This window comes from Streptomyces sp. NPDC048604, from assembly GCF_043199435.1.
Taxonomy (GTDB): domain Bacteria; phylum Actinomycetota; class Actinomycetes; order Streptomycetales; family Streptomycetaceae; genus Streptomyces.
Genome location: NZ_JBICVX010000002.1, coordinates 455,730 through 512,254, shown reverse-complemented (window position 1 = coordinate 512,254; position 56,525 = coordinate 455,730). Strand labels below are relative to the sequence as shown.

Here is a 56,525-nt window from a genome sequence, read left to right as displayed (position 1 = left end):
AACCATTCGACCATGTTGCCGGCCGAGCCGACCCAGATCTTCTTCCAGTGCTCTCGTCCCATGGACCGGAACCGTGCCGGAGACGACGGCGGGGCAACAAGGGTGTAGCGCGCAACGATCGGGAGTACTTGCGTGCGTTACGGTCGCGACGACACTTCCGGGAGCAGTTCGTCGGCGATGAACTCCCGTACGTGCTCCAGGACTTGCTCGCGACCGGTACCGGGGATCCCGACCGCCACGTGCACGCTGAACCCGTCCAGGAGCGCGCGCATCCGGGTGGCGAAGCGGTCCGGGTCGACGGCGCGGAACTCGCCGCGCGAGACGCCCTCGGCGAGCAGGGCGACGAGGTCGCGGTGCCAGGCGCCCTCGATGGCGGCCTGGCGGGCGCGGGCGTCGTCGTCGGCGTTCTGCGAGCGGTTCCAGACCTCGAGCCAGAGGGTCCAGTGCGGATCGCGGGGCCCGTCGGGCACATACACGTCGACATAGCCGTCGAGCCGCTCGCGGGCGGTGCCGGCCCGGGACAGCAGCGCTCCCCGCTCCGCGCCGAGGCGCCCCTCGCTCCACTCCAGGGTCTGCAGCAGCAGCTCGTCCTTGGTGCGGAAGTAGTAGAGCAGGTGCCCGCTGCTCATCCCGACCTCGCGCCCGAGCCCGGCCATGGTCAGGCCGTCGAGTCCCCGCTCGGCGATGGTGTCCATGGCGGCCGCGAGCACGTCCTCGCGCGGCGGGGCGGCCTGGTGGCGGCGGCGGGACGGAGGGGCGGGGTTGCTGCTCTGACTCACTCGTCTGTTCTACAGGATCCTCGGGCCACGGCCCCGTACGGCCGTCACCGGCCGTGGACGCCGAGGACGAACAGCATCGCGACGACAAAGCCCAGGACCATGCGCACGGCAAGGTGCCGGAACATGCCCGCGACCACGCTCACGTACCGCTCCATGCCTCCGCCCGCCCCTCTCCATACGCGGCTACGCAGCCGGCTGCTGCTGGGTGATGCAGTGGATGCCGCCGCCGCCCGCGAAGATCGGGCGGGCGTCGACCAGGGTCACCGTACGCTCGGGGAACAGGCGGCGGAAGATCTCCGCGGCGACCTCGTCGTTCGGGTCGTCGAAGGCGCACAGGACCACGCCTCCGTTGCAGAGGTAGTGGTTGATGTACGAGTAGTCGACCCAGTCGCCCTCCTCGTCCTTCAGCACGGTCGGGGCCGGCACCTCTATGACCTCCAGCGGGCGGCCCTTGGCGTCCGTCTGGGCGCGCAGGAGCTCCACGTACGTCTTGGAGCGGACGAAGTCCGGGTGCGCCGGGTCCTGCTGGCTGTGGACCAGGACGGTGCCGGGGCGGGCGAAGGCCGCGACGATGTCGACGTGGCCCTGGGTGCCGTACATGCCGTAGTCGCCGCTCAGGCCGTGCGGGAGCCAGATCGCCTTCGTCGTGCCGAGCTTGGCGTGGATCTCCGCCTCGACCTGCTCGCGGGTCCACTCCGGGTTGCGGCCGGCGCCGAGCTGGACGGTGTCGGTCAGCAGGACCGTGCCCTCGCCGTCGACGTGGATCGCGCCGCCCTCGTTGACCAGGGTGCTGCTCAGGATGGGGACGTCCGCCGTGTCCGCCACATGGCGGGCGATCTTCGAGTCGTGCTCCCAGCGGGCCCAGTCCTGCGCGCCCCAGCCGTTGAACACCCAGTCCACGGCGGCCAGTCGGCCCTGCTCGTCCTTGACGAAGGTGGGGCCGATGTCGCGCATCCAGGCGTCGTCGAGCTCGCGCTCGACCAGCTCGACGTCGTCGCCGAGCAGCGCGCGGGCGGAGTCGCCCTGGCCGGGGCCGTGCACCATCGTCACCGGTTCGTAGCGGCGCACCGCGCGGGCCACGGACGCCCAGGCGGCGCGGGCCGCGGCCAGCTCCTCGTCGTCGGTGAAGGTCGGGTTGGGGCCGGGCCAGGCCATCCAGGTGCGCTCGTGCGGGGTCCACTCGGCGGGCATGCGGTAGGTCATGGAGAGGTCCTAGGGATCAGAGGAAGTAGAGGCGGTTGAGGGAGATCGACTCGGCCGGCTCGGAGCGGATCGGGTCGCCGTCCAGGGAGACCAGGCCGGTGCGGCCGTCGACCTGGACGTCGCCGACGCGGGAGTTGAGGAGCAGGTCCGCCGGGCCGATGCCGCGGGTGCCGCGGACCGGCACGCGCCGGCGCCGGGTCGGCAGCCGGTCGGAGCCGAGGTCGACGGCGGCCCGGGCGACGAACGCCACGGAGATCTCGGCGGGGGTCGCGCCGTGCCCGCCGAACAGCGGCCCGAGGACGAGCGGCTGGCAGGTGTCGGTGGCCGCGTTCGGGTCGCCGGTGACGCCCCAGGCCGGGAAGCCGGACTTCAGCACCAGCTGCGGCTTGGCGCCGAAGTACTCCGGCCGCCACAGCACGAGGTCGGCCATCTTGCCGACCTCGATCGAGCCGACCTCGTGCGCGAGGCCGTGCGCGATCGCCGGGTTGATCGTGAGCTTGGCCATGTACCGCAACACCCGCGCGTTGTCGTCGTGCGCGCCGTCGCCGTCCAACGGGCCCAGCTCGGCCTTCATCTTCCCGGCCATGGCGAAGGTCCGGCGTACGGTCTCGCCGGCCCTTCCCATCCCCTGCGCGTCGGACGAGGTGATCCCGATCGCGCCCAGGTCGTGCAGGACGTCCTCCGCGCCCATCGTCCCGGCCCGGATCCGGTCGCGCGCCATCGCCGCGTCGCCCGGCAGGTCGGTCTTCAGGTCGTGGACGGAGACGATCATCCCGTAGTGCTCGGCGACCGCATCCCGCCCGAACGGCAGCGTGGGGTTGGTGGACGAGCCGATGACGTTCGGCACGCCGGCCATCTTCAGCACGTTCGGCACGTGACCGCCGCCGCAGCCCTCGATGTGGAAGGCGTGGATCGTCCGCCCTTCCAGGACCGCCAGTGTGTCCTCCACCGACAGGCACTCGTTCAGGCCGTCGCTGTGCAGCGCGACCTGAACGTCGTGCTCCTCGGCCACCCGCAGCGCCGTGTCCAGCGCACGGGTGTGCGCACCCATGTCCTCGTGCACCTTGAAACCCGACGCACCGCCCTCCGCCAACGCCTCCACCAGCGGCGCCGGGTCGGAGGACGAACCACGGCCGAGGAAGCCGATGTTGACCGGCCAGGCGTCGAAGGCGTTGAAGGCGTGCTTGAGCGCCCAGGGCGAGTTCACGCCGACGCCCCAGACCGGGCCGAACTCCTGGCCGATGACGGTGGTGACGCCGGAGGCCAGCGAGGCCTCCATGATCCGCGGCGAGAGCAGATGGACATGGGTGTCGATGGCGCCGGCGGTGGCGATCAGGCCCTCGCCGGAGACGATGGACGTGCCGGTGCCGACGACCACGTCGACGCCGTCGAGGGTGTCCGGGTTTCCGGCCCGCCCGATGGCGTGGATCCGGCCCTCGCGGATGCCGATGGACGTCTTGCGGATGCCCAGGACGGCATCGATCACCAGGACGTTGCTGATCACCACGTCGCAGGTCTCGCGGACGGCGGCGGCCTTCAGGTGCAGTCCGTCGCGGGCGGTCTTGCCGAAACCGGCGAGGAACTCGTCACCCGGCTTCTGGGAGTCCGACTCGACCCGGACGACGAGTCCGGAGTCTCCCAGGACGACGCGGTCGCCCTCGCGGGGGCCGTGCACGGAGGCGTACTCGTACGGGTCCATCAGCTCTCCTCCTTCGGGGACGCGCCCTCTGTGGCCTGCACGCCCAGGTAGCCGCAGGCCGCCGCGCGCCGCAGGGCCTCGTCCTTCGCTCCGGGGGCGTCCAGCGGGCCGTCGACCAGGCCGGCGAAGCCGATCGCGATCCGCTCGCCGCCGATCGGCACCAGGCCGACCTCGGCCTCGCCGCCCGGGTCGAAGCGGAACGAGGCGCCGGCGGGGATGCACAGGCGCATCCCGTACGCCGCGGCGCGGTCGAAGTCGAGGCGCGGGTTCGCCTCGAAGAAGTGGAAGTGCGAGGTGACGCTGACCGGGACGGCCGCGGTGTTGTGCACCCGGACCCGCACCACCGCGGCCGGCTCGGCGTGCGCCGGGGCCGGCAGCAGCGCGCCGGGGGCCTTGTCGCCGAGGTTGCCGCCGCCGATGGGAGCGGAGACGACGGCGAGCCGGGAGCCGTCGTCGAAGACGGCCTCGACATGCACCTCGGTCACGACGTCGGCGACGCCGGGCAGCACGTCGTCGGGGCCGAGCACGGACCGGGCCGCCTCGATCGCCTCGGCGAGTCGCTTGCCGTCGCGGGCCGCCTCGCAGACCGTGTCCGCGATGAGCGCGGTCGCCTCGGGGACATTGAGCCTGAGGCCCCGGGCCTTGCGGGCCCTGGCCAGTTCCGCGGCGCCGAAGAGCAGCAGCCGGTCGCGCTCCGTGGGGGTCAGTCGCACGTCTCCACACCTCCTGTTTGAGCGTCACTCTAAACCCTTCCCGCGTGTCAGCCAAGCATCGACAGGCCGTTTGGCGGCCGTGAACAGAGCGTGGACAGCCGTTGACAGCTACGGCGAAATGGCTCACATTGAGCGCCACTCTAATTTCCCGGCGAGCGGAGTCACCTCATGCCGATCGAACAGCGCGGAGTCGACACGATCCCCGAGGCGGAACGCACCAGCGGGCCGCGCGATCTCGTGGCGATCCTGCTGGGCTCCAACCTCTGCCTGGGCGTGATCGTCTTCGGCTGGCTCCCGGTCTCCTTCGGCCTCGGCTGGTGGGCCTCGGTGACGTCCGTGGTCACCGGCACGCTCGTCGGCGTGGCCGTGACCGCGCCGCTGGCGCTGGTCTCGCTGCGCACCGCGACCAACCTGTCCACCTCCAGCGGCGCGTTCTTCGGCGTGCGCGGCCGGCTCGTCGGCTCCGTCGTCGGCCTGCTGCTCGCGCTGGGGTACACGGCGCTGACGCTGTGGATCGGCGGCGACGTGATGGTCGGCGTCCTGACCCGGCTCACCGGACTGCCCACCGGCGGCGCCGCGCACACCGCCGTGTACACGGTGCTCGCCGCCTGCACGGTGGTCGCGGCGGTGTACGGCTACCGGCTGCTGCTGCGCCTCAGCAAGGGTCTCGCGGTCGGCATGACGCTGCTGCTCGCGCTCGGAGTCGCCGCGTACGCGGGCGACTTCAGCACCGCCGCCGTGCCCGAGACCCCGTATCTGCTCGGCTCGTTCTGGCCGACCTGGGTGCTTTCCGCGGTCGCCGCCGGACTGAGCGGCCCGATCGCCTTCATCACCCTGCTCGGCGACTACACCCGCTACATCTCCCCCCTGCGGCACCGCTCGACGACCGTGTGGCGGGCCACCTGCGCGGGCCTGCTGGTCGGGCTGCTGCTCCCTCAGCTCTTCGGCACGTACACCGCGCTGGCCGCACGCGGCGCGCTCGACTACGCCGGGCCGCTGGTCGCGGCCTCCCCCGCCTGGTACCTGGTGCCGCTGCTGACCGCGGCCACCGCGGGCTCGATCGGCAACGCGGGTCTGATGCTGTACTCGATGGGCCTCGACCTCGACGCGATCCTGCCGCGCGCCTCCCGGACCACGGCCACGCTGGTGGTCGCGGCGGTGGCCACCGGTTTCGTCTTCCTCGGCCACTTCGTCTGGGACGCCCAGTCGGTGATGACCTCGTTCGTGCTGCTGCTCACCGCGGTGGGCACACCGTGGGCCGTGATCACGCTGATCGGGCACGCCCGCTGCCGAGGCGCGTACGACGCGGAGGCGCTGCAGGTGTACAACCGCGGTACCCGGGGCGGGATCTACTGGTTCCGTGCCGGCTGGCATCCGCGCGCCACGTTCAGCTGGGCGGTGGGCGCTGCCGTCGGTCTGGCGGCGGTGTCGACCCCGGTGTACGAGGGCCCGCTGCTGGCGCTGACCGGCGGGATCGACTGCAGCTTCGTACTGTCGGGCGTGGTGGGCGGCGCGCTGTACACGGCGCTGACGCCGGGCGCCCGGAAGACGCAGACGCCCGGGACGGTGACCGTCCCGGGCGTCTCCGCGGAGGTCTGAGCCCTACTTGCCCAGCTCGTGCGTCCAGCCGTGGACGTCCTCGGCCTTGCCGGTCTGGATGGCCAGGAGCGACTCGCGCAGCTTCATCGTGACCTCGCCGGGCTCGCCGCCCGACTGCTGCCACTCGCCGCGGCCGGACTTGACCGTGCCGACCGGCGTGATGACGGCGGCGGTGCCGCAGGCGAAGACCTCGGTGAGGCTGCCGTCCGCGGTGTGGCCCTGCCAGTCGTCGATGGAGACCCGGCGCTCCTCGACCTCGTAGCCGAGGTCGGCGGCGAGGGTGAGCAGCGAGTCGCGGGTGATGCCCTCCAGGATGGAGCCGGTGAGGGTCGGGGTGACGATCTTGCCGGTGCCGCCGTACACGAAGTACAGGTTCATGCCGCCGAGTTCCTCGACCCACTTGTGCTCGACCGCGTCGAGATAGCAGACCTGGTCGCAGCCCTGCGCCGCCGCCTCGGCCTGCGCGAGCAGGGAGGCCGCGTAGTTGCCGCCGGTCTTGGCGTCGCCCATGCCGCCGGGGACGGCGCGGACGCGGTCCTCGGAGGCCCAGATGGAGACCGGCTTGACGCCGCCGGGGAAGTACGGGCCGGCCGGGGAGGCGATGACCACGAAGAGGTACTCGTTGGCCGGGCGGACGCCCAGGCCGACCTCGGTCCCGATCATGAAGGGCCGCAGGTAGAGCGAGGCCTCGCCGCCGTGCGCCGGGACCCACGCCTTGTCCTGCTGGACGAGCAGGTCGCAGGCCTCGATGAAGGTCTCGACGGGCAGCTCGGGCATGGCCAGACGGCGGGCGGAGGCCTGGAAGCGGCGGGCGTTGGCGTCCGGGCGGAAGGTGGCGACCGAGTCGTCGGGGCGGCGGTAGGCCTTCAGGCCCTCGAAGATCTCCTGGGCGTAGTGCAAGACGGTGGTCGCCGGGTCGAGGGCGAGCGGGCCGTACGGCACGAGCTGGCCGTCGTGCCAGCCACGGCCCTCGGTCCAGCGGATGGTCACCATGTGGTCGGTGAAGTGGCGGCCGAATCCGGGGTCCGCCAGGATCGCCTCGCGCTGCGCGGCGGACAGCGGGTTGGAGGAGGGCTTGAGCTCGATCGTGGGCGTCGTCATGAGTGCGTGTCCTTCACCGGTTTGTGTGTGTCGGACCGCGCTCACGCACGTCCTCGCCACTGCTAGGACGTCCGAGCTTCTCCGCATGCCGCGGCCCCACGTTCGATTATCGCGCGTGGGGGCCGGGGCAGGAAGCGGGGGTGAGTGCGGCCCAGGGTTCGATGGTGGCACCCGGAGGCCGCACAGGTGAAGCCGCCGGGCGCGGTGGGCGACCCGGCGGCTTCGTAGAGTCGGCGGGTCAGCTCGCTACGCGTACCGCGAGCGCGTCGCCGATCTCGTCCGTCGTACGGGGGGCGGTGCCGCGCTCGGCGAGGTCGGCCGCGACGGCCTCCTCGATCCGGGCCGCCTCGGACTCGAGGCCGAGGTGGCGCAGGAGCAGCGCGACGGACAGGACGGTGGCCGTGGGGTCGGCCTTGCCCTGGCCGGCGATGTCGGGCGCGGAGCCGTGGACCGGCTCGAACATGGAGGGGTACTCGCCGCTCGGGTTGATGTTGCCGGAGGCCGCGACGCCGATGCCGCCGGAGACGGCGGCGGCGAGGTCGGTGATGATGTCGCCGAAGAGGTTGTCGGTGACGATCACGTCGAACCGCGCCGGGTCGGTGACGAGGAAGATCGTCGCCGCGTCGACGTGCAGGTAGTCCGTGGTGACCTCGGGGAACTCCGCGGCCACCTTGTTGAAGATGTTCGTCCACAGGTGCCCCGCGAAGGTGAGCACGTTGTTCTTGTGGACGAGGGTCAGCTTCTTGCGCGGGCGGGCCTGGGCGCGGGCGAAGGCGTCCCGGACCACGCGCTCGACGCCGAAGGCGGTGTTGACCGAGACCTCGGTCGCGACCTCGTGCTCGGTGCCCTTGCGGATGGTGCCGCCGTTACCGGTGTACGGGCCCTCGGTGCCCTCGCGGACCACGACGAAGTCGATCTCCGGCTGGCCGGCGAGCGGGGTCGCCACGCCGGGCAGCAGCCGGGACGGACGCAGGTTGACGTGGTGGTCGAAGGCGAAGCGGAGCCTCAGCAGGAAGCCGCGCTCCAGCACGCCGGACGGGACCGAGGGGTCGCCGATGGCGCCGAGCAGGATGGCGTCGTGCTGCTTGAGGGCGTCGAGATCGGCGTCGGTGAGGGTCTCACCGGTGGCGTGGTAGCGCCGGGCGCCGAAGTCGTACTCCTTGGTCTCCAGCTTCACATCCTGCGGAAGGACGGCCGAGAGCACCTTGAGGCCCTGGGTCACGACCTCCTGGCCGATGCCGTCGCCGGGGATCACTGCGAGATTGATGCTGTGAGACATGTCGGCACCCTACTCTTCGTCCCATCGTCTGACACGGTCACGTCCACGATGCGGACGTCCGTGTCGGACTTCCGTGCCGGACGTCCGTGTCGGACGCGTGGGTCAGTGGCCGGTCTCGCCGCCGTTGTCGCGGCGGTCGAGGGCGCGCTGGAGGGCGGCGGCGGCGTTCTTGCGGGCGTCGTCGCTGGGACGGCTGGCGGAGTGGCGGACGCGGCGGGCGGTCTGAGCGGCCATGAGGGATCGACTCCTTGAGATCAGCGTGATCGAAGGCGCCGGAAGGGGCGGGGAGCGGGCCCGCAGGGGTTGCCTGCGCAGGGGCATCGCGCTCTCGACCGCCATTCGCTCGATGGAGCGGGACGTTCGGCTCCTACAAAGCTAGGACAGGTCCGGCTGTCTGTCTCCACAGTTACTCGGACTTCCTACTATCTGAGACGGCACTCCCCGAGCCCTAACCCCTCTCAATCCATTGACAGGTTAGAGAAATGCGTGATCGACTCCTCTCGCAACCACTGAAACGCAGATGAGGGGTTAGGCGATGAGCGAGCAGCAGGTCCACCACCGCACCGTGAACGTCCGCGGCCACGCGATCTTCTACCGGGAGGCCGGGCCGGCCCACGCGCCCGTCCTGCTCCTGCTGCACGGCTTCCCGACCAGCTCGTACATGTTCCGCGACCTGATCCCGCGGCTGGCCCGGCGCTACCGGGTCATCGCCCCCGACCACCTCGGGTTCGGCCACTCCGCGGCGCCCTCGGCGCAGGAGTTCACGTACACCTTCGCCTCACTCGCCGCCCTGACGGCCGAGTTCACCGAGGCGCTCGGCCTCGACCGGTTCGCGCTCTACATCCAGGACTACGGCGCGCCGATCGGCCTGCGGCTCGCCCTGGCCCACCCCGAGCGGATCACCGCGATCGTCACCCAGAACGGCAACGCGTACGACGAGGGCCTCGGCGCCGACGCCTGGGCGCCGGTCCTCGCGCTGATCGCGGACCGGAACCCGAAGACCGAGGCCCCGGTCCGCGCCATCCGCTCACTGGACGGAATCCGCTGGCAGTACGAGACCGGCGTCCCGGCCGCGTACCGCTCCCTGCTGAACCCGGACGCCTGGCACCACGACGCCGCACTGATGGCCCGCGAGGGCCAGGACGGCATCCAGCTCGGCCTGATCGCCGACTACGGCGCGAACTTCGCGCTCTACCCGGCCTTCCAGGAGTACTTCCGCACCAGCCGGGTGCCGCTGCTCGCCGTCTGGGGCGAGGGCGACGAGGTGTTCGTGCCCTCGGGCGCGGAGGCGTTCCGCCGCGATCTGCCGGACGCGGAGATCCACCTGCTGCCCACCGGCCACTTCGCCCTGGAGACCCACGCCCCGCAGATCGCGGCGCTGACGGACGACTTCCTCGCCCGGCGGGTCGGCGTCAGGCCGTAGCCTCCCTAAGCTGCCGGGCCACGCGCCCGACCCAGTCGGCGAACTCCTCGCGGTGGTGTTCCTCACCCCCGCACAGGGCTGTGACCTGGGCGTCCGTGAGTGCGTCCGGTCCCGGCTCGGCCAGCAGTCGGTGCAGCTCCGTCAGCACGGACGTCATCCGCTGCGCGTCCAGGTGGTCGATCGCGTCCACCCCGTGCCCGGGGCCGAGGGACGTCGAACCAGGCATACCGCACCTCCTCGCCGAGTCACCCCCTCCAAGCAGCGTAAGCCCGCCCCATGAGAACCGCCCCCGTCCTCGGTTGGGGGACCAAGGAGGGGGGCGGTGTCGGGGAGCCTCGGTGAGGCGGAGGGCGTCAGCCCATGTGGGGGTAGCCGTACTCGGTCGGCGGGACCAGCGTCTCCTTGATGGCGCGGGTCAGCGTCCAGCGCATCAGGTTCTGCGGGGCGCCCGCCTTGTCGTTGGTGCCGGAGGCACGGCCGCCGCCGAAGGGCTGCTGGCCGACGACGGCGCCGGTCGACTTGTCGTTGATGTAGAAGTTGCCCGCGGCGAAGCGGAGCTTCTCCATCGTGTACGCGGCGGCCGCGCGGTCGCCCGAGATGACCGCGCCGGTGAGGGCGTAGTCGGAGGCGGACTCCATCTGGGTCAGCATCTCGTCGTACTTCGCGTCGTCGTAGACGTACACGGCGAGGATCGGGCCGAAGTACTCGGTCGTGAAGACCTCGTTCTCGGGGTCGGTGCACTCGATGACCGTCGGACGGACGAAGTAGCCCTCGGAGTCGTCGTACGTGCCGCCGGCGACGATCGTGCAGGTCTCGTCGGCCTTGGCGCGGTCGATCGCGGCCTTGTTCTTGGCGAACGCGCGGTCGTCGATGACGGCGCCGATGAAGTTCGACAGGTCGGTGACGTCACCCATGGTGATGCCGTCGACCTCGGCCGCGAACTGCTCCTTGAAGCCGTCGTTCCAGATCGAGGCCGGGACGTAGGCACGCGAGGACGCGGAGCACTTCTGGCCCTGGAACTCGAAGGAGCCGCGGGTCAGGGCGGTCTTCAGGATCGCGCGGTCGGCGCTCGGGTGGGCGACGACGAAGTCCTTGCCGCCGGTCTCGCCGACGATCCGCGGGTACGAGCGGTACGTCTCGATGTTGTTGCCGACCGTCTTCCACAGGTGCTGGAAGGTCCTGGTCGAACCGGTGAAGTGGATGCCGGCGAGGTCGCGGTGGTTCAGGGCCACCTCGGAGACGGCGATGCCGTCGCCGGTCACCAGGTTGATGACGCCCTTCGGCAGACCGGCCTCCTCCAGGAGCTCCATCAGGAGCACGGCGGAGTGGGTCTGGGTCGGGGACGGCTTCCAGACCACCACGTTGCCCATGAGGGCGGGGGCGGTGGGCAGGTTGCCCGCGATGGCCGTGAAGTTGAACGGCGTGATCGCGTAGACGAAGCCCTCCAGCGGGCGGTGGTCCAGACGGTTCCAGACGCCCGGGGAGTTCGCCGGCGGCTGCTCGGCCAGGATCTGGCGGGCGTACGCGACGTTGAAACGCCAGAAGTCGACGAGCTCGCAGGGGGTGTCGATCTCGGCCTGCTGGGCGGTCTTCGACTGGCCGAGCATGGTGGAGGCGGCCAGGGTCTCGCGCCACGGGCCGGCCAGCAGCTCGGCGGCGCGCAGGATGATCGCCGCGCGGTCGTCGAAGGACATCGCGCGCCACGCCGGGGCGGCGGCCAGGGCGGCGTCGATGGCGTCCTGGGCGTCCTGCTGGGTGGCGCCCGCGAAGGTGCCGATGACGGCCTTGTGGTTGTGCGGCTGCACGACGTCGACACGCTCGCCGCCGCCCATGCGCTTCACGCCGCCGATGGTCATCGGCAGCTCGCGCGGGTTGTCGGCCAGCTCCTTGAGCTTGACCTCCAGGCGGGCGCGCTCGGGCGAGCCGGGGGCGTAGCCGTGCACCGGCTCGTTGACGGGAGTGGGGACCTGGGTCACAGCGTCCATGAGTCTCGTAACTCCTTATGAGGGGTGGTGGGCTCAGCCCTTGGTGAGGATGGACCGGGCGAAGAACAGGAGGTTGGCCGGCTTCTCGGCCAGACGCCGCATGAAGTAGCCGTACCAGTCGGTGCCGTAGGCGGTGTAGACACGCATCCGGTGGCCCTCGGCGGCGAGGCGGAGGTGCTCCTCGCCGCGGATGCCGTACAGCATCTGGAACTCGTACTCGTCCTGCTTGCGCCCGGCGCGGCGGGCGAGCTCCTGGCCGACGGCGATCAGGCGCGGGTCGTGGGACCCGATCATCGGGTAGCCCTCGCCCTCCATGAGGATCCTCAGGATGCGGACGTACGCCTTGTCGATCTCCGCCTTGTCCTGGATCGCGACCTCGGCGGGCTCCTTGTAGGCGCCCTTGACGATGCGGACCCGGGAGCCGTTCGCGGCGAGCCGGCGGGCGTCGTCCTCGGTGCGGTAGAGGTACGCCTGGATGACGCAGCCGGTCTGCGGGAAGTCCTTCCGCAGCTCCTCGTGGATGGCGAACATCGAGTCGAGGGTGGTGTGGTCCTCGGCGTCCAGGGTGACCGTGGTGCCGATCGCGGCGGCGGCCTCGACGACCGGGCGGACGTTCGCCAGCGCCAGCTCATGCCCGTTCTCGAGCGACTGGCCGAACATCGACAGCTTCACCGACATCTCGGCGCGCTCACCGAGCTCGAGCTCCTTCAGGCGCTCGATCAGCTCCAGGTAGGCGTCCCGGGCGGCGTACGACTGCTCGACGGTGGTGATGTCCTCGCCGACGACGTCGAGGGTGAGCTCGAGCCCCTTGCCGGCGAGCTCCCGGACGATCGGGACGACCTGGTCGACGGTCTCGCCGGCGATGAACCGGGCGACGACCTGCTTGGTGCCCGGCGCGGCCGACACGAAGCGGCGCATCTTGTCGCTGCGCGACGCGGCGAGGATCAGGGGACCCAGCACGGGGGCACCTCCAGAGGACAATGCGGAGAAACGGGTGCCGTAACCGACCGTACGGAACGATTCGGGAACAGCACGAAGAACCACCGTGAAACCTAAGGATCGCTCCGATCCTCGGCCATCGACAGCTGTCACGCATCCGTGTCCACCACCTCAGACATTTGTCTGAAGGTTCCGGCGGCCGGTGCGAGAATGGCCGCGTGAAGGGCGATTACCAGGAGCTGGTCGACGAGATCTCCGAGCTGCTCGGCGAGCCGGCGACCCTGGAGAACCGGGACTTCGGCCTGATCGCCTTCGGGGCCCACGACAGCGACGACGACAGCGCGATGGACCCGGTCCGCACCCGCTCGATCCTCACCAGGAAGTCCACCCCGGCCGTCCGCGCCTGGTTCGAGGGCTTCGGCATCGCCCGGGCGACCGGCCCGGTCCGCATCCCCGCCGCCCCGGACGCGGGCGTCTTCCGGGACCGGATCTGCCTGCCGGTACGCCATCGGGGTGTGGCCCTCGGCTACGTGTGGCTGCTCGACGCCGAACCCGGCCCGACGCACGAGCAGCTCACGGCGGCGATGGAGGTGGCCGGCCGGATCGGCGCGCTGCTCGCGGACGAGGAACGGGCGGGCGCGGACCTGTCCCGGGAACTGCGGGCGGCGCTGGGCGCCGAGCGCGGCTGGCAGTACGACATGGCGCTGACGGCGCTGCGCTCCGCGCTGGGCCCGTCGGCGGACGGGCCGCACGCGCTGGTGTGCGTGGCTCCCTGGCCCACCGCGGGCGGCCCCTCGGCGCGTACGGTGCCGGCCGCGGCGGCCCTGAGCGCACTCCCCTGGCACGCGCCGGGCGGCGGCCCCGGGCCCACGGCGGCCGCACCGTCCGCCGGGCCGGGCGACGCGGGGAGCGGTGAGACGGCCGAGCCGTCGCGCGCGCTGGCCGTCCTCGTGCGCCTGCGGGCCGCCGACTCCCTCGCGCCCGCGCTCACCGCGGCGGAGCGGCTGCGCGACGCGGCCGGCCCGGGCGCGGTCGCCGGGATCGCGACGCCCCGGCGCGGCCTCGCGGAGCTGGACGCCTCCTGGCGGGAGGCCGGCGCGGCCACCCGGGCGGCCCTGGCCGAGCCCCGGCTGGGGCCGGTCGCCCAGTGGTCGGCCATCGGCCCGTACCGCCTCCTGACCTCGCTCCCCCCGTCGCCCCACGACCCGTCCGCAGGCCCCCTGTTGACCCCCGCGCACGCCGAACTCGCCCGCACCGCCGAGGTGTTCCTCGACCATGCGGGGCAGGCCGGCCGCACGGCGGCGGCCCTGGGCATCCACCGCCAGACGCTGTACTACCGCCTCTCCCGCGTCGAGGCCCTCACGGGGCTCGACCTCGACGACGGCGAGGACCGCCTGCTGCTCCACATGGCGCTGAAGGCCGCGAAGCTCTGAAGTCTAGGATCGGCGTATGACAACGGGGAGTTGGGCGGCGCCGACGCACGCCGAGCGGCAGCTGTACGAGGCGGGGGCGCGCGGGGACACGGCCGGCGTGCTCGACGCCCTCGGGCGGACGCGGCTCTACGTGCTCACGGCCCGGCTGCACGCCGACGCGCCCGGGTTCGTCGCCCCGCTTCCCACCCGGCGTGACGAGGCCGCGCGGCGCACCGTCGTCCCCGTACTGACCGAGGGAATGCTGCCGCCCTGGCATCCGGACTGGGTGTTCCAGCAGATCACGCTCGGCGAGCTGGCTCAGAGCTGGCCGCACGACAAGTGGTGGCTCGCCGTCAATCCGGACACCCCGTACGCGGCCGCGCTGCCGGCCCGGAGCGCCGACCGGCGGGCCTGGGAGGAGGCCGCGGAACGGGGCGGCGGGCCCGCGCGGCTGCGGCTGCTCACCCACGCCGGCGGCCATCTGCACGGGCCGGTCGCGCAGGGCCTGGCGCTCGGCGCCCATCTCGCGGTGCTCAACGGGCTGGTGTGGAACCAGCTCGGGGCCCAGTACGAGGACTACGCCACCGACGTCTCCCGGCTGCGCCGGCCCTGGGGCGTGTACCACCGGGCGGGCTTCCGGGAGACGCTGGAGACCCTGCTCGCCACTCGGCTGGCCGGCCGGGTGCCGGAGTCCGTGCTTGCGGTGCGCCGCCGGCTGGCCGTACGGCTGGGCGTGACGCCCACGGCCGACGAGTGGTCGACGGCGGTCACCGCCGCCCTCGACCCGGACGGCAGCAACCGCGAGACCCGGGCGGAGGCCGCCTGGTTCCAGCGCCGGATCGCGCACTACGAGGACCGGTTCCGCGCCGACGGCGTCCTCGCGCCCGACGGCCGGATCGACACGATCGCCGCCTTCGACTTCGGCCGCGCCGTGAACGTCGTACGGCTGGCGCTCGGCGCGCGCTACTGCGATCCGCAGGAGGCCGAGCAGTCGGTGCTGCGGGTCGTCGGGCCGGCCCGGCAGGCGTACGGCTCCTGGGCGGACTTCTCGCTCGGCTATCTGCTCGCCCGGCTGATCCACTTCGACGAGGGCGACCCCGAGCCGATGTACCAGGAGTGCCTGGCCGTCCACCGCACGCTCACCCAGGACCCCACGAGCCCCTACCGGAACATCCCATGGTCATGACCCCCCAACTCTGGACCCCGCCGACCGAGGTCGAACAGCTGCTGCACGACGCCGGGACGAGCGGCGACGGCGATGCCCAACTCCGCGCGCTGGCCGGGGCGGAGCTGTTCATCGGCGCCCCGAAGGCCGAGGTCGACGCGGAGCCGGACACGGTCTACTGGCGCTCCCAGGAGATCGGGAACGGAGTCGTCGTCCGGCCGGTGCTCACCCGCGGCATGCTGCCGCCGTGGCATCCGGAGTGGGTGTTCCACCAGGTCACGCTCCGGTACTGCGCCGAGTTCCAGTGGCGCAACCCACGGATGCTGCTCGCGGTGAACGGGGGCACTCCCGGGCAGCTGCTGCTGCCCGCCCAGCCCGAGCACCGGGCGCTGTGGCTGCGGTACTACGCCGAGCGGGAGCACACCGCCGGGCGCCGCTTCGTCGCCCTGCGGCACGGAGTGCTGCACGGTCCGCTCGCCTACGGGCTGGCCTGCGGGGCCCATCTGGCGTTCGGGAACGGCGTGCCGTGGAACGACGTCGGCTCCGTCTATCACGGGTACACCGACGAGCTCGCGTCGCTCCGCGACTCGTGGGACGTCACCGACCGCGCGGGCTGGCAGAAGGAGCTGGACGCGCTGCTCGACGCGCGCAACAGCCCGCCGGAGCCGGACTTCGCGCTGCGGGTCCGCGAGCAGCTGCGGATCCGCGGCGGCGAGCCGCCGTCACCGGACCTGTGGCGGGAGACCGCCGCCGGGCACGCCCAGGACCTCGGCGCGGGCCCCGGGGCGGTCCGGCACATCGAGGAGCTGGTGCGCCGCATCCTGCGGTACGAGGCCCGGTTCCGTGCGGACGGGCTGCTGCCACCGGACGGACGGGTGCGGACGACGGTCGCGTACGACTACAGCCGCGCGGTGAACATGGCCCGCTGGGGTCTCTCGGCCCGGTTCTGCACGCCGCCGGAGGCCGAGCAGGCCATTGTGCACGCGGGGGCGCTGAGCAGGTCCGCGTACACGTCGTGGCAGGAGTACTCGGCGGGCTACGCGCTGGGCCGGGTGCTGCGCTTCGACGGGGAGGAGTACGGGCCGTACCACGAGGGGAACGTGGCCGCCCACCGCGTCCTCATGGAGCACCCTGGCAGCCCGTGGCGGAACATCCCCTGGCGCTGAGCCGGTCGCGCTCCCTGTCAGTCCCGCTCCCCCATCAGGATCCTGAGGCCCTCGGTGAGGTCGTCGGCGGACGGGGCGGTCTCCGGGTCGACCATCCACTGGATCATCACGCCGGTGGCCAGCGCCTGGACGAACAGCCCGGCGACCCGGGCCTTCTCCGGGTCGGCCGCCGGGTCGATGCCGAGGAAGCCCTCCGCCATGCCCAGCCGGCCCTCGCGCTGCGGCTCCTTGATGGCCTCGCGCAGCTTCTCGTCGTCGTCGAGGCGGGTGACGACCTCGGTCTGGAGCTTCCAGACCGGGCGGGCCGCCTCGGCGCCGGCGATGAGCGTCGCCCACAGGTCGTGGAACCGCCGGTACGGGTCGGCCGGCCGGTCCGTCACGGGACCCTCGACCGAGCCGACGCTGTTGCCCCAGTCCTCCGTCAGCGCGAGGAAGGCCTGCTGGAGCAGGGCGTCCTTGGAGCCGTAGTGGTAGCCGATGGAGGCCAGGTTGGTGCCGGAGGCGGCGACGATGTCGCGGGCCGTGGTGCGGGCGTAGCCCTTCTCCAGGAGGCAGCGCTTGGCACCGTCGAGCAGGTCTTCCTTGTGTCCCATGACAGCACTGTACCCGGGATTTAGACATCCGTGTAAGACGTACGTCTAAGGTCCCGGGTACGGGGTCGTGCGGATCAGACCAGGTTCACCGAGCGGGCCGAGGCCGCGCCGATCTCCGCCGCCAGGTCGGCCAGCACGTTCGCCGGGACCGTGTCGTCCACGGTCAGCACGGCCAGCGCCTCGCCGCCCTCCTCGGCGCGGGCCACCTGCATGCCCGCGATGTTCAGGCCCGCCTCACCGAGGATCCGGCCGACGGTGCCGACGACACCCGGGCGGTCCTCGTAGCGCAGCACGACCATGTGGTCGGCCATCGCCAGGTCCACGTCGTACGCGCCGATCCCGACGATCTTCTGGAAGTGCTTGGGGCCGGCCAGCGTGCCGGAGACCGCGACCTCCTCGCCGCCGGAGAGCGTGCCGCGCACGGTCACCAGGTTGCGGTGGTCCGGGGACTCGCTGCTGGTGGTCAGGCGCACCTCGACACCGCGCTCCTGCGCGAACAGCGGGGCGTTGACGTAGCTGACGGTCTCGTCGACGACGTCCTCGAACACGCCCTTCAGCGCGGAGAGTTCGAGCACCTTCACGTCGTGCTGGGTGATCTCGCCGTACACCTCGACGTCGAGCCGGACCGCGACCTCGCCGGCCAGCGCGGTGAAGATCCGGCCGAGTCGCTCGGCCAGCGGCAGACCCGGCTTCACGTCCTCGGCGATGACGCCGCCCTGGACGTTGACCGCGTCCGGGACCAGCTCGCCGGCGAGCGCGAGGCGCACCGACCTGGCGACCGCGATGCCGGCCTTCTCCTGGGCCTCGTCCGTGGACGCGCCGAGGTGCGGGGTGCAGACGACCTGGTCGAGCTCGAAGAGCGGGGAGTCCGTGGTGGGCTCCTTCGCGTACACGTCGAGACCGGCGCCGGCGACCCGGCCCTCCTTGAGGGCGGAGTACAGCGCGGCCTCGTCGACGATGCCGCCGCGGGCCGCGTTCACGATCCGGACGGTCGGCTTGACCTTGTGCAGCGCCTCGTCGCCGATGAGACCGAGGGTCTCCGGGGTCTTCGGCAGGTGGACGGTGATGAAGTCGGCGACCTCGAGCAGCTCGTCCAGGGAGAGCAGCTTCACGCCCATCTGGGCGGCGCGGGCCGGCTGCACGTAGGGGTCGTACGCGACGATCTTCATGCCGAACGCGGACATGCGCTGGGCGACCAGGACGCCGATGCGGCCGAGGCCGACGACGCCGAGGACCTTCTCGCTGAGCTCGACGCCGGTGTACTTGGAGCGCTTCCACTCGCCGTTCTTCAGCGCGGTGTTGGCCTGCGGGATGTTGCGCGCGGTGGCGACGAGCAGACCGCAGGCGAGCTCGGCGGCGGTGACGATGTTGGAGGTCGGGGCGTTCACGACCATCACGCCGGCCTTGGTGGCGGCGGAGACGTCCACGTTGTCCAGGCCCACGCCGGCGCGGGCGACGACGCGCAGCTTCTTGGCGGCGGCGATGGCCTCGGCGTCCACCTTGGTGGCGGAGCGGATCAGGATCGCGTCCACGTCGGCGATGGCGGGCAGCAGCTCGGCGCGGTCCGCGCCGTTGCAGCTCCGGATCTCGAAGTCCGGGCCGAGCGCGTCGACGGTGGCGGGCGACAGCTCTTCAGCGATGAGTACGACAGGTTTCGAGCTCACGTGAATCCTCACAGTGGCAGTGCGGACGGCCGTCCCGACGGCCGCAGGCGGTGGAGGGGCTAGCCGCGTGGAAGACGCACGACGCTGTGGGCCTGACGCGATGTTGTTCAAGAGTGTAGTGCCGGACGGGTGCGTCGAATCCGCCGTGGCGGAAGGATCACCCGTCCGTGGTTGGACTGACTGTCCAATGATGTGCCGAAGGGCCGGACATGGTGTCCGGCCCTTCGGCCGAGGCTTACGCCTCCTCGTCGTTCACCCAGCTCATGAGCTTGCGCAGCTCCTTGCCGGTGGTCTCCAGGAGGTGCTTCTCGTCCTGGGTCTTGTACTCGTTGTACTTCTTCAGGCCGCCGTGGTACTCGTCCATCCAGTTCTTGGCGAAGGTGCCGTCCTGGATCTCGGCGAGGACCTGCTTCATCTCGGCCTTGGTGGCGTCGGTGATGATCCGCGGGCCGGTGACGTAGTCGCCCCACTCGGCGGTCTCGGAGACGGACCAGCGCATCTTCTCCAGGCCGCCCTCGTACATGAGGTCCACGATCAGCTTCAGCTCGTGGAGGCACTCGAAGTACGCGATCTCCGGCTGGTAGCCGGCCTCGACCAGGGTCTCGAAGCCCGCCTTGACCAGCGCGGACGCGCCACCGCAGAGGACCGCCTGCTCACCGAACAGGTCGGTCTCGGTCTCCTCGGTGAAGGTGGTCTTGATGACGCCGGCGCGGGTGCCGCCGATGGCCTTGGCGTAGGAGAGCGCCAGGGCGAAGGCGTTGCCCGTCGCGTCCTGCTCGACGGCGGCGATCGCGGGGACGCCGCGGCCCTCCTCGTACTGGCGGCGGACCAGGTGGCCCGGGCCCTTCGGGGCGACCAGGGCGACGTCGACGCCGGCCGGGGGCTTGATGAAGCCGAAGCGGACGTTGAAGCCGTGGGCGAAGAACAGCGCCTTGCCGTCCTTCAGGTTCGGCGCGATCGACTCCTCGTACACCTTCGCCTGGATCGGGTCCGGGATGAGGATCATGATGACGTCGGCCTCGGCAGCCGCCTCGGCGGGCGTGACCACGCGCAGACCCTGCTCCTCGGCCTTGGCCTTGGACTTGGAGCCCTCGTGCAGACCGACGCGGACGTCGACACCCGAGTCGCGGAGCGACAGCGCGTGGGCGTGGCCCTGGCTGCCGTAGCCGATCACCGCGACCTTGCGGCCCTGGATGATGGACAGGTCGGCGTCGTCGTCGTAGAACAGCTCGGCCACTGGGATTCTCCTTGGAGTGCTGGTGTTGCTTCCCACCGTACGGCGGGAGGGGGAAGGGAAGTCTTCTGGTCTCGTCAGGCGGAACGGTCAGGCGCTGCGGTCGAGAGCCCGCAGGGACCGGTCCGTGATGGACCGGGCACCACGCCCTATGGCGATCGTGCCCGACTGGACGAGTTCCTTGATGCCGAACTGCTCCAGCATCTTGAGCATCGCGTCGAGCTTGTCACTCGAACCGGTGGCCTCGATGGTGACCGCCTCGGGCGAGACGTCCACGGTCTTGGCGCGGAACAGCTGGACGATCTCGACGATCTGGGAGCGGGTCTCGTTGTCGGCGCGGACCTTCACCAGGACGAGCTCGCGCTGGATCGCGGCGCTGGGCTCGAGTTCGACGATCTTCAGGACGTTGACCAGCTTGTTGAGCTGCTTGGTCACCTGCTCCAGCGGCAGGTCCTCGACATTGACCACGATGGTGATGCGGGAGATGTCGGGGTGCTCGGTGACACCGACCGCGAGCGAGTCGATGTTGAAGCCGCGGCGGGAGAAGAGCGCGGCGATGCGGGCCAGGATGCCGGGGGTGTTCTCGACCAGGACCGAGAGGGTGTGCTTGGACATGGTGTTCTCGCTATCTCTCTCGGGCTCTCAGTCGTCTTCGCCGTCGCCGAAGTCCGGGCGGACTCCACGGGCGGCCATGACCTCGTCGTTGGAGGTGCCGGCGGCGACCATCGGCCAGACCTGGGCGTCCTCGTGGACGATGAAGTCGACGACGACCGGGCGGTCGTTGATGGCGTTGGCCTGCTCGATGACCTTGTCGAGGTCGGCCGGGTCCTCGCAGCGCAGGGCGACGCAGCCCATGGCCTCGGACAGCTTGACGAAGTCCGGGATGCGGGTGCCGCGGGCCTCCGGGTTGACGTCGTCCGGGCCGGAGTGCAGGACCGTGTTCGAGTAGCGCTGGTTGTAGAACAGCGTCTGCCACTGGCGGACCATGCCCAGGGCGCCGTTGTTGATGATGGCGACCTTGATCGGGATGTTGTTCAGGGCGCAGGTGACCAGTTCCTGATTGGTCATCTGGAAGCAGCCGTCGCCGTCGATCGCCCAGACCGGGCGGTCCGGCATACCGGCCTTGGCGCCCATGGCGGCCGGGACCGCGTAGCCCATCGTTCCGGCGCCGCCGGAGTTCAGCCAGGTGGCGGGCTTCTCGTAGTCGATGAAGTGGGCGGCCCACATCTGGTGCTGGCCGACGCCGGCCGCGTAGATGGTGTCGGCCGGGGCGAGCTGGCCGATGCGCTGGATGACCTGCTGCGGCGAGAGGCTGCCGTCCTCCGGCAGGTCGTAGCCGAGCGGGTAGGTCTCGCGCCAGCGGTTCAGGTCGCTCCACCAGGCGCTGTAGTCGCCCTTGTTGCCCTCGCTGTGCTCGGCCTGGACGGCCTGGACAAGGTCGGCGATGACCTCGCGGGCGTCGCCGACGATCGGGACGTCGGCGGCGCGGTTCTTGCCGATCTCGGCCGGGTCGATGTCCGCGTGGACGATCTTGGCGAACGGGGCGAAGCTGTCCAGCTTGCCGGTGACGCGGTCGTCGAAGCGGGCGCCGAGGGCGACGATCAGGTCGGCCTTCTGCAGCGCGGTGACGGCGGTGACCGCGCCGTGCATGCCGGGCATGCCGACGTGCTGCGGGTGGCTGTCGGGGAACGCGCCCAGCGCCATCAGGGTGGTGGTGACCGGGGCCCCGGTCAGCTCGGCGAGGACCTTCAGCTCGGTGGTCGCGCCGGCCTTGAGGACGCCGCCGCCGACGTACAGGACGGGGCGCTTGGCCGCGGTGATCAGCTTCGCGGCCTCGCGGATCTGCTTGGCGTGCGGCTTGGTGACCGGGCGGTAGCCGGGCAGGTCGGTCTGCGGCGGCCAGCTGAAGACGGTCTTGGCCTGCAGGGCGTCCTTGGCGATGTCGACCAGGACCGGACCGGGGCGGCCGGTGGAGGCGATGTGGAACGCCTCGGCGATGGTCCGCGGGATGTCCTCGGCCTTGGTGACCAGGAAGTTGTGCTTGGTGATCGGCATCGTGATGCCGCAGATGTCCGCCTCCTGGAAGGCGTCCGTGCCGATCGCCTTGGAGGCGACCTGGCCGGTGATCGCGACCAGCGGGACGGAGTCCATGTGCGCGTCGGCGATCGGGGTGACCAGGTTGGTCGCGCCCGGGCCGGAGGTGGCCATGCAGACGCCGACCTTGCCGGTGGCCTGCGCGTAACCGGTCGCGGCGTGGCCGGCGCCCTGCTCGTGCCGGACGAGGACGTGACGGACCTTGGTGGAGTCCATCATCGGGTCGTACGCGGGGAGGATGGCGCCGCCGGGGATGCCGAAGACGGTGTCGGCCCCCACTTCCTCGAGAGAACGGATGAGGGACTGCGCGCCCGTGACGTGCTCAACGGTGGCGGTGGACTGTCCGCCGTTACGGGCCCGCGGCTGCGGATGGTGGGCCCCGGTGGCCTGCTCGGTCATCGGCATTCTCTTCTCGAAGCTGAGGGTTTTCGCTGGGGTTTCGCTGGGGGGTTTCGCGAGGTTTTAGCGGGTTTTGACGAGTGCCAGTGCAACAAAAAACCCCTCGTGCCGGGAGGCAAGCGAGGGGAGCGCGTCGGGTGTGTCACGAGCGGGACCGTCGAGGCCCTGCTTCAGCCGACGCGCTTTCCAAGTACGAGAATTCGGGTGCGCATGGCACTGACCCTCCCCCCGACGCACAGTCACTGTCAAGTGGGTGGGACGCGCGTCTCAGTATGTGAGCGGATCGGGGGACGCCCGGTGGTACGGATCCGGCCGCTCAGGGCGGGCACGCTGCCGGGAACCGGATAGTCGTCCCGGACCAGGGCGCGGCGCAAGCGGTATTCGTCCAGCGGGCCGGAGAAGGCCATGCCCTGGCCGTGGGTGCAGCCCATGGAACGCAGCGCGAGCACCTGCTCGGGGACGTCCACGCCGTCGGCGACCGACTGCATGCCGAGGTCGCAGGCGATCCGGAGCAGCCCGGCGGTGATCTTGCGGAGCCGGGCGGACTCGACGACGCCCTCGACCAGCCCCCGGTCCAGTTTCAGCACGTCGACGGGGAGCCGGCGCAGCGCGTTGATCGCCGCGTAGCCGCTGCCGAAGCCGTCCAGGGAGATCCGCACGCCGAGCCGGCGCAGGGCGAGCAGCCGCTGCTCCAGCTCGTCGAACGAGATCCGCGGATCGCTGTCGGCGAGCTCGATGATCAGCGCGCCGGAGGGCAGTTCGTGCCGGGTGAGCAGGGCTTCGACGGAGCCGAGCGGGAGCGACTTGTCGAGCAGCCGGCGGGCGGGCAGCCGGATCGAGACGGGGGTGCGGTGGCCGAGGCAGGCGCGCTCGGCTGCCTGGGCCACCGCCTCCTTCAGGAGCCAGCGGCCCAGCTCGGCCGTGCGGTCGGTGTCGTCGGCGACCCGCGTGAACTCGGCCGGGGTGAACAGCACGCCCTGGGCGGAGCGCCAGCGGGCCTGCGCCGCGACGGCGCCGATCCGGCCGGTGGTGAGATCCACCACCGGCTGGTGCAGCAGGGCGAACTCCCCGTCGAGCAGGGCGCTGCGCAGCCGGGCGGCGAGCTCGGTGCGGCGGACGACCTCGGCCTGCATCTGGGGGGCGTAGAGCTCCACCCGGTCCTTGCCGGCGGCCTTGGCGCGGTACATGGCGAGGTCGGCGTTGCGCAGCAGGTCGCCGGCGCTGATGCCGGGCTCGGCGAAGGCGACCCCGATGGAGGCGGCGACCCGCACCTCGGCGCCTTCCACGCGGTACGGCTGGGAGAGCGTGAGCCGGAGCCGGTCGGCGATCTCGTGGATCTGGCACTCGCGGGCGGACTGGTCGCGGCCGCCGTCGCCGAGGATCAGCGCGGCGAACTCGTCGCCGCCGAGCCGGGCGGCTGTGTCCCCGGCGCGCACGGAGTCCTGGAGGCGGCGGGCGGCCTGGATGAGCAGTTCGTCGCCGGCCTGGTGGCCGAGGCGGTCGTTGACGCCCTTGAAGCCGTCGAGGTCGATGAAGAGCACGGCGGCCCCGGCGTCGCCGGCCCGGCGGCCGGTGAGCGCCAGGCGGACCCGTTCGGTGAACAGGGCCCGGTTGGGCAGGTCGGTGAGCGGGTCGTGCTCCGCGTTGTGCCGCAGCTGGGCCTGGAGGCGGACGCGTTCGGTGACGTCACGGCTGTTGAAGATCAGGCCGCCCTGGTGCCGGTTGACGGTGGACTCGACGTTGAGCCACTCTCCCCCACCCCCGGCTTCACCCCCAGTCTCCGGCCGGGAGGTGCCCCCAGAGCGGGAGGTGCCCCCATGGCCGGAACGGAACCGGCACTCGATGCGGGTGGTGGGCTCGTCGGCGGGCGAGGCGGCGAGGAAGCGCCGTACCTCGTGGACGACCGCCCCGAGGTCCTCGGGATGGATCAGGGAGGCGAGTTCGGAGCCGATCAGCTCGTCGGCCTCGCGTCCGTAGACGCCGGAGGCGGCGGGGCTGACGTACCGGAGTATGCCGCTCGGGGCGGCGATCATGATGACATCGCTGGAGCCCTGGACGAGGGACCTGAAGTGGTTCTCCTTCTGGGCCAGTTCATGGGTCAGGGCGATGTTGTCGAGCAGCATGATGCCCTGCCGGACGACGAGGGCGAGCACGACGGTGCAGCCGGTGAAGACGACCACGCGGTCCACTCTGCGTCCCTCGGTGACGTTGTACAGGATGCCCAGGGTGCACACGGCCGCCGCCAGATAGGGCGTGAGGGCGGCGAGCGAGCCGGCGACGGGGCGGCTCCGGTCGCGCGGCGGGCGGGCCGGCGCGGCGGGCTCGGCGATCCGGCGCACGCCCCAGGGCGCGTACGCGAGAAGCAGCGAGCCGGCGAACCAGCCGGCGTCGAGCAGCTGGCCGGAGCGGTAGCTCTCGCGCAGCAGCGGGGAGGTGAACAGGGCGTCGCACAGCACGGTGAGGGCCAGGGCGGCGATCGCGGTGTTGGTGGCCGAGCGGTTGGCGTTGGAGCGGCGGAAGTGCAGGGCCAGGACCATGCTGACGAGCACGATGTCGAGCAGCGGATAGGCGAGCGAGAGGGCGGCCTGGGCGACGCTCTCGCCCTGGAAGTGCGTGGTGTGGGCGAGGGCGAGGCTCCAGGAGAGCGTCAGCAGGGAGCCGCCGATGAGCCAGGCGTCGAGCACGAGGCAGACCCAGCCGGCCCTGGTGACCGGCTTCTTGGCGAGGACGAGGAGCCCGACGATCGCGGGCGGCGCGAAGAGCAGGAAGAACAGGTCGGCGACGGACCTGTCGGGCACGTCCTGGTCGAGGACGACCTCGTACCAGCCCCAGACCGCGTTGCCGCAGGCGGCCATCGCGGACGAGAAGGCGAAGAGGAGCCAGGCGGGCCGGAAGCGGATGTCGCGCAGCCGGCCGTAGAGGAAGCAGGAGACGGCGGCCGCGAGGGCGGCGGCGCTGAGCCCGAAGTCCCCCATGACCAGGGCCAGTCGCGGGGAGCCCCAGCCGAGGGCGGCGCCCGCCGCGTACCCGGCGCAGATCAGGGCGAGGGCGAGCTGGCCGGCGAGGGTGCGGCCCGGGCCGGGCGGGGCGCCCGGCCGGCCCGCGGGCCCGCTTCCGCCGCCCGCGGCTCCGCCGCCGCGGACCGGGCGGCGGCCGATGAGCGCCCCCGGGGTGCTCATCGGAGGTCCCGGGCGGGCGGCTTCGTGCGCTCGGGCGGCTTCGTGCGCCGCTTCGGGGCGCGGGAGGGTCGCCGCCGGCGGCCCCGCCGCGTCGGAACGTCGGTCCTTCGGCCGTACATCACCCGTCGCCCCCCTCGGAATCTGCTGACCCGTCACGTCACTCCCCGGCGTCATGTCCGTACTCGACGCAGTCCCCCGCTCGGGACGATACACCAGGATCGTCACTCAGGGACAGGGGTTCTCTACGCTCCGTGACGATCAACTGATCGTCGGCACTGTACGCACCCGCCCGCATCCGGAGCGTGTCCGCCGTGTGCCGTGAGCGACTGCCGGGCGGTCAGGTCGTCAGCACGACGTTGGCGAGCTCCTCACCGGCCGCGAACCGGGTCAGCTGACCGGCGATCAGCCGCTTGGCACGCGGCATGAACGCCGACGTGGAGCCCCCCACATGCGGGGTGACCAGAACACCGGGAGCGTGCCACAAGGGGTGGCCGGGCGGCAGCGGTTCCGGGTCGGTGACATCGAGTGCCGCGGTGATGCGGCCGCTCTCCAGCTCCGCGAGCAGCGCCTTCGTGTCCACCACCGGGCCGCGCGCGACGTTCACCAGCAGTGCGCCGTCCTTCATCCGGGCGAGGAAGCCGGCGTCGGCGAGATGCCTGGTCTGCGCGGTGAGCGGGGTGGAGAGGATCACCACGTCGGCCTCGGGCAGCAGGGCCGGCAGATCCGCGAGCGCGTGCACAGGCCCGCGCTCCGTGGCACGGGCGGAGCGCGCGACGCGCGCCACCCGCGCGCACTCGAAGGGCGCGAGCCGGTCCTCGATGGCCGCGCCGATGGAGCCGTAACCGACGATCAGCACCGACCTGTCGGCGAGCGCCGGATAGAAGCCGGCCCGCCACTCCTCGGCGTCCTGGCCGCGCACGAAGCCCGGGACGTCACGGAGCGAGGCGAGGATCAGGGCGAGCGTCAGCTCGGCGGTGCTGGCCTCGTGGACGCCCTTGGCATTGCACAGGCGCACGCCGGAGCGCAGGTCGCCGAGGCCCGGAGTGACGTGGTCGATGCCGGCGGAGAGGGTCTGCACCACCCGTACCGACGTCATGCCGGCGAGCGGGCGCACGGCGATCTCGCTGCCCTTCATGTACGGCACCACGTAGAAGGCGCAGCGCGCCGGGTCGGCGGGGAACTCGGGGCCGCCGTCCCAGTGCACATAGCGCAGACCCGACGCGCCCGGGTCGGGCAGTCCGTCGATCTCGGCCGCCGGGATCGGAAGCCACACGTCAGCGGTTGTGTCGTCAACTCTCATGCCCGGGAGGCTATGCGAAGAATCCGGCAGGTCATTGGTTACTTTGGGGAGCGGCACAGGGAGGGGTACCGGCACGTGGAGCGCAGGACAATCGGGGCGGCGGCGCTCGAAGTGGGTGCGATCGGCCTCGGCTGCATGCCGATGAGCTGGGCGTACAGCAGCTCGTCGCAGCGCGGCGACCGTTCGCTGCGGACGGTGCACACGGCGCTGGACGCCGGGGCGAACCTGCTCGACACGGCCGACATGTACGGCCCGTTCACCAACGAACTGCTGATCGGACGGGTTCTGAAGGAGCGTCGGGCGGACGCGTTCGTCTCGACGAAGGTCGGACTGCTGGTCGGCGACGGCCACGTGGTGGCCAACGGCCGTCCCGGGTACGTGCGCAGGGCGTGCGACGCCTCGCTGCGGCGGCTGCAGACCGATGTGATCGACCTGTACCAGCTGCACCGCCCCGACCCCGAGGTGCCGGTCGAGGAGACCTGGGGCGCGATGGCGGAACTGGTCGCCGCGGGAAAGGTGCGCGCGCTCGGGGTGTCCGCGATGGGCGCGCGGGCGAGGCGGCGCGGGAGCGCCGGCGCGCGGCCCGATCCGTACGAGGGAACGATCCGTCAGCTCGAACGCGTGCAGCAGGTGTTCCCGGTGAGCGCGGTGCAGGCGGAGCTGTCCGTGTGGTCGCCGGAGGCGCTGGACCGGCTGCTGCCGTGGTGCGCCTCGCGGGGCGTGGGCTTCCTGGCGGGGATGCCGCTCGGGAACGGCTTCCTGACCGGGACGCTGACGCCGGGCGGCGGCTTCGAGCCGGACGACCTGCGGGCCCGGCACCCCCGCTTCACGGCGGAGATGATGGCCGCGAACCAGCCCCTGGTCGCGGGCCTGCGCCGGGTGGCGGGACGGCACGGCGACGGGGTCACCCCGGCGCAGGTGGCGCTGGCGTGGACCCTGACGGCGGGACGGCACGTGGTGCCGGTGCCGGGGACGAAGCGGGAGCGGTGGGCGCGGGAGAACGCCGGCGCAGCGGAGCTGACGCTGACGGAGAGGGACCTGCGCGAGATCGGGTCGCTGCCGGGGGCGCGGGGCTCCTGGGACTGAGCGCGTCGGTCCGCGGTCCGATGGAGAGGCGGATCGACGGGCAGGCGGTCCGACGCAGAGGCGGACCGACGGACAGGCGGACGATCCCGTTCGGGCGAATTCGAATGGACCGGGAACCCTGGGCGGGCCGAGCGGTGTTTTCCGTACGAAGGGCGTCCGTCGAGGAAGGGGTCGGGACCATGCGACGACGTACGGGGACGGCCGTGGCGGCCGGGCTGCTGATGGTGCTGGTGACGGCCTGCTCGTCGGAGGGCGGCGGGGCCGCGCCGGCGAGTACGGGGACGGGTGCGACGACGCCCGCCGCCGCGCCGCCGACCGGCTCCGCGCCGCCGGCGAAGGGCTCGGTGCGGGTGACGGGGACGGTCACCGAGGACCTGAAGTCGCCGTGGGGGCTCGTGGCGCTGCCGGACGGGGACCTCCTGGTCGCCTCGCGGGACGAGGGCACGCTCACCCGGGTCGACGCGCAGACCGGGCGGAAGACGCAGGTCGGCTCGGTGCCGGGGGTCGCGCCGGGCGGCGAGGGCGGGCTGCTGGGGCTGGCGGTCTCCCCGGACTTCGCCCAGGACCGACAGGTGTACGCGTACTTCACCACCGAGTCGGACAACCGGATCGCCCGGCTGCGGTACGACGCGACGAAGCCGGCCGGACAGCAGCTCGGGGCGCCGGACACGGTGCTGCGGGACATCCCGAAGGGCGTGGTGCACAACGGCGGGCGGATCGCGTTCGGCCCCGACGGGATGCTGTACGCGGGGACCGGCGAGACGGGGAACACCGGGCTGGCCCAGGACCGCGGGTCGCTGGGCGGCAAGATCCTGAGAATGACGCCGGACGGGAAGCCGGCGCCGGGCAATCCTTCGCCGGACTCGGTGGTGTACTCGTGGGGCCACCGCAATGTGCAGGGGCTCGCCTGGGACTCGGCGAAGCGGCTGTGGGCGGCGGAGTTCGGCCAGAACACATGGGACGAGCTGAACCTGGTGCAGGCCGGCAAGAACTACGGCTGGCCGGACGTCGAGGGCAAGGGCGGCCGGGCCGGCTTCGTCGACCCGGTGGCCCAGTGGCGCACGGAGGAGGCCTCGCCGAGCGGTATCGCGTACGCGCAGGGCTCGATCTGGATGGCGGGCCTGCGGGGCGAGCGGCTGTGGCGGATCCCGCTGGCCGGCGGGACGGCCTCGGCGGCGCCGCAGGCGTTCCTGACGGGCGACCACGGCCGACTGCGCACCGTCCTGGCGACCGGCGGCGGGGGCCTGCTCCTGGTGACCAGCGAGACCGACGGCAGAGGCAGCCCGGAGTCCGGCGACGACAGGATCCTGCGCCTGGAGGTGCGCTAGCCGATGTTCAGCTCCCTCGACGAACTCTTCGCCCCCGGCCGCCGTCACCAGGAGGAGGAGCGCCGGCGACTGGCGCTCACCCGTGAGGACGCCGGTGACAGCGATCCCTCCCGGGGGCCGATAGACCTCGGCTCCGGGCGGGTCACGATACGGGTCCCCGGTCCGCCCGCCGGAGCGGCGGACGGACCGGGGGACGGAGCGGGGGACGGGCCGGGGGACGGCTGAGCGGTCAGGACGGCGGGACGGCCTACTCCGGCGCCAGCGAGTTGCCCGCGGGGATGCGACCGCAGTCGGACGGGGCCGTCCGGCCGGCGAAACGGTCGCCGAGCCAGCCCAGCGCGACGGGCGCCCAGACGACGGGCGTGCCCACGTGGCTGAGCAGCTCGTGCTGGGTGTACTTGACGGCAGCACTGCCGGTGGCGCAGTACTGCCGGGCGAGCGCCCGTACGTCTCCGGCGACCATGACGCCGTCGCCCGTGCCGATGCCCGGGTGGTTGCTGAACGTCCCCTCCAGGACGCCCGCGTCGCCCTGGGCGATGAACCCGGGGACGGTCGGGGTGGCGGCGGAGCCGAGGTTGAGCTTGTTCACCGCGGTGCGGAACTCGGGGATCGAGTTGGGGTCGGCGTACTCCGGCTTCGCCATCTTCTTCCAGGTCAGCCCGGGGTAGTGACCGATGGCGTCGATGATCGAGCCCTGCTGCAGCTCGTCGTACACCTTCCGGCCGTAGTCGCTGAGGTAGGACTTGAGGTCGATGTCGTACGAGCGGGAGACCCCGATGACCGCCATGGGTATGACGCCCGACCACGCCAGCGAGCCGTCCACGTACTTCAGGTTGTGCGCCGGGGCCACGAGCAGGCCGCCCTCGGCGTAGCCGACCAGCCTGCGGTTGACGTCGGGCGCGTAGCTCGGTGCGAGCGCGGCGGCCCAGTTGGTCGCGATGGCGCCGCCGGAGTAGCCGATCAGGCCGAACGCGGTGGCGGAACTCAGGCCGGTCTGCGCCGACTTGCTCGCGGCGCGGATCGAGTCGAGCGTGTTGGTGCCGTACTCCGGTCCGGCGGCGAAGTTCGCCCGCTGGCCCTCGGTGTCCGGGATGACGACGTTGTAGCCCTGCGCCAGCAGCGGCGCGATGAAGATCGCCTCGGCGTTCGGGATGAGACCGCCCAGCGTGAGGTCGCCCGCGATCGCCCGGGACGGCCCGTCCTCGGGGTCGAGCGAGTCGTAGAACGACTGGTAGGACACGGCCTTGCTGCCGTCGCCCGTCAGGCTGCGCACCACCGTGGTCACGTTGGCGGCCGGCCGGCCCTGCGCGTCGGTGGTGCGGTAGAGCAGCTGGACCGCCTGCAGCGGCGTGGGAATGCCGATGAGGTGGTACTGCAGCGTCCGGGTCTTCAGCACGTCACCCGGCGCGAACGAGGCCAGGGGTTTGCTGCCGTCGTAGGTGTAGAAGGGGTCGCTCGCCGTCGCCGTGACCGTCGTCGCCGGCGCGGACGGGGCGGCGGCTTCGGTGGTGGCGCCGGCGCTCGGCGCGGCGGTCATGGCCGCCGCGGTGGCGACGGCTACGGCGGTCAGGCGGAATGCAGCCTTGGACATGGGTTCCTCGTTTCGTGGGGGCGTGCGGGAGCAGGTGGCACGGGGAAGTCCGGTGAATGACCCTGGTCAGGTGTCGGCCGGACGTGTTACCACCGAGTAGGGGATGTCCCGGAGAACATCATGGAGGCGCTGTGCGGCCTCGTCTCCGGGGCGGAGTACAGAGATTGACGAGGTGGGTTGTGACCGCATCCAATGCCGCTCAAGGCCACTCGGCGCCCCGGTTCGGCGGCGTTCCGGTCCACCAGCGGCTCCGGGACGCCGCCGCGACGCTGGAGCGCGCGGTGATGGTCCGGCTCGTCGAGCAGCTGCCCGTCTACGGGACGCTGCCGTCGGAGCACCTGGGCAGCGACATCGCCAAGCAGGTGATGCTCGGCATCCGGAGCGTCGCCGAGGTCCTGCGCACCGGCGAACTGCCGGGGCCGGCCGAACAGGCCGCGATCCGCGAGTCGTCAGCCCGCCGGGCCGACGAGGGGGTGCCGCTGGAGGCCGTGGTCGGCGCGTACCACCTGGGCGCGGAGGAGTGCGCCACCCGGGTCTTCTCGACGGCCGAACCGGGCGACCTGCCCGACGTGCTGCTGGTCCAGCGGCAGCTGTTCGCGTATCTGCGGCTGGTGAGCTGCGCGGTCGCCTCCGGATACGTGCAGGAGCGGCAGATGGCCCTGAGCGACGAACAGGTCGCGCTGCAGTCGCTGCTGTCCCGGCTGCTGCAGGGCGGCAGCCCGCAGATCGCGGCCGACCGCGCCGGCATCCGGCTGCCGCCCTGCTATCTGGTGCTGAGCATCGCCGTGGGACCGCACCCGGACGAACTGGCGCCCGGGGTGAACCACTCGGTCGCCGCGCGCCGCAAACTCCGCCGGCTGCGCAACGAACTGCACCGCCAGACGACGGGAGTTCCGCTGTCCGTGCTGTCCGGCGGCGGCGGGCTGGTGCTCGTCCCGTACGAGACGCCGCCCGGCGACTTCGCCCGCGCGGACCGGGACCGGCTCGCCTGGCTGGTCGAACAGCTCGGCCGGATGTGCGGCGCCGACCTGCTGGCCGCGGCGGTGCCCGCGGCTCCGGAGGGCGTCGCGGAGGCCGCGCGGCTGGCCGGCGAGGTGCGCGAGGCGGCGGAGGCGTCCGGCCGGGGGCCCGGTCTGTACCTGCTCGACGACGTGCTGCTCGAGTACCAGCTCAGCCGCCCGGGTCCGGCCCGGGACGGGCTCGCCGCGCTGCTCGGCCCGCTGGACGGGCGCCCCGAGCTGCTCGACACGCTGCGGGCCTTCCTCATGTGCAGCCTCGACCGGCGCAAGGCCGCCGCCCGGCTCCAGGTGCATCCGAACACGGTGGACTACCGCCTGCGCAAGGCGACGGAGCTCACCGGCCTGGACGCCGCCCGCGGCGCCGACGTGCTGACGCTGCGCGCCGCACTGGCCGCCCACGACGCCTTACGCAAACCCCGGCCCGACACCGGCTGAGCGAGGGAGTTCCTACGGCGTCGGCTCCAGCAGTCGCAGCCGGTGGGCCATCGCGGCCGCCTCGCCGCGCGTCGCGACGCCCAGTTTGGCGAGGATGTTGGAGACATGGACGCTGGCCGTCTTCGGCGAGATGAAGAGCTCCTCGGCGATCTGACGGTTGGTGCGGCCGGCGGCCACCAGGGTCAGGACGTCCTGCTCGCGCGGGGTCAGGCCGAAGGCGTCGTCGTCCGGCTCCGGTCCGGCCGGCGTCGGGGCGGTGAGCGGGAGACGCGCGCGGGCGGCCAGGAGTTCGAGGTCCTCGCGCAGCGGGCGGGCCCCGAGACGCAGCGCCGTGGCGTGGGCCGAGCGCAGGAGCTCGGCGGCCTCCTCGCGGCGGCCGCCCTCGGCGAGCAGCGCGTCGGCGAGGCGGTGCCGGGCCTGGGCGGCCGGGTACGGGGCTTCCAGGGATTCGTACGCGGCCACCACCTCCGTCCACCGCTCGGCGTCGTCCCGCTTCTCGGCCCGGGCCAGCTCGGCGGAGACGTGCAGCGCGTACGCCTGCCACAGCGGGGCCGGGGCGGCGACCCGGCGGACCAGCAGCGAGATCCGGGCGAGGGTCCGCGCGCGGCCCTCCTCCGCGGCCGGCAGTCCGAGGGCGTCCGCCTCGGCCGTCGCCGCGGCGAGCAGCAGCGGCCAGACGTAGCGGTGCTTGCCGGTGACCAGTGCGTCGTCCGCCGCGGCGTCCAGGACCGCGCGGGCTTCGGCCGGCCGGCCCTCGGCCACGGCCACGAGGAGCTCGACCTCGGCCATCGGCAGCGTGTACTGCGCCATCGGGTCCTTGCGGCCGAGCCATTCGCGGGCCTGCGCGAGGTGGTCGCGGCCGGCGGCGGGTTCGCCGCGCAGCACCGCCGTCTGGGCGAGCCGCAGCACCGCGGCGCCGCGCGGTTTGGCGCTGGGCGTGGTCTGCAGCACCGCCTCGGCGTGCTCCCGGGCCGCCTTCCACTCGCCGAGCGTGACCAGCGAGTCGACGAGGTTGGACCGGATCCAGCCCTCGCTGTCGCGCAGGCCGTGCGCGACGGCCACGGCGATCCCGGCCTCGCAGACCTCCACCGAGGCGCGGGGCCGGCCGAGGTCCTCCAGACAGGACCCGAGGTTCACACGGGCCCGCATGGCCTCGGCCATCAGGCCGACGGCGGCGGACCGTTCGAGGACCTCCCGCATCTCCGCGAGCCCGGCCTCCACGTCCCCCGCCGCGACCAGCAGCGAGCCGCGGGTCAGCCGGGCCTTGAGCGCGACCGGCTCGTCGCCGACCAGCCGCGCGTACTCCACGGCCCGCTCGGCCGCCGCCAGGCTCTCCGGCCCGGGCCTGCGCACCATGCCCCAGCCCGCGGCGATCGCGAGCACGAACGCGTGCACCGACGACGGCGGCAGCCCCCGGACCAGCTCCTGCGCCGTCGCGATCTCCGCCCAGCCGTCGCCGCGGCCCAGCGCGGAGACGATCCGGGAACGCTCCGACCAGAACCAGGCTGAGCGCAGGGGGTCGTTCTCCTCCTCCAGGATCCGCAGCGCCATCTTGCCGATCTTCAGGGCGCGTTCGCGCTCGCCGCCGAGCCGCGCGGCGACGGCGGCCTCGGCGAGGAGGTCGAGGTGGCGCAGCGGCGAGGTGCCCGGCTCGCAGGCGCAGGACGGGAACGACTCCGCGTGGTCGACGGGCCGCAGCGTGTCCCGCACCTCGTCGGGGACCTCGTCCCAGAGCTCCATGGCGCGTTCGAGGAGCTGGAGCTGCTCGGCGTACGCGTACCGCTTGCGGGTCTCGACGGAGGCCAGGAGCACCGCGGGCAGCGCCTTCACGGCGTCGTGCGCGTGGTACCAGTACGAGGCGAGCCGGGTGGCCCGCTCGTCGGCGCGGACGAGACCCGGCTCGGCCTCCAGGGCCTCCGCGTACCGGCGGTTGAGCCGGGAGCGCTCGCCGGGCAGCAGGTCGTCGCTGACGGCCTCGCGCACCAGGGAGTGCCGGAAGCGGTAGCCGTCGCCGTCCGGGGTGGCCAGCAGGATGTTCGCGCCGACGGCCGCGCGCAGCGCCTCGATCAGGTCGTCCTCGGGGAGCTGCGCGACCGCGGCGAGCAGCGCGTACTCGACGGTGGAGCCGCCCTCGGCGACGAGCCGGGCGACCCGCTGGGCGGTCTCGGGCAGCGTCTCGACGCGGACGAGCAGCACGTCGCGCAGGGACTCGCTGAGCTCGCAGCCGCAGGCGTTCGCGGTGATGAGCTCCTCGACGAAGAACGCGTTGCCGTCGGAGCGGGCGTAGACCGCGTCGACGGTGGCCGGGTCGGGCTCGGCGGCGAGGATGCCGGTGAGCTGGCGGTGCACCTCGGCGCGGGTGAACCGGGCGAGTTCGACGCGGCGGACGGTGCGCAGCCGGTCAAGTTCGGCGAGCAGCGGGCGCAGCGGGTGGCGGCGGTGGATGTCGTCGGAGCGGTAGGTGGCGACGACGGCGATGCGGCCGCGGCTCAGGGTGCGGTAGAGGTACGACAGCAGGTGCCGGGTGGAGGCGTCGGCCCAGTGCAGGTCCTCCAGGACGAGGACGACGGTCCGTTCGGCGGCCAGCCGTTCCAGGAGCCGTACGGTCAGCTCGAACAGCCGGGCGGTGCTGTCCTCGTGGGACGGGTCGTGGCCGACGTCGCCGAGTTCGGGCAGCAGCCGGGCGAGTTCCTGCTCCTGGCCGGCGGCCGCGGCGGCGAGCTCGGCGGGCAGGGCCCGGCGCAGGGCGCGCAGCGCGGTGGAGAAGGGCGCGAAGGGCAGGCCGTCCGCGCCGATCTCGACGCAGCCGCCGACGGCGACGACCGCGCCGGCGGCGCGGGCCGCGGCGGTGAACTCCTCGACGAGGCGGGTCTTTCCGACACCCGCCTCGCCGCCGACGATCACGGCCTGGGGATCACCGGCCTCGGCCGCGGCGAACGCCTCGGTGAGGGCGGTCAGTTCGCCGGCCCTGCCGACGAACACGGGACTGACTGACCTGGTCTCCACGCCGCCGAGCATCGCACAGACGCCCGGCGCCGCGCTCGTACGGGTGATCACGCGGCCCGCGCGAAGCGGTGCCGGCCGGCGCTCACCCGCCCTTCGGTTTCCTGGCTCTCGTTGCGGTTCCGGCGGGTGCGGGCGGCCTCGTGGGCCAGGCGCTGGGCGGCGGCCTCGCGGACGAGGTCGGCGTGCTGGATGCGGTGCAGTTCGTAAGCGAACATCGTGTTCTCCCCGGTGGGTTCGTCATCGCTCCTTGCGATGACTCCACCTTCGTCGCCCAGAAGGGCGGGCCGCATCGGGAGAGTGCCGGATGTTCGGCGTACGGGGGGCCTTAGGCGTCCGCGCGGGGGCCTTAGGAGGCCTGGGTCCTGGTCCTGAGCCTGGTCCTTGGGCGGGTACTCAGTCGGCCTTGCGGGCGGCCTGCCACTCGGGCGCGAGCACCGACCAGACCTCCATGTCGTGGCGCTTCCCGCGGTACGGGTAGCTCTCCCGCAGCACGCCGTCCCGGGTCATGCCGAGCCGGCGGGCGACGTTGATGCTGGCCTCGTTGCCGGCGGCGACGAGCCACTCGACGCGGTGGATGCCGCGCTCGCCGACCGCCCAGTCGATGATCACGCGCGCCGCGCGGGTGACGAGCCCCCGGCCGACGCCGGCGGGCTCCAGCCAGCAGCCGGCCTCGGCGGTGCCCAGGTTCACGTCCATGGTGCGGAACAGGACGCCGCCGACGAGGGTGCCGTCGGCCCAGATGCCGTAGATCCGGCCGGTGTCGCTCGCGGCCTTCTCGGCGTAGGCGCGCAGGAAGGCGCGGGCCGAGTCGAGGTCGGTGTTGACGTCGGCCAGCGCGATGAACCGGCCGATGTGTTCGCGGCCGCGGTCCATGTGGGCCAGGAACTCCTCCGCCTGCCAGGGCTCCAGGGGCCGGAGCTGGGCGTCGTCACCCAGTCGTATCGCGAACATCCTCGTACGTCTCCTCGGTCGCTGCCGTCACCCGCTGTGCAGGTATCTGCGCTGCGATCTTCGCACGGTCGTCGGCGGCGACGCGGGACTCCGGCGGCTCGATGCTGATGCGCGGCATCCGGCGGTCCAGCCAGCGCGGCAGCCACCAGTTCGCGCCGCCGAGCATGTGCATGAGGGCGGGGACGAGCAGGGTGCGCAGGACGAAGGCGTCCAGGGCGACGGCTGCGGCGAGCGCGATGCCGAACATCGAGATGACCCGGTCGCCGGAGAGCACGAAGGCGAGGAAGACGGAGATCATGATGACCGCCGCGGAGTTGATCACCCGGCTGGTCTCGGCCAGGCCGACACGGACCGCGCGCCGGTTGTCGCCGGTCTCCAGCCACTCCTCGTACATCCGGCTCATCAGGAAGACCTGGTAGTCCATGGAGAGCCCGAAGAGCACCGACACCATGATCACCGGCAGGAAGGGCTCGATCGGCCCACCGCCGCCGAGGCCCAGCAGCTCGCTCCCCCAGCCCCACTGGAAGATCGCCACGACCACGCCGAACGCCGCGGCCACGGCCATCACGTTCATCAGCGCGGCCTTCAGCGCGATCACGACGGAGCGGAAGGCGAGCAGGAGCAGCAGACAGCCGAGCGCCACGACGACGCCCACGAACAGCGGCAGCTTGCCGATGATGATCTCGGCGAAGTCGTCCATGGAGGCGGTGATGCCGCCGACGTGGACCTCCAGCGAGGTGCCGTGCACGGTCTCGGGGAGCACGTCGGTACGGAGCCGGTCGACCAGCTCGCTGGTGGCCTCGGACTGCGGGGAGGAGTCCGGTACGACGGTGACGACAGCGGTGTCGCCGCTGCTGTTGTACGTGACCGGGGAGACGGACGCCACGCCCTTGGCTTCCGCCAGCTTCCCGGGCAGCTCACCGAGGGCCAGCCGGTCGTCGGCGCCGTCGACGCCGGCGACGAGGGTGAGCGGGCCGTTGACGCCCGGCCCGAAGCCGTCGGCGAGCAGGTCGTACGCCTGCCGGGTGGTGGAGGTGGCCGGACCGTTGCCCTGGTCGGAGCTGCCGAGGTGGAGCGTGAAGGCCGGCAGTGTCAGCACCGCCATGACCACGGCGGCGATCCCGCCGAGCAGCCTGGGGTGGCGCTCGACGAAGGCGGACCAGCGGGCTGCGAAGCCGGTGGGCAGCTCGGGCTCAGGGCCGTGCTCGGCGAGCCGGCGGCGTTCGCGGCGGCTGAGCGCGCGCATGCCGATGAAGGAGAGCAGCGCGGGCAGCAGCGTCACGGACGCGGCGACGGTGAGGACGACCGTCAGCGAGGCGGCGATGGCGACGCCGTTGAGGAAGCCGAGCCGCAGGATGAGCATGCCGAGCAGGGCGATGCAGACGGTCGCACCGGCGAAGACCACGGCGCGTCCGGTGGTGGCGACGGCGTTCCGGGCCGCTTCGGGGACGCTCAGCCCGCGTTTGAGGCCCTTGCGGTGGCGGGTGACGATGAACAGCGCATAGTCGATGCCGACGCCGAGGCCGATGAGCATGCCGAGCATGGGGGCGAAGTCGGCGACGGTCATCACATGCCCGAGGAGCACGATCCCGGAGTACGCGATGCCGACGCTGACCAGGGCGGTCGCGATCGGCAGCGCGCTGGCGGCGAGCGAGCCGAAGGCCAGGAACAGCACGACGGCGGCGACGGCGACGCCGACCGCCTCGGCCATGTGCCCGCCGGACTTCTCGGTCTGCTTCACGGCCTCGCCGCCGAGCTCCACCTTCAGGCCGTCGCCCGCGGCCTCCTCGGCGGTGTCGACGAGCGCCTGCGCCTGGGCCTTCGGGATGTCGCTGGCCGGCTCGCGGAAGGTGACGGTGGCGTACGCCGTACGGCCGTCCTCGCTGATCTGCGCCTGGCCGGCGGGGCCGTCGTACGGGCCGGCGACGGAGGAGATGCCGGGGAGCCCGGCGACCTCGTCGAGCATGCCGGTGACCCGCTGCTCGACCGCCGTGGCCCGGACGGAGCCCTTGTCGGTGTGCCAGACGATGGTGTCGGTGTCGCCGCCGGAGCCGGGGAAGCCCTTTTCGAGCAGGGCGGTGGCGCGGCCCGATTCGGTGCCCGGAACGTCGTAGTCGTTCGAGTACGCGCTGCCCGCGACCGCGGCCGCGGCGGTGACGCCGGCCAGGGCGGCGAGCCAGAGCAGGACGGTGACGAGACGGTGCTTGATGCACCACCGGGCGATGGCGGCCAAAGGACGATGCTCCCTGGGGTTCGGGGAGGCCGGGCGCCGGCCTGCCTGCGAACACTCTGGCAGCCGTTAATGATCCTTTGTCCGTTTCGTGTCGATCCTCACAATGGGGTGCGAAGAGGAACTTCGCACCCCATTGGCCCCTGCGGTGGGGGTCAGCCCGAGACGCTCGCCCGCCCGTTCTCGATGTGCCCCATCAGCCGGCGGCGGAAGCCGTCGGGGCCGGTGACCTCGACGTCGTACCAGCCGTGCGCGTCGGCCGCGGAGTGCACGACCGTACGGGCCCGGCCCGGCTTGACCGTGACCGTACGGGTCCAGTCGGCGAGGTCGGCGTCGTCGACGTAGCCGAGCGGCCGCACGGTGTAGGTGACCGGCGTGCCGGAGGTGTTGCGGAGCGTGAGATGCAGATCGCGGTCCTCGTGGTCGACGCGGGAGGCCACCTCGGCGGGGCTCGACGCCGGCCCCGCGAACTCGCGGCGGAAGCCGTTGGGGCCGGTGATCGTGAAGCGGTAGCGCTCGCCGGCGAGCGGGACGGACCACTCGGCGGCGCCGCGGACGTCGGTGTGCTGCGGGACGGCGAACTCCCCCGCGTACGGGTAGAGGGCCAGGGGCGCCGCGGACCTGCCGCTGTTGCGGAGCCGGACGGTCACGGTCGCGGTCGCGCCGTCGACGGCGGCGTCCGCGTCCGGCTGGTACGGCAGCGGCCGGGCGGGCCGGCTGCCGGGCTCCTGGACGGGCATCTTCTGCACCAGCGGCGGCTGGGGCCGCCAGCGGCCGCTGAACGGCGGGACCGGGCCGGGCTGCTCCACGGGCGGCCGGCGGTGGGAGCGGCGGAAGTCGAACGCGGAGGTGAGATCGCCGGTGACGCGGCGGCGCCAGGGGGTGATGTTGGGCTCCCGTACGCCGGTCCAGCGCTCCAGGAAGCGGACGACGGAGCTGTGGTCGAACACCTCGGAACAGACATAGCCGCCGACGGACCACGGCGAGACGACGAGCAGCGGGACGCGGATGCCGAGGCCGGTGGGCAGCCCCTTGTACCGCTCGTCGGCGTCGCCGGCCGGCGGGACGGGCGGCGGGACGTGGTCGAAGAATCCGTCGTTCTCGTCGTAGTTGATCAGCAGGACCGTGTGCCGCCAGACGTCGGGGTGCGAGCCGAGGGCGTCGAGCACCTTGTAGACGAGGCCGGCGGAGGCGACCGGCGAGGAGGAGCCGGGGTGCTCGGAGTCGACCGCGGACGGCACGAGGTACGAGACCTCGGGCAGCGTGCCGGCGGCGACGTCGGCGCGGAAGGCGTCGGCGAGGCCGCCGGTCGGGACCCGGCGCAGCCCGCGCTCGAAGAGCGACCGCTCGGCATCGGTGAGCCCGGCGACCCCGCGCTCCAGCGACGCGAGCAGCCGGTCCCGCTCGGCGGGATCGCCGGTCTCGCGCACGGCGGCGTAGAAGGACTCCATGAAGGTGTGGCCGCCGGTATGGGCCAGCGCCTTGCGGGCGAGCTTCTTGAAGGAGGTGAAGAACTCGATGTTGTTGTCGGTGAAGTTCTCCCACTCGGTGTACGTCTTCCAGCTCCGCCCCGCGGCCTCCAGACGCTCGGCGTAGGTGGGCCAGGCGTAGCCGGGGTGGGTGCCCTCGGCGTACGCGGCGTTGGTGACGGCGCGGCTGCCGTCGGCCTCGTACCCGGTCCAGCCGGACCACAGGTGGTTGCGGTTGGGGCTGGTGGAGGTGTGGATGGACGAGTGGTAGGCGTCGCAGACGGTGAACGCGTCGGCGAGCTCGTAGTGCAGCGGGAGGTCCTGGCGGTCGTAGTACGCCATGGTGGCGGCGGTCTTGGCGCTGACCCAGCCGTCCATCCAGCCGTCGTGCCAGGCCTTGGCGCCGCCGCTCCAGGAGTGGTCGAGGTCGCCTATGTACTGGAGGTCCTTGCGCTGCGTCTCGGCGGCGCCGCGGATCGGGAACGGCAGCACGGTGCGGCCGAGCGGGGCGGGCTGCTCGAAGACGGGCCTGCCGGAGGGCAGCTCGACGGCATTGCGGTCGGAGAACCCCCGAACGCCGCGCAGCGTCCCGAAGTAGTGGTCGAAGGACCGGTTCTCCTGCATCAGGACCACGACGTGCTTCACCGCGGAGAGCGCCCCGGCCGGCGGCTCGGCGGCCATCGCGGCCTGCAGGGACGGCGGCAGCAACGACCCCGCCGCGGCGACGCCGACTGCGCCCCCGCCCCACGCGAACAGCTTCCTGCGCGAAATCTCCGCAGCCACGACCGACCTCCACTCGACGACCCACGACTCGCCTTCGGGCCGCGGGGTGGTTCCGCCGGGACGGTAGTGAGAGGGGATGACCGCGAGACGACCCGAGAAGGGCCTGGTGGTGAACGTCCAGAGGGCCGCCGGGCTTGTGGGCCACACCGGTCCTCCTCCCGAGCCGTTCGAGGGAAAGCGGACCCGCCTCCGGCGCGGCCTCCGCCCGCCCGGGGCACCCGTCCCCCTGGACGTGGGCGGACAGGCCGCCCGTACGAAGGACGGGAGAGGCTCGATGCTCAGGAAGACGACCCCGCTGATGCAGCGCCGTCGCGCGCTCGCGGCAGCGGTCTCGGCGGTGACCGCGGCGACGCTCGGCCTGGCCGGCACCGCTCCGGCGACGGCCGGGCAGGCCGCATGGGTGGACTGCTGGAAGAACCCCGCGGCCCTGCGGCTCGCGATCGACAGCGCCACCGCGGGCGAGACCCTCAAGGTGTCGGGGACCTGCACCGGGCCCTTCGTCATCACCCGCAACCTGAACCTGATCGGCGCCGACAAGGCCGTCCTCGACGGCAACTTCGCCGGATCCACCGTCTCGGTCGGCGGAGCGGGCGTCCGCGTACGGCTGCACGACCTGACCATCATCAACGGCACCGGCAACGTGGTGAACAACCAGAACCTCGGCGGCGGCATCCTCAACAACGCCGGCTCCACGGTGGAGGTGACGGGCACCGAGCTGCGCAACAACGCCGCCCAGTTCGGCGGCGGCATCGCCAACCTCTCCGTCGCCGGCGGCGCGGTGACGCTGGACCACTCCGTTCTGCGCGACAACACCGCGAGCGTCTCCGGCGGCGCGGTCTTCGTCGGCCAGCAGGGCACGTTCTCCGCGATCCACTCGCTGCTGCGCGACAACACGGCCCAGCACGGCGGCGGCATCCTCGCCGACCTGGGCGGCCGGGTGACGCTGAGCGACTCCGCGGTGCGCGACAACTCGGTGTCGATGAACGGCGGCGGCCTCAACATGCTCGGCGGCAGCACGCTGGTCCTGATCCGCTCCGAGGTCGAGGGCAACCGCGCCAGCGACGGCCCCGGCAGCGGCGGCGGCATCCTCAACGTGGGCGCCACGGTGACCCTGAACGATTCCCACGTCCGCGAGAACCACCCCGACAACTGCGCCCCGCCCGGCAGCGTCCTCGGCTGCCTCGGCTGACAGCGCCACCGGCCCCCGCTGTCACCCCGCTGTCACCCCGCTGTCAGCGGGGGTCCGGGTGGACGGTCGGGCCGGGGAGCTGCAGGGCGGTGCAGGCACGTTGCTCGGCCTGGTCCGCGGTGAACGCGTTGAGGAGCCGGCGCACCTCGCTCATCGGCATGACCGGTGGGGTGCCGTCCGGGGAGTAGGTGTTGGCGAGGAAGTTGGCGGGCTCCCCGCCGCATCGGGCCTTGGCGCGGCCGAAGCGCTCGCCGAGGAGCGCTTCGCGGGAACTGCGTCCGTCCGGGATCTGCATGTTGCCCTCGAGCAGCGCCTCGAAGGGTTCTTCCGTCCACTCCCCGTACCAGCCGGTGAACTTCACCGCGGACCCGCCCATGCCCGTGTCGATCAGCGAGCAGCTGGTGATCGGCGCCCGCTCGTCCGTGGGCGCGACCACCTGCCACTGCCTGCCGGACGGGCTCTTGGGCAGCGTGACCCGGGACAGCCAGCCGCACATCGTGCCCTCGGCCTGCCGCAGGGACAGCTTCCGGACGGCTTCGACCCGCTCCGGAAGCGGAAGCGGGGCGGCCCCGCAGCCCAGCTCGGCGTTGGCGCCGTTGGCGATGCGCACGGCCGTGCGCAGGGTCTGGGGCGAGGGGTCGGTCTCCACCCCGTTGGCATACACGTTGGTGATGAGCCGTTGCTTGCGGCCCTCGGAGTCGCGGCCGAGCTTCGGGCACTCCTGGATGATCACGGGACCGAACTTCCCGTAGAAACCGGGGACGGCCTTGGAGTAGACGTAGTCGGGGTCTCTCGGGATGGTGAACTCCATGGCGAGCGGACCGAAACGCCCGCCCGTGTCGGTCTGCGCCTCGACCTTCAGGACGAAGTGCCGGCCGTCGCTCTCGTTGACCCCGCAGCGGAGCAGGTCGTTCCCGGACCCGAAGGTGTCCCTGCCGGCCTGCAGGCGCTCGTCGTCCGGAAGCAGTTCGGCCAGATCGTCGCCGGACAGATGGCCCCCGCACAGCGTCGAGGCGTACCACCAGGGTTGCCACACCGGCTTGACCGCCCAGCCGACGCCGGCGACGAGAGCGAGCACCGCCGCCACGATCCCGAGTACGCGCGCGGGCCGTTGCCACCGTATCCCCGTCGCCATGACCTACCGCCTCTGCCCTCCCCGGGGCCCGCCCCCGGACAGCCGCAGCCTACGTGGCCTGCGAACGGCGGCGGATCACCCATCCGACGAGCAACCCGCTATCGTGCGCGGATGATATTCGGACGCAGGCGGTTTTCGGCCGTCGTCGAGGACTTCGAAACGGCCATACGGGCCCAGGACGCCGACGCGGCGGAGCGGGAGTTCGCGCGGCTGACGCGCGGCTTCGGCAAGGCGACGGACGACGAGCTGCACGCGGCGGGGCCTCGGCTCGCCGCCCTGCTCGGGGACGTACCGCCCGGACCGCGCGCGATCGTCGCCGTACTGGTCGGGGCGTGCGTCGAACGCGGCGCCGACCCCTCGGCCTGCGCGCCGGCCCTGTTCGCGAACGCCCTGGACGCCTTCGAGCAGTCCGCCGCCTTCTGCGAGGCGTGGACCGCGGCGGGCCGCGGCGAACTGCCCGACCACGAGGGCGAGGGCCTCACGGACCCCGACTTCGAACGGTTCGGCTTCGAGCCCGTCATGGCCTGGCAGGCGCTGCCGCAGTTCGAGATGGCCTGCGTGGCGATGCTCAACTCCCCTCGAATCCGGCGCGAGATGACCTGCCGCGACGAGCTGCGGACCGCCGTCGCCCGGGTCGCTGAACTGGCCGACGATCCCTTCAAGTGCCTCACGTACGCCCTCGTCGTCCTCGACGACGAGCCGGTCGTCGCGCTCGACCGCGCCACCGGCGCGGGCTTCGCATTGCGGGCCTCCGGCATCGGCGACAACTTCCAGCTGCACACGCTCCTCGCCGACGCCCTGATCGGCCGGGGTCTCGTCGCGGGCGAGGCGCCGTCGGCCGAGGCCGTGGCCTGCTGCCGCGACCAGCCCGGGATGGTGTCCACCACCGGCTCCTTCAACCTCGTCGGAGCCGACGGCGAGTGGATCTGGAACGAGGGCAACCCGGCCGACATCCCCGTCGTAAACGGAGTCCGGCTCGTGGTCCTCGACCCGCCGCCGTACGAGCGCAGCTGGCCCGCCGGGCGCTTCTTCCCCGGCATGACCGGCGAACTCGCGTACGAGCGCACCCTCACCCCGAAGGAGTCGGCCGCACTGCTGGCCCACGTGGCGGCACCCGTCCGCTGACGTGACCGAACGCCCGAGGGGCGGTACGGCCGTCGGGTGACAGCCGTACCGCCCCTCGTTCCTGTGGCCCTGGGGTCAGCCCTCGGTGACGCCCAGCTTCTCCAGGATCAGTTCCTTCACGCGGGCCGCGTCGGCCTGGCCTCGGGTGGCCTTCATGACCGCGCCGACCAGGGCGCCGACCGCCGCGACCTTGCCGCCGCGGATCTTGTCGGCGATGGCCGCGTTGCCCGCGATGGCCTCCTCGACGGCCGTCGTCAGCGCGCCCTCGTCGGAGACGACCTTCAGGCCGCGCTTCTCGACGACCTCGTCCGGCGTGCCCTCGCCCGCGAGGACGCCCTCGATGACCTGGCGGGCCAGCTTGTCGTTGAGGGAGCCCTCGGCGACCAGCGCCGAGACCCGGGCCACGTCCGCCGGGGTGATCGCCAGCTCGTCGAGCGATACGCCCGACTCGTTGGCGCTGCGCGACAGTTCGCCCATCCACCACTTGCGAGCCTGGTCGGCCGGCGCGCCGGCCTCCGTCGTCGCGACGATCAGGTCGACCGCGCCGGCGTTCAGGATCGACTGCATGTCGAGCGCGGCGATGCCCCACTCCTCCTGCAGCCGGTTGCGGCGCACCCGGGGCAGCTCGGGCAGCGTGGCGCGCAGCTCCTCGACCCAGGCGCGGGCCGGGGCGACCGGGACCAGGTCGGGCTCGGGGAAGTAGCGGTAGTCCTCCGCCTCCTCCTTGACCCGGCCGGAGGTGGTGGAGCCGTCGTCCTCGTGGAAGTGACGGGTCTCCTGGATGATCGAGCCGCCGGACTGGAGCACGGCCGCGTGGCGCATGATCTCGTACCGGGCGGCCCGCTCGACCGAGCGGAGCGAGTTGACGTTCTTGGTCTCCGAGCGGGTGCCGAACTTCTCCGCGCCCTTCGGCATCAGGGAGAGGTTCACGTCGCAGCGCATCTGGCCCATCTCCATGCGGGCCTCGGACACGCCGAGGGCCCGGATGAGCTCGCGCAGCTCGGCGACGTACGCCTTGGCGACCTCAGGGGCGCGCTCTCCGGCGCCGACGATCGGCTTGGTGACGATCTCGATCAGCGGGATGCCGGCGCGGTTGTAGTCGAGCAGGGAGTGGGACGCGCCGTGGATACGGCCGGTGGCGCCGCCGACGTGCGTCGACTTGCCGGTGTCCTCCTCCATGTGGGCGCGCTCGATCTCCACGCGGAAGACCTCGCCGTCCTCCAGCTGGACGTCCAGATAGCCGTTGAAGGCGATCGGCTCGTCGTACTGGGAGGTCTGGAAGTTCTTCGGCATGTCCGGATAGAAGTAGTTCTTCCGGGCGAAGCGGCACCATTCGGCGATCTCGCAGTTCAGCGCGAGGCCGATCTTGACGGCGGACTCGACGCCGATCGCGTTGACGACCGGGAGCGCGCCGGGCAGACCCAGACAGGTCGGGCAGGTCTGGGAGTTGGGCTCGGCGCCCAGCTCCGTCGAGCAGCCGCAGAACATCTTGGTGCGGGTGCCCAGTTCGACATGGACCTCCAGGCCCATGACGGGGTCGTACGTCGCGAGGGCCGCGTCGTACGACAGCAGTTCGGTGACGGTCACGGTGAGACTTTCCCTCTCAGCCCAGCAGGACGTCGTCGTCGCCCAGGCGCTTCAGCTCGCGGTAGAGGATCGCGAGGCCGGTGACGATGGCGGCGGCGGACACGACGGCGTCGGCGAGCTTCAGCATGTCGTGCTCGGAGCGGGCCTTCTTGGCCTGCTTGTACACGCTGAGGGCGCCGAAGGCGGTGGTGCCGATGGACAGGTACGTGCCGGTCTTGGACTTCTTGAAGCCCTTGGCCTTGGCGAGTGCGTTGCTCACAGCGACGGTGCCTCCTCAAGCAGCGGGTGACCCCAGCGCTCGACGAAGGCGGCCTCGACTGCGGCACCCACCTTGTACAGGCGGTCGTCCTTCATCGCCGGGGCGATGATCTGCAGACCGACCGGCAGGCCGTCCTCCGGCGCGAGGCCGCAGGGCAGCGACATGGCCGCGTTGCCGGCCAGGTTGGTCGGGATGGTGCACAGGTCCGCGAGGTACATCGCCATCGGGTCGTCGGCGCGCTCGCCGATCGGGAAGGCGGTGGTGGGGGTCGTCGGGGAGACGATCACGTCCACCTGCTCGAAGGCCTTCTCGAAGTCCTTCGTGATGAGCGTGCGGACCTTCTGCGCGGAACCGTAGTACGCGTCGTAGTAGCCGGAGCTGAGCGCGTACGTGCCGAGCATGATGCGGCGCTTCACCTCGGGGCCGAAGCCGGCCTCGCGGGTCAGGGCCGTGACGTCCTCGGCCGACTTGCTGCCGTCGTCGCCGACGCGCAGGCCGTAGCGCATGGCGTCGAAGCGGGCCAGGTTGGAGGAGCACTCCGACGGCGCGATCAGGTAGTACGCGGCCAGCGCCAGGTCGAACGACGGGCAGTCCAGCTCGACGACCTCGGCGCCCAGCTCCTTGAGCAGGGCGACGGACTCGTCGAAGCGCTGCATCACGCCGGCCTGGTAGCCCTCGCCGCGGAACTGCTTGACGACGCCGACGCGCATGCCGGCCACCGAACCGTTGCGAGCGGCCTCGACGACCGGCGGGACCGGGGCGTCGATGGACGTCGAGTCGAGCGGGTCGTGGCCGGCGATGACCTCGTGCAGCAGGGCCGCGTCCAGGACCGTGCGGGCACAGGGGCCGCCCTGGTCGAGGGAGGACGAGAAGGCCACCATGCCGTAGCGGGAGACGCCGCCGTACGTCGGCTTGACGCCGACGGTGCCGGTGACGGCCGCGGGCTGGCGGATGGAGCCGCCGGTGTCCGTGCCGATGGCGAGCGGGGCCTCGTACGCGGCGAGGGCCGCGGAGGAGCCGCCGCCGGAGCCGCCGGGGATCCGGGTGAGGTCCCAGGGGTTGCCGGTCGGGCCGTAGGCGCTGTTCTCGGTGGAGGACCCCATGGCGAACTCGTCCATGTTGGTCTTGCCGAGGATGACGACGTCGGCCTCCTTGAGGCGGCGCGTCAGGGTGGCGTCGTACGGCGGGATCCAGCCCTCGAGGATCTTCGAACCCACGGTCGTGGGAACGCCCTTCGTGGTGAAGATGTCCTTCAGGGCGAGCGGGACGCCGGCCAGCGGGCCGAGCTTCTCGCCGGCGGCGCGCTTGGCGTCGACCGCGCGGGCCTGGGCCAGCGCGCCCTCGCGGTCGACGTGCAGGAAGGCGTGCACCTTCTCGTCGACGGCCTCGATCCGGGCCAGGTGGGCCTCGGTGACCTCGACGGCCGTCAGCTCGCCGGCGGCGATCTTCGCGGCGATCTCCGCGGCGGTGAGCTTGATGATGTTGTCCGTCATGGTCTTAGTCCTCCCCCAGGATCTGCGGCACCTTGAAACGCTGCTGCTCCTGGGCCGGGGCGCCGGAGAGCGCCTGCTCGGGGGTGAGCGACGGACGGACCTCGTCCGCGCGCATGACGTTGGTCAGCGGCAGCGGGTGGGAGGTCGGCGGTACGTCTTGGTCGGCGACCTCGGCGACGCGGGCGACCGCGCCGATGATGTCGTCCAGCTGACCGGCGAAGTGATCGAGCTCTTCGTCGCGAAGCTCCAGACGCGCCAGCCGGGCGAGGTGGGCGACCTCCTCGCGCGTGATGCCAGGCATGCAGCGATCCTCAGGGGTGAGTGTGTGTCGTTTGGACCCAATCCTAGGGGGCGGACCCTTCGGCATACGAAACCGATCCGCCGCAGGCCCTCGGGGCGGGCGGCGGATCGGCGGGCGGGACGTTACTTCACGGCCTGCCCGGAGGGCCGGTCGGCCGCGGCCGGGGGCTCGACGGAGCGGTGCCAGCCGTGCTCCCCGCGGGCCCGCAGCCAGGCCGTGGTCTCGCCGGGCGGCATCGCGGCGGCGACCAGCCAGCCCTGGACGGCGTCGCAGCCGAGGTCGCGCAGACGCTCCCAGGTCTCGTCGTCCTCGACGCCCTCGGCGACGACCAGCAGGCCGAGCGAGTGGGCGAGGTCGACGGTGCAGCGGACGATCTCGGCGTCCTCGGTGTCCACGGCGAGCCGGGCCACGAAGGAGCGGTCGATCTTCAGCTCGCTGACCGGCAGCCGGCGCAGATGGACCAGCGAGGAGTAGCCGGTGCCGAAGTCGTCGAGGGACATCTTCACGCCGTGGCCGGTGAGCCCGGCCAGCGTGTCGGCGGCCCGCTGCGGGTCCTCCAGGAGCACGTGTTCCGTTATCTCCAGCTGGAGCGCGCCGGCCGGCACGCCGTGCCGGGCGAGCCGGGCGGCGACGGCGCCGGCGAAGCCGGGGGTGTGCACGTCGCGGGGCGAGACGTTGACGGCGACGGGGACCTTCAGGCCCTGGGCGCGCCAGCGGGCGACCTGGGCCAGGGCGGTCTCCAGGACGTACTCGGTGAGGTGCGGCATCAGGCCGGAGGACTCGGCGATGGCGATGAACTCGTCCGGCGGGACCTTGCCGCGCTCCGGGTGCACCCAGCGGACCAGGGCCTCCAGGCCGGCGACCTGGCCGTCGAAGCGGACCTTGGGCTGGTAGTGCAGCTCGACCTCGCCGGCGTCCAGGGCGCGGCGCAGGTCGCCGAGCAGGCCGAGCCGGTCGGGGGTGTTGGAGTCGCGCTTGGACTCGTAGACCTCGACGCCGGTGCGGTCCCGCTTGGCCTGGTACATGGCGACGTCCGCGCGGCGCAGCAGGCCCTCCGCGTCGAGCGCGTGGTCGGGGAAGACCGCGACGCCGGCACTGGCCTCCAGGACGAGGGTGAGCCCGTCCAGGTCGAGCGGCGAGGAGAGTTCGGCGACGAGGTGCCGGGCGACGCGCTGGGCGCTGGTGGTGGAGTCGGCGACGGGCAGCAGGACGGCGAACTCGTCGCCGCCGAGCCGGGCGGCCTCGGCGCCGCGCGGCAGCGCCAGCTTGAGCCGGTCCGCTATCTGCAGCAGCAGCCGGTCGCCGGCGAGATGGCCGAGCGTGTCGTTGACCGAGCGGAAGCGGTCGAGGTCGATCAGGACGAGGGCGGTGCGCGCGCCCTCGCCCTCTGCGGCCTCCAGCGCCGTCCAGGTGCGCTCCAGGAGCCACTGGCGGTTGGGCAGTCCGGTGAGGGGGTCCTTCAACTGCTCCTCGGCGCGGGCGCGGGCGATCCACAGGGTGGAGTCGAGCGCGATCAGCGGGACGGCGAAGAGCGGCAGCAGGATGGGCAGGGAGGCGGCGACCACGCAGATCAGCGGGGCGATGCCGAGCAGGGCGACGGCGACCAGGCCCTGCCGGACCAGGGCGGTGCGGGCGATGGTGGGCAGCCCGCCGCCCTGGGGCGCCAGCGTGTACCACAGAAGCAGCCGGGTCACCACGAGGTACGCGCCCGCGGCGAGCGCCACCTCCGGGATGGCCGCGATCCCCCAGTCGAGGGGCTGCCAGGGTTCCTGGACGGTCGGCACGTCGCCGAAGGCGGCGAGGATCAGGGCGGCCGCGCCGATGCCGACCACGTCCGCGGCGCCGTGCAGCAGGCCCTGGCGCCAGCGGTGCCGGCGGGCCGCGCCGACCAGGAGGACGACGGCGAGGGAGACCAGGCCGGCGGGCACCCAGCCGTACAGCAGCAGGACGGCGAGGGTGAGCGCGGCGCCGGAGCCGGTGCCGCCCCACCAGCGGTCCCGGCCGAGGACGACCAGATGGCCGACGACGAGTGCGGTGAGCACGGCGAAGGACCAGCCGGCGGTGCCGTCGGGGAAGAGTCCGTGGCCGGTGGTGAGGGCGCGGTAGCTGCCAACGGCGAGGACGACGGCCGCGACGCCCGCCAGTGCGGCGGCCGGCGCGGAGCCGAAGCCCGCGTATCCCGCGCGCGCCTGCGGCTGCGGGACCGGGGCGGCACTCTCGGTCGGTTTCATTCCCGTCCCTCTCACAGCCGGCGGTGCCGATGCATCGCGATGGCCCGTCGGTCGTGCCCTCACGGCTGACATCCCACCACGCAGCCGTGCACGACCACGCGCACGTCTCAACAGTAGGACGCGGAGGGCTTCCACGGGCAGCGCTCTACAGGTCTTGCCCGAATGCGACCCGGCCACCCGTAACGATCTGGTATGCGCCGAACGGGTGAACCGGGCCGCCGGACGTGGACCCTGTCAGCCGGCCTCGGGCACCGGCACCGCGGCCTCGCGAGCGGCGTCCGCGCCCTGTTCCAGCAGGACCGCGAAGCCTGCCTCGTCCAGAACCGGAACCTTCAGCTGCATCGCCTTGTCGTACTTGGAACCCGGGTTGTCACCGACGACGACGAAGTCGGTCTTCTTGGAAACGGAACCGGTCACCTTCGCTCCGCGGCTCTGCAGCGCCTCTTTTGCGCCATCCCTGGTGTGGTTCTCCAGGGTGCCGGTGACGACGACGGTCAGGCCCTCCAGCGGCCGCGGGCCCGCGTCCTCGCCGGCGCCCTCGTCCTCGAAGCTCACCCCGGCGGCCCGCCACTTGGCCACGATCTCGCGGTGCCAGTCCTCCTCGAACCACTGCTTCACCGCGGTGGCGATGATCCCGCCGACGCCGTCGACCGCCGCCAGCTCCTCCTCGGTGGCCTGCTCGATGCGCTCCAGGGAGCGGAACTCGCGGGCCAGCGCCTGGGCCGCGACGGGGCCGACATGGCGGATCGAGAGGCCGTTGATGAACCGGGCCAGCGGGCGGGTCTTCGCCGCCGCGATGTGCTCCAGCATGGCCAGCGCGTTCTTCTTCGGCTCGCCCTTCTGGTTGGCGAAGACCGGGACGATCTTCGGCTCGCCCGTCTTCGGGTCGCGCTTGGGCAGGCCGCTGTCCTGGTCGAGGACGTACGCCCGGATGGGCAGCAGCTGCTCGATCGTCAGGTCGAACAGATCACCCTCGTCGACCAGCGGCGGCTCGGCCGGCTCCAGCGGGCGGGTGAGCGCGGCGGCCGCGACCATGCCGAAGTTCTCGATGTCCAGGCACTGGCGGCCGGCCAGGAAGAACAGCCGCTCCCGCAGCTGCGCCGGACACGTCCGCGCGTTGGGGCAGCGCAGATCGATGTCCCCCTCCTTCATGGGCCGCAGCGGCGTGCCGCACTCCGGGCACTCGGCCGGCATCACGAACTCGCGCTCCGTGCCGTCCCGCAGGTCGGCCACCGGGCCGAGGATCTCCGGGATGACGTCGCCGGCCTTGCGCAGCACCACCGTGTCGCCGATGAGCACGCCCTTGGCCTTCACCACGTCCTGGTTGTGCAGGGTGGCGAACTCGACCTCGGACCCGGCGACCGTCACCGGCTCGACCTGCGCGTACGGGGTGACCCGCCCCGTCCGGCCGACGCCGACCTTGATGTCGACCAGCTTGGTGTTGACCTCCTCCGGCGGGTACTTCCAGGCGATCGCCCAGCGCGGGGCGCGCGCCGTGGAGCCCAGCCGGCCCTGGAGCGGGATCTCGTCCAGCTTCACGACCACGCCGTCGATCTCGTGCTCGACGGAGTGGCGGTTCTCGCCGAAGTACCGGATGAACTCCCGTACGCCGTCGAGGGAGTCGACCACCCTGTTGTGCCGGGCGGTGGGCAGGCCCCACTCGTGGAGCAGTTCGTACGCCTCGGAGAGCCGGGAGATCTCCAGGCCGTCGCGGGCGCCGAGGCCGTGCACCACCATGCGCAGCGGCAGCGTGGCGGTGACCCGGGGGTCCTTCTGGCGCAGCGAGCCGGAGGCGGAGTTGCGCGGGTTGGCGTACGGCTGCTCGCCGGCGGCGACCCGGCGGGCGTTGAGCTCCTCGAACTTCTCCATCGGGAAGTAGACCTCGCCGCGGATCTCCACGAGGTCCGGGACGCGGTCGCCCTGAAGGCGCTCCGGAATGCCCTGGATCGTCCGGGCGTTGGGCGTGATGTCCTCACCGGTGGTGCCGTTGCCACGCGTGGCGGCGCGGGTCAGCCGGCCCTTCTCGTACGTGAGGTTGACCGCGAGACCGTCGACCTTGAGCTCGCACAGGAAGTGGTACGAGGACGCGCCGACGTCGCGCGCGACGCGCTCCGCCCAGGCGGCCAGCTCCGCGTCGTCGAAGGCGTTGTCCAGCGAGAGCATCCGCTCGCGGTGGTCGACCTTCGTCAGACCGGTCTCGTAGTCCCCCGCGACCTTCTGCGTCGGCGAGTCCGGCGTCCGCAGCGCCGGGTACTCCTCCTCCAGCGCCTCAAGAGCGCGCAGGAGCTTGTCGAACTCCGCGTCGCTGATGACCGGCTGGTCCTTCACGTAGTACCGGAAGCGGTGCTCCTCGACCTGCTCGGCCAGCTGTGCGTGCTGCTCCCGTGCCTCGGCGGGCAGGGCCCCCTGTTCGACAGCCACCGTTTCGTCCTCCCGTTACTCAGGGTTGTCCGCGAGCGATCTCGCCGCCCGGACGCAGTGAGCGAGCGCCGCCCGGGCATAAGCGGGCGAAGCGCCCGCCAGCCCACACGAGGGCGTGACCACGACGGACTCCGCCAGAGTCCCCGGATTCAGCCCCAGCCTGCGCCACAGCGTCCTGACACCCATGACGCTACCGCCCGGGTCTGACAAAGCCTCGTCGGTGGACGGCACCACGCCTGCGAACAGCTTCGTCCCGGCCTCCACGGCCTCCCCGATCGGCTCCTCGTCACGTTCGGTGAGGAGTCCGAAATCGAACGAGACGCCCGCCACGCCGGCCCGCCGGAGCAGCGCGAACGGCACGTCGGGAGCGCAGGAATGGACCACCACCGGGCCGTCGTGCACGCCGATCACGTCGCGCAGCGTGCCCTCCACGAGCTGCCGGTCCACGGCGCGGTACGTGCGGTAGCCGGAGGCGGTGCGGACCTGTCCGCGCAGCACGGAGGTGAGCGAGGGCTCGTCGAGCTGGAGCACGATCCCGGCCCCCGGGATCCGCTTGCGCAGCTCGGCGAGGTGGCCGCGCAGGCCCTCGGCCAGCGAGGCCGCGAGATCGCGGCAGGCGCCTGGGTCGCCGAGCGCCGCCTCGCCGCCGCGCAGCTCCAGGGCGGCGGCGAGCGTCCACGGGCCGACGGCCTGGACCTTGAGCGGACCCTCGTAGCCCTGTGTGAACTCCTCCAGGGCGTCGAGGTCCTCGCCGAGCCAGGAGTGGGCGCGCCGGGTGTCGCGGCCGGGCCGGTCGCTGATCCGCCAGCCGCTCGGCTCGACATGGGCGTACATCTCGACGAGCAGCCCGATCGTCCGCCCGATCATGTCGGCGCCGGGCCCGCGGGCCGGCAGTTCGGCCAGGTACGGGAAGTCCTCGAAGGTCCCGGTGACGGTCTTGGCGGCCTCCCGCGCGTCGCCGCCGGGCATGGACCCGACGCCGGTCGCGGGCCCCCAGGTGAAGTCGGTCGTCTCGCTCACCCGGGAAGCCTACGCGGGCGGACCGGTTCCGCCGGGCAGGGGCCTACCCGGCCCCAGGCATGGCCTACCGGCCCGGACGGACCGTCAGGTCGTTGATCTCGGCGTCGCGCGGCAGGTCGATCGCCGTGAGGATGGCGGTGGCCACCGACTCGGGGTCGATCCAGCGGGAGGCGTCGTACTCCTTGCCCTCCTGCCGGTGCACCTTCGCCTGCATCGGGCTCGCGGTGCGGCCCGGGTAGACGGAGGTGACGCGCACGCCGTTGGCGTGCTCCTCCTGGCGCAGCGAGTCGGCGAGCGCCTTCAGGCCGTGCTTGGAGGCGGCGTACGCGCTCCAGTCGGCGTGCGCGGTGAGCCCGGCGCCGGAGTTGACGAAGACCACGTGGCCCTGGGAGAGGCGGAGCTGGGGCAGGAAGTGCCGGGTCAGCTCGGCGGGGGCGACGAGGTTGACGTTGAGCTGCTGGTGCCAGGTCTTCGGGGTGAGGTCGCCGACCGCGCCGAGCTCGACGACGCCCGCGATGTGCAGCAGCGTGTCGATCCGGTCCGGCAGGGTCTGGTGGGAGAACGCCCAGGAGAGCCGGTCCGGGTCGGCGAGGTCTCCGACGAGGGTCCGGGAGCCCGGGAACTGGGCCGCGAGCTCCTTGGCACGGCCCGCGTCCCGGGCGTGCAGCACCAGTTCGTCGCCGCGCGCGTGCAGGCGGCGGGCGACCGCCGCGCCGATTCCGGAGCCGGCCCCGGTGATCACATGAGTAGCCATAGCGGCCATGCTCGCACTACCGGAGCGCCGCCGGGGCGCCGCCTGAGCCCTACCGGACGCCCACGCTCTCCTCCAGGTACGCCAGCGCCGAGACGCCGTCCTCGGCGAAGAACACCAGGTCGGTCAGGGGCAGCGGCAGGAAGCCCTCCGCGTCCATCCGCCGGAACTGCTCCTTCAGGCCGTCGTAGAACCCCGCAGTGTTGAGCACGACCACGGGCTTGGCGTGCTTGCCGTGCTTCTTCAGCTCCAGCACGTCGGTGGCCTCGTCGAGGGTGCCGGTGCCGCCGACCATGACCACGATCGCGTCCGACTTCTCCAGGAGCAGCGCCTTGCGCTCCGCGAGGTCCTTGGCGGTGATCATCTCGTCGGCCTGCTTGCGGGCCTTGTACGCAAGGAACTCCACCGAGACGCCGACGAGCCGGCCGCCGGCCTCCTGCACGCCGTCCGCGACGACCTTCATCAGGCCGACGTCCGAGCCGCCCCAGACCAGGGTGTGGCCGCCCTTGCCGAGCAGTTCGGCGAACTCGCGGGCCGGGCGGGTGTAGCGCTCGTCGAGGTCGGCGGCGGAGAGAAAGACGCAGATGTTCATGACCCCCACCGTAGGCCCTGCCTCCGACAGGCCCGCCGGAACTTCCTCCGCCGAATTCCGCCGGGCGCCGATGAGTTCCGGCGGCGGCGCCGGGGCGTTACGCGGGAGCCGGCGCCGTGCGGCGGACGGTGCTCGCGATCGTGCCGGAGCCGACGACGCGGGTGCCGTCGTAGAGCACGATGGCCTGGCCCGGGGCGACGCCGCGGACCGGCTCGCCGAAGGAGACCTTCAGCTCGCCGTCCACGAGCTCGGCGGTCACCTCGGTCTCGCCGCCGTGCGCGCGCAGCTGGGCGGTGTACGTGCCGGGGCCCTCGGGGGCGGCGCCGCACCAGCGGGGCTTGATCGCGGACAGCGCGGTGACGTCGAGCGCCTCGACGGGGCCGACGGTGACCGTGTTGTTCACCGGGGAGATGTCGAGCACATAGCGCGGCTTGCCGTCCGCGGCCGGGTGGCCGATCCGCAGGCCCTTGCGCTGGCCGATGGTGAAGCCGTACGCGCCCTCGTGGCTGCCGACCTTGGCGCCCGACTCGTCGACGATGTCGCCCTCGGCGCGGCCGAGGCGGGAGGCGAGGAAGCCCTGGGTGTCGCCGTCGGCGATGAAGCAGATGTCGTGGCTGTCGGGCTTCTTGGCGACAGCGAGGCCTCGGCGCTCCGCCTCGGCGCGGATCTCGTCCTTGGTGGTGAGGGTGTCGCCGAGCGGGAACATGGCGTGGGCGAGCTGCTTCTCGTCCAGCACGCCGAGCACGTACGACTGGTCCTTGGCCATGTCGCTGGCGCGGTGCAGCTCGCGGCCGCCGTCCTCGGTCGGCACGACCGTGGCGTAGTGGCCGGTGCAGACGGCGTCGAAGCCGAGCGCGAGGGCCTTGTCGAGCAGCGCGGCGAACTTGATCTTCTCGTTGCAGCGCAGGCAGGGGTTGGGGGTGCGGCCGGCCTCGTACTCGGCGACGAAGTCGTCGACGACGTCCTCGCGGAAGCGCTCGGCGAGGTCCCAGACGTAGAACGGGATGCCGATGACGTCGGCGGCGCGGCGGGCGTCGCGGGAGTCCTCGATGGTGCAGCAGCCGCGGGCGCCGGTGCGGAAGGACTGCGGGTTCGCCGACAGCGCCAGGTGCACGCCGGTGACGTCGTGCCCGGCTTCGGCGGCGCGGGCGGCGGCGACGGCGGAGTCCACGCCGCCGGACATGGCGGCCAGGACGCGCAGCGGGCGGGAGTGGGGGCGCTGGTGGCGAGTCTCAGTCATAGCCCTCCCAGGGTACGGGTCCGCGGGAACCCCGGGCACGGGAGAAAGCGTTGTCGATCACATGGGGACCACGAAGCGGGGTGGAGTCGGGCGGCGCGCGGTGCTGCTCGGCGGCGGGGCGGCGCTGGTGGGCACGGCGGTGCTCGCGCGGGACGAGCTGCGGCGGGCGTGGTGGCGGCTGCCGGGCACGGAGCGGAAGCGGGTCGAGGGCGAGCTGGATCACAAGGGCGCGCTGTGGACGTCGGCGGCCCGGGCGAACTGGCGGCGGGCGGACCGGCCGGACGACTTCGTGATCGACCGGGTGGTGATCCATGTGGTGCAGGGCAGCTACGCGACGGCGCTGAAGGTGTTCAAGAA

At 72.3% G+C, this 56,525-nt stretch carries 47 protein-coding genes (2 of these 47 cut by a window edge); 12 read left to right on the top strand and 35 right to left on the bottom strand.

The genetic code is table 11. The features are described 5' to 3' along the window. The 5 genes from ACGFMM_RS06155 to ureA all read right to left on the bottom strand — a co-directional run. Positions 1-62, bottom strand: partial view of an MFS transporter gene (locus ACGFMM_RS06155; protein ID WP_393643591.1) — the start only. It extends 1,270 nt beyond the left edge of the window; 62 of the gene's 1,332 nt are visible here — the first part of the coding sequence; the start codon lies at positions 60-62; the stop codon falls past the left edge of the window. A 75-nt stretch (positions 63-137) separates the two neighbouring features. Then, positions 138-695, bottom strand: coding sequence for a TetR/AcrR family transcriptional regulator (locus tag ACGFMM_RS06150; RefSeq protein WP_393643767.1), 558 nt, complete (start codon positions 693-695; stop codon positions 138-140). A 267-nt stretch (positions 696-962) separates the two neighbouring features. Beyond that, a complete protein-coding gene (locus ACGFMM_RS06145; RefSeq protein WP_393643589.1) occupies positions 963-1,982 on the bottom strand; it encodes an agmatine/peptidylarginine deiminase in 1,020 nt (339 codons plus the stop codon). Between the two features lie 16 nt (positions 1,983-1,998). Next, a complete protein-coding gene (locus ACGFMM_RS06140) occupies positions 1,999-3,681 on the bottom strand; it encodes an urease subunit alpha (protein ID WP_393643588.1) in 1,683 nt (560 codons plus the stop codon). Continuing rightward, entirely contained in the window at positions 3,681-4,394 is a 714-nt protein-coding gene (ureA, locus tag ACGFMM_RS06135) for an urease subunit gamma (RefSeq protein ID WP_393643586.1), read from the bottom strand. Before ureA ends, ACGFMM_RS06140 begins: the two co-directional genes overlap by 1 nt. 168 nt (positions 4,395-4,562) lie before the next feature. Here ureA and ACGFMM_RS06130 point away from each other — a divergent pair, with 168 nt between their 5' ends. Then, a complete protein-coding gene (locus tag ACGFMM_RS06130) occupies positions 4,563-5,993 on the top strand; it encodes a cytosine permease (RefSeq protein WP_393643584.1) in 1,431 nt (476 codons plus the stop codon). 3 nt (positions 5,994-5,996) lie between these two features. On the opposite strand, the gene ACGFMM_RS06125 is transcribed toward ACGFMM_RS06130, so the two are convergent. The 3 genes from ACGFMM_RS06125 to ACGFMM_RS06115 all read right to left on the bottom strand — a co-directional run bounded on the left by ACGFMM_RS06125 (position 5,997) and on the right by ACGFMM_RS06115 (position 8,607). After that, complete coding sequence (locus tag ACGFMM_RS06125) at positions 5,997-7,094, bottom strand: branched-chain amino acid aminotransferase (RefSeq protein ID WP_393643582.1); 1,098 nt, start codon at positions 7,092-7,094, stop codon at positions 5,997-5,999. A gap of 238 nt (positions 7,095-7,332) precedes the next feature. After that, positions 7,333-8,373 (bottom strand): 3-isopropylmalate dehydrogenase, encoded by a 1,041-nt coding sequence (locus ACGFMM_RS06120; RefSeq protein ID WP_393643580.1) that lies wholly within the window; start codon positions 8,371-8,373, stop codon positions 7,333-7,335. 102 nt (positions 8,374-8,475) lie between these two features. Next, the gene (locus ACGFMM_RS06115) at positions 8,476-8,607 is read right to left on the bottom strand and encodes a hypothetical protein (protein ID WP_393643578.1); all 132 of its coding nucleotides are present in this window, start codon (positions 8,605-8,607) and stop codon (positions 8,476-8,478) included. A 301-nt stretch (positions 8,608-8,908) separates the two neighbouring features. Here ACGFMM_RS06115 and ACGFMM_RS06110 point away from each other — a divergent pair, with 301 nt between their 5' ends. Next, complete coding sequence (locus ACGFMM_RS06110; protein WP_393643577.1) at positions 8,909-9,796, top strand: alpha/beta fold hydrolase; 888 nt, start codon at positions 8,909-8,911, stop codon at positions 9,794-9,796. Here ACGFMM_RS06110 and ACGFMM_RS06105 read toward each other — a convergent pair. The 3 genes from ACGFMM_RS06105 to ACGFMM_RS06095 all read right to left on the bottom strand — a co-directional run bounded on the left by ACGFMM_RS06105 (position 9,786) and on the right by ACGFMM_RS06095 (position 12,741). After that, positions 9,786-10,022, bottom strand: a complete 237-nt coding sequence (locus tag ACGFMM_RS06105; RefSeq protein WP_393643575.1) for a hypothetical protein — start codon at positions 10,020-10,022, stop codon at positions 9,786-9,788. The two genes, ACGFMM_RS06110 and ACGFMM_RS06105, sit on opposite strands and share 11 nt — an antisense overlap. Positions 10,023-10,149: 127 nt before the next feature. Further along, complete coding sequence (gene pruA / locus ACGFMM_RS06100; RefSeq protein WP_393643573.1) at positions 10,150-11,781, bottom strand: L-glutamate gamma-semialdehyde dehydrogenase; 1,632 nt, start codon at positions 11,779-11,781, stop codon at positions 10,150-10,152. 33 nt (positions 11,782-11,814) lie between these two features. Next, positions 11,815-12,741, bottom strand: coding sequence for a proline dehydrogenase family protein (locus ACGFMM_RS06095; protein WP_393643572.1), 927 nt, complete (start codon positions 12,739-12,741; stop codon positions 11,815-11,817). Positions 12,742-12,938: 197 nt separating this feature from the next. On the opposite strand from ACGFMM_RS06095, the gene ACGFMM_RS06090 reads away from it, so the two are divergent. From ACGFMM_RS06090 to ACGFMM_RS06080, 3 genes are read left to right on the top strand one after another with little or no spacing between them, the layout of a single operon-like run. Continuing rightward, positions 12,939-14,153: a PucR family transcriptional regulator gene (locus tag ACGFMM_RS06090; RefSeq protein WP_393643570.1), complete on the top strand. Its 1,215-nt coding sequence runs from the start codon at positions 12,939-12,941 to the stop codon at positions 14,151-14,153. 16 nt (positions 14,154-14,169) lie between these two features. Beyond that, the gene (locus ACGFMM_RS06085; protein WP_393643568.1) at positions 14,170-15,318 is read left to right on the top strand and encodes a DUF1266 domain-containing protein; all 1,149 of its coding nucleotides are present in this window, start codon (positions 14,170-14,172) and stop codon (positions 15,316-15,318) included. Further along, entirely contained in the window at positions 15,315-16,463 is a 1,149-nt protein-coding gene (locus ACGFMM_RS06080; protein WP_393643567.1) for a DUF1266 domain-containing protein, read from the top strand. Before ACGFMM_RS06085 ends, ACGFMM_RS06080 begins: the two co-directional genes overlap by 4 nt. Positions 16,464-16,480: 17 nt before the next feature. Here ACGFMM_RS06080 and ACGFMM_RS06075 read toward each other — a convergent pair whose 3' ends face one another. The 7 genes from ACGFMM_RS06075 to ACGFMM_RS06045 form a co-directional block, all read right to left on the bottom strand. Continuing rightward, complete coding sequence (locus ACGFMM_RS06075; RefSeq protein WP_393643565.1) at positions 16,481-17,056, bottom strand: TetR/AcrR family transcriptional regulator; 576 nt, start codon at positions 17,054-17,056, stop codon at positions 16,481-16,483. A 74-nt stretch (positions 17,057-17,130) separates the two neighbouring features. Further along, entirely contained in the window at positions 17,131-18,720 is a 1,590-nt protein-coding gene (gene serA, locus ACGFMM_RS06070) for a phosphoglycerate dehydrogenase (RefSeq protein WP_393643564.1), read from the bottom strand. Positions 18,721-18,955: 235 nt separating this feature from the next. After that, complete coding sequence (gene ilvC / locus ACGFMM_RS06065) at positions 18,956-19,957, bottom strand: ketol-acid reductoisomerase (protein ID WP_393643562.1); 1,002 nt, start codon at positions 19,955-19,957, stop codon at positions 18,956-18,958. Between the two features lie 87 nt (positions 19,958-20,044). Further along, the gene (gene ilvN / locus ACGFMM_RS06060; protein WP_019889675.1) at positions 20,045-20,569 is read right to left on the bottom strand and encodes an acetolactate synthase small subunit; all 525 of its coding nucleotides are present in this window, start codon (positions 20,567-20,569) and stop codon (positions 20,045-20,047) included. Between the two features lie 27 nt (positions 20,570-20,596). Further along, positions 20,597-22,453: an acetolactate synthase large subunit gene (locus ACGFMM_RS06055; RefSeq protein WP_393643560.1), complete on the bottom strand. Its 1,857-nt coding sequence runs from the start codon at positions 22,451-22,453 to the stop codon at positions 20,597-20,599. 239 nt (positions 22,454-22,692) lie between these two features. Next, the gene (locus tag ACGFMM_RS06050) at positions 22,693-25,626 is read right to left on the bottom strand and encodes a putative bifunctional diguanylate cyclase/phosphodiesterase (protein WP_393643558.1); all 2,934 of its coding nucleotides are present in this window, start codon (positions 25,624-25,626) and stop codon (positions 22,693-22,695) included. Positions 25,627-25,963: 337 nt separating this feature from the next. Further along, positions 25,964-26,926, bottom strand: a complete 963-nt coding sequence (locus ACGFMM_RS06045) for a 2-hydroxyacid dehydrogenase (protein WP_393643557.1) — start codon at positions 26,924-26,926, stop codon at positions 25,964-25,966. A 75-nt stretch (positions 26,927-27,001) separates the two neighbouring features. Here ACGFMM_RS06045 and ACGFMM_RS06040 point away from each other — a divergent pair, with 75 nt between their 5' ends. The 3 genes from ACGFMM_RS06040 (at position 27,002) to ACGFMM_RS06030 (ending at position 29,565) form a co-directional block, all read left to right on the top strand. Then, on the top strand, positions 27,002-28,012 hold the full coding sequence (locus ACGFMM_RS06040; protein WP_393643556.1) for an aldo/keto reductase: 1,011 nt from the start codon (positions 27,002-27,004) through the stop codon (positions 28,010-28,012). Between the two features lie 179 nt (positions 28,013-28,191). Further along, a complete protein-coding gene (locus tag ACGFMM_RS06035) occupies positions 28,192-29,340 on the top strand; it encodes a PQQ-dependent sugar dehydrogenase (protein ID WP_393643554.1) in 1,149 nt (382 codons plus the stop codon). Positions 29,341-29,343: 3 nt separating this feature from the next. Then, on the top strand, positions 29,344-29,565 hold the full coding sequence (locus ACGFMM_RS06030) for a DUF6191 domain-containing protein (protein WP_393643552.1): 222 nt from the start codon (positions 29,344-29,346) through the stop codon (positions 29,563-29,565). A gap of 22 nt (positions 29,566-29,587) precedes the next feature. Here the strand turns inward: ACGFMM_RS06030 and ACGFMM_RS06025 are convergent, their stop codons facing one another. Then, positions 29,588-30,931 (bottom strand): lipase family protein, encoded by a 1,344-nt coding sequence (locus ACGFMM_RS06025; protein WP_393643550.1) that lies wholly within the window; start codon positions 30,929-30,931, stop codon positions 29,588-29,590. Positions 30,932-31,110: 179 nt separating this feature from the next. Here ACGFMM_RS06025 and ACGFMM_RS06020 point away from each other — a divergent pair, with 179 nt between their 5' ends. Then, on the top strand, positions 31,111-32,385 hold the full coding sequence (locus ACGFMM_RS06020) for a PucR family transcriptional regulator (protein WP_393643549.1): 1,275 nt from the start codon (positions 31,111-31,113) through the stop codon (positions 32,383-32,385). 12 nt (positions 32,386-32,397) lie between these two features. On the opposite strand, the gene ACGFMM_RS06015 is transcribed toward ACGFMM_RS06020, so the two are convergent. The 5 genes from ACGFMM_RS06015 to ACGFMM_RS05995 form a co-directional block, all read right to left on the bottom strand. Further along, entirely contained in the window at positions 32,398-35,403 is a 3,006-nt protein-coding gene (locus ACGFMM_RS06015; RefSeq protein ID WP_393643765.1) for an AAA family ATPase, read from the bottom strand. 35 nt (positions 35,404-35,438) lie between these two features. Further along, the gene (locus ACGFMM_RS06010) at positions 35,439-35,606 is read right to left on the bottom strand and encodes a hypothetical protein (protein ID WP_393643547.1); all 168 of its coding nucleotides are present in this window, start codon (positions 35,604-35,606) and stop codon (positions 35,439-35,441) included. A gap of 178 nt (positions 35,607-35,784) precedes the next feature. After that, positions 35,785-36,342, bottom strand: coding sequence for a GNAT family N-acetyltransferase (locus ACGFMM_RS06005; protein ID WP_393643545.1), 558 nt, complete (start codon positions 36,340-36,342; stop codon positions 35,785-35,787). Continuing rightward, positions 36,320-38,575 (bottom strand): MMPL family transporter, encoded by a 2,256-nt coding sequence (locus tag ACGFMM_RS06000; RefSeq protein ID WP_393643544.1) that lies wholly within the window; start codon positions 38,573-38,575, stop codon positions 36,320-36,322. Before ACGFMM_RS06000 ends, ACGFMM_RS06005 begins: the two co-directional genes overlap by 23 nt. Positions 38,576-38,727: 152 nt before the next feature. After that, positions 38,728-40,824, bottom strand: coding sequence for a phosphocholine-specific phospholipase C (locus ACGFMM_RS05995; RefSeq protein ID WP_393643542.1), 2,097 nt, complete (start codon positions 40,822-40,824; stop codon positions 38,728-38,730). Between the two features lie 76 nt (positions 40,825-40,900). Between ACGFMM_RS05995 and ACGFMM_RS05990 the strand changes: the two genes are divergently transcribed. Continuing rightward, the gene (locus tag ACGFMM_RS05990; protein ID WP_393643540.1) at positions 40,901-42,013 is read left to right on the top strand and encodes a hypothetical protein; all 1,113 of its coding nucleotides are present in this window, start codon (positions 40,901-40,903) and stop codon (positions 42,011-42,013) included. A gap of 43 nt (positions 42,014-42,056) precedes the next feature. Here ACGFMM_RS05990 and ACGFMM_RS05985 read toward each other — a convergent pair whose 3' ends face one another. Beyond that, positions 42,057-43,148 carry a hypothetical protein gene (locus ACGFMM_RS05985; RefSeq protein ID WP_393643539.1) on the bottom strand — a complete coding sequence of 364 codons (1,092 nt, stop codon included), beginning with the start codon at positions 43,146-43,148 and terminating at the stop codon, positions 42,057-42,059. Positions 43,149-43,259: 111 nt separating this feature from the next. Between ACGFMM_RS05985 and ACGFMM_RS05980 the strand changes: the two genes are divergently transcribed. Then, complete coding sequence (locus ACGFMM_RS05980) at positions 43,260-44,273, top strand: hypothetical protein (protein ID WP_393643537.1); 1,014 nt, start codon at positions 43,260-43,262, stop codon at positions 44,271-44,273. 75 nt (positions 44,274-44,348) lie between these two features. Here the strand turns inward: ACGFMM_RS05980 and gatB are convergent, their stop codons facing one another. The 10 genes from gatB to mnmA form a co-directional block, all read right to left on the bottom strand. After that, positions 44,349-45,860, bottom strand: a complete 1,512-nt coding sequence (gatB, locus tag ACGFMM_RS05975) for an Asp-tRNA(Asn)/Glu-tRNA(Gln) amidotransferase subunit GatB (RefSeq protein ID WP_393643536.1) — start codon at positions 45,858-45,860, stop codon at positions 44,349-44,351. 16 nt (positions 45,861-45,876) lie between these two features. Next, positions 45,877-46,119 carry a hypothetical protein gene (locus tag ACGFMM_RS05970; RefSeq protein ID WP_393643535.1) on the bottom strand — a complete coding sequence of 81 codons (243 nt, stop codon included), beginning with the start codon at positions 46,117-46,119 and terminating at the stop codon, positions 45,877-45,879. Beyond that, positions 46,116-47,612, bottom strand: a complete 1,497-nt coding sequence (gene gatA / locus ACGFMM_RS05965) for an Asp-tRNA(Asn)/Glu-tRNA(Gln) amidotransferase subunit GatA (protein WP_393643534.1) — start codon at positions 47,610-47,612, stop codon at positions 46,116-46,118. The genes ACGFMM_RS05970 and gatA overlap by 4 nt, the downstream gene beginning before the upstream one ends. A gap of 4 nt (positions 47,613-47,616) precedes the next feature. Next, entirely contained in the window at positions 47,617-47,913 is a 297-nt protein-coding gene (gatC, locus tag ACGFMM_RS05960; protein ID WP_393643532.1) for an Asp-tRNA(Asn)/Glu-tRNA(Gln) amidotransferase subunit GatC, read from the bottom strand. 122 nt (positions 47,914-48,035) lie between these two features. Continuing rightward, positions 48,036-50,216 (bottom strand): putative bifunctional diguanylate cyclase/phosphodiesterase, encoded by a 2,181-nt coding sequence (locus ACGFMM_RS05955; RefSeq protein ID WP_393643531.1) that lies wholly within the window; start codon positions 50,214-50,216, stop codon positions 48,036-48,038. A 162-nt stretch (positions 50,217-50,378) separates the two neighbouring features. Further along, a complete protein-coding gene (gene ligA, locus ACGFMM_RS05950) occupies positions 50,379-52,565 on the bottom strand; it encodes an NAD-dependent DNA ligase LigA (RefSeq protein ID WP_393643529.1) in 2,187 nt (728 codons plus the stop codon). A gap of 15 nt (positions 52,566-52,580) precedes the next feature. Beyond that, a complete protein-coding gene (locus ACGFMM_RS05945; protein WP_393643528.1) occupies positions 52,581-53,585 on the bottom strand; it encodes a methionine synthase in 1,005 nt (334 codons plus the stop codon). A gap of 64 nt (positions 53,586-53,649) precedes the next feature. After that, positions 53,650-54,348, bottom strand: coding sequence for an SDR family oxidoreductase (locus ACGFMM_RS05940; protein ID WP_393643526.1), 699 nt, complete (start codon positions 54,346-54,348; stop codon positions 53,650-53,652). 40 nt (positions 54,349-54,388) lie between these two features. Beyond that, positions 54,389-54,928 (bottom strand): TIGR00730 family Rossman fold protein, encoded by a 540-nt coding sequence (locus ACGFMM_RS05935; protein WP_393643525.1) that lies wholly within the window; start codon positions 54,926-54,928, stop codon positions 54,389-54,391. Positions 54,929-55,025: 97 nt separating this feature from the next. Continuing rightward, complete coding sequence (gene mnmA, locus ACGFMM_RS05930; RefSeq protein WP_393643523.1) at positions 55,026-56,168, bottom strand: tRNA 2-thiouridine(34) synthase MnmA; 1,143 nt, start codon at positions 56,166-56,168, stop codon at positions 55,026-55,028. Between the two features lie 61 nt (positions 56,169-56,229). On the opposite strand from mnmA, the gene ACGFMM_RS05925 reads away from it, so the two are divergent. Continuing rightward, positions 56,230-56,525 carry the start of an N-acetylmuramoyl-L-alanine amidase gene (locus ACGFMM_RS05925; protein ID WP_393643522.1) on the top strand. It continues 355 nt past the right edge of the window, so 296 of the gene's 651 nt are visible here — the first part of the coding sequence; its start codon is at positions 56,230-56,232; its stop codon lies beyond the right edge, outside the window.

What these genes read in the sequence shown, in the direction of transcription:
- ACGFMM_RS06150 (WP_393643767.1), bottom strand. Translation starts at nt 695, where the DNA reads ATGGACACCATCGCCGAGCGGGGACTCGACGGCCTGACCATGGCCGGG.
- ACGFMM_RS06145 (WP_393643589.1), bottom strand. Translation starts at nt 1,982, where the DNA reads ATGACCTACCGCATGCCCGCCGAGTGGACCCCGCACGAGCGCACCTGG.
- ACGFMM_RS06140 (WP_393643588.1), bottom strand. Translation starts at nt 3,681, where the DNA reads ATGGACCCGTACGAGTACGCCTCCGTGCACGGCCCCCGCGAGGGCGAC.
- ACGFMM_RS06130 (WP_393643584.1), top strand. Translation starts at nt 4,563, where the DNA reads ATGCCGATCGAACAGCGCGGAGTCGACACGATCCCCGAGGCGGAACGC.
- ACGFMM_RS06125 (WP_393643582.1), bottom strand. Translation starts at nt 7,094, where the DNA reads ATGACGACGCCCACGATCGAGCTCAAGCCCTCCTCCAACCCGCTGTCC.
- ACGFMM_RS06120 (WP_393643580.1), bottom strand. Translation starts at nt 8,373, where the DNA reads ATGTCTCACAGCATCAATCTCGCAGTGATCCCCGGCGACGGCATCGGC.
- ACGFMM_RS06115 (WP_393643578.1), bottom strand. Translation starts at nt 8,607, where the DNA reads ATGGCCGCTCAGACCGCCCGCCGCGTCCGCCACTCCGCCAGCCGTCCC.
- ACGFMM_RS06110 (WP_393643577.1), top strand. Translation starts at nt 8,909, where the DNA reads ATGAGCGAGCAGCAGGTCCACCACCGCACCGTGAACGTCCGCGGCCAC.
- ACGFMM_RS06105 (WP_393643575.1), bottom strand. Translation starts at nt 10,022, where the DNA reads ATGCCTGGTTCGACGTCCCTCGGCCCCGGGCACGGGGTGGACGCGATC.
- pruA (WP_393643573.1), bottom strand. Translation starts at nt 11,781, where the DNA reads ATGGACGCTGTGACCCAGGTCCCCACTCCCGTCAACGAGCCGGTGCAC.
- ACGFMM_RS06085 (WP_393643568.1), top strand. Translation starts at nt 14,170, where the DNA reads ATGACAACGGGGAGTTGGGCGGCGCCGACGCACGCCGAGCGGCAGCTG.
- ACGFMM_RS06080 (WP_393643567.1), top strand. Translation starts at nt 15,315, where the DNA reads ATGACCCCCCAACTCTGGACCCCGCCGACCGAGGTCGAACAGCTGCTG.
- ACGFMM_RS06075 (WP_393643565.1), bottom strand. Translation starts at nt 17,056, where the DNA reads ATGGGACACAAGGAAGACCTGCTCGACGGTGCCAAGCGCTGCCTCCTG.
- ilvN (WP_019889675.1), bottom strand. Translation starts at nt 20,569, where the DNA reads ATGTCCAAGCACACCCTCTCGGTCCTGGTCGAGAACACCCCCGGCATC.
- ACGFMM_RS06055 (WP_393643560.1), bottom strand. Translation starts at nt 22,453, where the DNA reads ATGCCGATGACCGAGCAGGCCACCGGGGCCCACCATCCGCAGCCGCGG.
- ACGFMM_RS06050 (WP_393643558.1), bottom strand. Translation starts at nt 25,626, where the DNA reads ATGAGCACCCCGGGGGCGCTCATCGGCCGCCGCCCGGTCCGCGGCGGC.
- ACGFMM_RS06045 (WP_393643557.1), bottom strand. Translation starts at nt 26,926, where the DNA reads ATGAGAGTTGACGACACAACCGCTGACGTGTGGCTTCCGATCCCGGCG.
- ACGFMM_RS06035 (WP_393643554.1), top strand. Translation starts at nt 28,192, where the DNA reads ATGCGACGACGTACGGGGACGGCCGTGGCGGCCGGGCTGCTGATGGTG.
- ACGFMM_RS06030 (WP_393643552.1), top strand. Translation starts at nt 29,344, where the DNA reads ATGTTCAGCTCCCTCGACGAACTCTTCGCCCCCGGCCGCCGTCACCAG.
- ACGFMM_RS06025 (WP_393643550.1), bottom strand. Translation starts at nt 30,931, where the DNA reads ATGTCCAAGGCTGCATTCCGCCTGACCGCCGTAGCCGTCGCCACCGCG.
- ACGFMM_RS06015 (WP_393643765.1), bottom strand. Translation starts at nt 35,403, where the DNA reads ATGCTCGGCGGCGTGGAGACCAGGTCAGTCAGTCCCGTGTTCGTCGGC.
- ACGFMM_RS06010 (WP_393643547.1), bottom strand. Translation starts at nt 35,606, where the DNA reads ATGTTCGCTTACGAACTGCACCGCATCCAGCACGCCGACCTCGTCCGC.
- ACGFMM_RS06005 (WP_393643545.1), bottom strand. Translation starts at nt 36,342, where the DNA reads ATGTTCGCGATACGACTGGGTGACGACGCCCAGCTCCGGCCCCTGGAG.
- ACGFMM_RS05990 (WP_393643540.1), top strand. Translation starts at nt 40,901, where the DNA reads ATGACCGCGAGACGACCCGAGAAGGGCCTGGTGGTGAACGTCCAGAGG.
- ACGFMM_RS05985 (WP_393643539.1), bottom strand. Translation starts at nt 43,148, where the DNA reads ATGGCGACGGGGATACGGTGGCAACGGCCCGCGCGCGTACTCGGGATC.
- ACGFMM_RS05980 (WP_393643537.1), top strand. Translation starts at nt 43,260, where the DNA reads ATGATATTCGGACGCAGGCGGTTTTCGGCCGTCGTCGAGGACTTCGAA.
- gatA (WP_393643534.1), bottom strand. Translation starts at nt 47,612, where the DNA reads ATGACGGACAACATCATCAAGCTCACCGCCGCGGAGATCGCCGCGAAG.
- gatC (WP_393643532.1), bottom strand. Translation starts at nt 47,913, where the DNA reads ATGCCTGGCATCACGCGCGAGGAGGTCGCCCACCTCGCCCGGCTGGCG.
- ACGFMM_RS05955 (WP_393643531.1), bottom strand. Translation starts at nt 50,216, where the DNA reads ATGTCAGCCGTGAGGGCACGACCGACGGGCCATCGCGATGCATCGGCA.
- ACGFMM_RS05940 (WP_393643526.1), bottom strand. Translation starts at nt 54,348, where the DNA reads ATGGCCGCTATGGCTACTCATGTGATCACCGGGGCCGGCTCCGGAATC.
- ACGFMM_RS05935 (WP_393643525.1), bottom strand. Translation starts at nt 54,928, where the DNA reads ATGAACATCTGCGTCTTTCTCTCCGCCGCCGACCTCGACGAGCGCTAC.
- mnmA (WP_393643523.1), bottom strand. Translation starts at nt 56,168, where the DNA reads ATGACTGAGACTCGCCACCAGCGCCCCCACTCCCGCCCGCTGCGCGTC.